This is a genomic window from Streptomyces sp. NPDC045998 (assembly GCF_056430285.1).
Genome location: NZ_JBWKLJ010000007.1, coordinates 1 through 56,607, shown reverse-complemented (window position 1 = coordinate 56,607; position 56,607 = coordinate 1). Strand labels below are relative to the sequence as shown.

Genomic DNA, 56,607 nt, shown 5'->3' with positions numbered 1-56,607 from the left:
GATGGCTTCCGGTGTCCAGCCGCCGTCCGCGTACGCCACCGCCGTCTCCTGCGGGTGCGACCACAGGGCGAGCCGGTCGCCGCCGATGCCGACGCACTGCCCGGTGACCCCGCGTGCGGCGTCGGAGGCGAGGAAGGGCACCAGCGCGGCGCAGTCGTCGGCGGTGCCGAAGCCCTCGCCCTTGCGCAGGAAGTCCGGCAGCGGCCGGCCCTGCTTCAGGGCGTCGACGTACGGGGCGAAGGCGGGGATGGTCTCGGTCATCGCGGTGGCGGCGACCGGCACGACGGCGTTGACGGTGATGGCCGACCGGGCCAGCTCCATGGACCAGGTCCGCGCCATCGCGGCGATGCCCGCTTTGGCCGCCGCGTAGTTGGTCTGCCCGAAGTTGCCGCGCTGGCCCGCGGGGGAGCCGACCAGGACGAGGCTGCCGCCCTCGCCCTGCTCCCGCATCCGTACGGCCGCGGCACGGGCGCAGGTGAAGGTGCCGCGCAGATGCGTGGTGACCACGGCGTCGAAGTCGTCGTCCGTCATCTTCCACAGCACCCGGTCGCGCAGGATGCCCGCGTTGGTGACCATCACGTCCAGCCGGCCGAACTCCTCGACGGCCCGGCCGACCAGGCGGTCCGCCGCCTCCGCGGTCCCCACCGCCACGGCTTCCGCGACCGCGCGGCCGCCGGCCTCGGTGAGGGACTTCACGGCCCGCTCGGCCGCGTCGGCGTCCACGTCGTTCACCACGACCGCGGCGCCCGCCCGGGCCAGCGCGGCGGCGTACGCGTACCCCAGGCCGCGTCCACTGCCGGTGACCACGGCCACCTTTCCCGTCAGATCCACGGACATCGCCCACCTCGTCTCGTCGAACGGAAGCGCGCCGAGGAGCGCGCTGAAAAGAAGCTAAGAGCAATCATTGTTGTCGTCAATGGTTGTTGTGATGACCCGTCTATGGGATCGTGAGCGTGATCCACATCCCCGTGGCCCCGCGTCACCACGGCTGCCGAAGGAGCCCCCCGATCAGCGACGACATCACCGGCGCCCCCTGGATGCGCGCGCTGCACGCCGACACCGGCTACCTCCTCTACCGGCTCGGCCTGCGCTCCGGCAGCCTCTTCAACAGCGCCCTCGAACAGCACGGACTCCGCCTGCGCCACTACGCGCTGCTGCGCTACCTCGCCACCGTCGAGGGCGCCCGCCAGCGCGAACTGAGCAGCCGGCTCGGCTACGACCCCAGCGCCATCGTCGGCCTCGTGGACGACCTCCAGCTCCTCGGCCTCACCGAGCGGCGCCCGGACCCGGGCGACCGCCGCAACCGGATCGTCGTCCTCACGGAGGAGGGCCGGAAGCTGCTGCGGGACAGCGACCGCGACGCGGCGCACGTCACCGAGCGGCTCCTCGCCCCCCTCGACGAGGAGCAGCGCCGCGCGCTCCACGAGCTGCTCCTGCGCGTCACCGAGGGCCGGCCGGATGGTCAGTCGACGCTGTAGCAGCGGATGACGATGTGGCCGTCCTCCTCGCGGGCGAGACCCACGAAGACCGTCTCGGCGAGCCAGCGGTGCGCGGGCGCGTCGGTGCGGAAGACCGGGGCGGTACGGAAGTACGTGCCGGCCCGGGCGACCATGAGCGCGCCGTCGTACTGCTCCGGGCTCGTGCCGCCCTCGTGGTAGTAGCCGCGGTTGACGATGTCGATGACGGCGCCGTCGTCGGCGCGGATGAGGTAGCGGGCCTCCAGCTGGAAGATCTCGCCCCGGGTGCTGGACCAGTCGCCGCCACCCGGCAGGACGGTTCCGGTGAGGCGGGGCCCGTGGACGCTGCCGCCGGTGATGGGCGTGAACTCGGTGCGCTCGCCGTCGCCGTGGCCGATGTGCAGGTGCTCGGCGATCTCCGCGCGGATCTCGAAGACGAAGGTGAGGGAAGGGGCGGACGTCATGAGGATGCTCCAGTGGGTTCGGTGCGGCGGGTGGGCTTCCAGCCGGGCCGGGGCACGGCGTCGAGCAGATGACGGGTGTAGGGGTGCCGGGGGTCGGACAGGACGGAGGCGGCCGGGCCCCGTTCGACGACGCGGCCCCGGCGCATCACCACGACGTCGTCGCAGACGTGCCGCACGACACCGAGGTCATGGGTGATGAACAGGTAGGCCACCCGCGTCCGTTCGCGGATGTCGCGCAGCAGCGTGAGGATCTGCGCCTGCACGGAGACGTCCAGCGCCGCGACCGCCTCGTCGAGGACGAGCACGCGGGGCCGTACCGCCAGCGCCCGTGCGAGGGCCACGCGCTGGCGCTGCCCGCCCGAGAGCGCGCGGGGCAGGGAGCCCGCCTGGCGCTCGTCGAGGCCGACCTCCCGCAGCTGTTCGGCCACCTTCCGGTCCAGGGCGGAGCCGCGCAGCCCGGTGTGGAGCGCGAGGACCTCCCCGACGCAGTCGCGGACCCGCTGGTGCCGGTCGAGCGAGGCGTACGGGTCCTGGAACACCATCTGGATCTCCCGGGCGAAGCGCCTGCGCTCGGCCGTCCGCGCCCGGGGGCCGGGCCGGCCGAGGCCGCCCAGCCGGATGGTCCCGGCGGTCGGCGTCTCCAGCCCGGCGATCATGCGGGCGGTGGTCGTCTTGCCCGACCCGGACTCGCCGACGACGGCGAGGGCGCCGGCGGGCGGGACGGTCAGGCCGACGTCGTCGACGGCGACGAAGTCCCCGTACACCTTGCGCAGTCCGGTCGCCTCCAGGGCGGGGGGTTCGGTGGAGGCGGGGGAGGGCTCAGACACGGCCGGTGCTCCTGTCGTCGGCGCACGGCACGGCGTGCGGCTGGTCCGGGAGGATCGGGAAGTGGCAGGCGGCGCTGCCGTCTCCCGCGGGCCGCAGCGGCGGGCGCTCGGTCCGGCACACCTCCCGTACGTCGGGGCAGCGCGGCGCGAAGGCGCATCCCGGCCCCGCCTCGAACGCCGACAGCGGCCGGCCCGCGATGGCCTTCAGCGGCTGCGCGCCCGCCCCCGGTGCGGGGCGGGAGGCCAGCAGCGCCCGCGTGTAGGGGTGACTCGCCCGGGTGTGGAGGCGCTCGGCCGGCAGCTCCTCCACCACCGTGCCCGCGTACATGACCGCGATGCGGTCGCAGACGGCGGAGGCGAGGGCCAGGTCGTGGGTGATGAACAGCATCGCGAGGCCCCGCTCGGCGCGGGCCTCCTCGATGATGGCCATGACCTCCGCCTGCGTGGTCACATCGAGAGCGGTCGTCGGCTCGTCGGCGAGCAGCAGCCGCGGTTCGCCCGCCAGCGCGGCGGCGATCATCACCCGCTGCAGCAGACCGCCGGACAGCTCCGACGGGCGCTGCCGCAGCCGGCGCGGCGCGTCGGCGACGCCCACCGCGCGCAGCAGCTCCGTGACGGTCGCCTCGGCGGCCCGGGGACGTACGCCCCGCGTGGTGACCAGCCCCTCGGTGAGGAAGTCGCCGACCGTACGCACCGGATTGATGTGGGCGCGCGGGTCCTGGAACACCATGGCGACGTCCCTGCCGCGCAGCGCCCGCAGCGCCGCCGGGCCCATGGCCGGGACGGACACGCCGTCGAAGCGGATGTCCCCGCCCGTACGGGCGCCCGGCGGCAGCAGCCGCAGCACCGCACGCGCGGTGAGGGACTTGCCGGAACCCGACTCGCCGACCAGCCCCACGGCGGACCCGGCGGGCACGGTGAGGTCGACCCGGTGGATCACCGTGCCACGACGGCCGCCCTTGACCGGCAGGGTGATGTGCAGCCCGTCCACTTCCAGGAGGGCGGGTTCGAGGAGGGCGGGGGACTCGGTCATCGGTCGTCTCCCAGGAGGCGTTGGGACAGGCCGCTGCCGAGCAGGTTGCAGGCGACGACGAACACCACGATCACCAGGCCGGCGTAGAGCGACTGCTCGGCCCGCCCGGCGAGGATCCCGGTGGAGCCGTTGGCGACCATCAGCCCCCACTCGGCGGTCGGCGGCTGGGTGCCCAGGCCGATGAACGAGAACGCGGCCACGTCGAGCAGGGCGTACCCGAAGGCGGTCGTCAACTGCACCAGCACCAGCGGGAGCAGATTGGGCACGAGGTGACGCAGGCAGATCCGCCACCCGGACATGCCGAGCATCCGCAGCGCGGACACGTACGGCATGCGGCACTCGCGCAGCGCCGCGCCGCGCACGGTACGGGCGATGTACGGCAGGTACGCCAGCGAGAGCGTCGCCATCGCCAAGCCCAGGCCCGCGCCGAGGGCGGCGGCCGCGACGACGGCGAGGACCAGCCCCGGGAATCCGAAGACCAGGTCCAGCAGCCCGGAGACCAGCCGGTCGTACCAGCCGCCGAGCCAGGCGGCGGACACCGCCAGGGCGGTGCCGGCCGTCCCCGCCGCCAGCGTGACCACGGCGGGCGCCAGCAGGCTGGGCCGGGCGCCGTACAGCAGCCGGGAGAGGATGTCGCGCCCGGTGTCGTCGGTGCCGAGCCAGTGGGCGGCCGAGCCACCCTGATACACGGCGAACGGGTCCACGGCGTCGGGGTCGTACGGCGCGAGGAGCGGCGCGCACACGGCGGCCAGGACCACCAGGACGACGACCGACCCGGCGGCGATCAGGACACCGCGGCCCCGGGCCAGGGCGCGGACGCGGTCGAACCGCCCCTCGCCCCCGGTGAGCCCGGCCAGCCGGTACGTACTCATGCGTCGCCTCCCAGCGGAACGCGGTGGTCCAGGGCGGCGGTGACCACGTCCACCAGGGTGTTGACCGCGACGAAGACGACCACGGCGATCAGGGCCAGCGCCTGGACGACCGCGAAGTCCTGTTTGGCGGCGCTCTGGATGAGCAGGGCACCGATGCCGTTGACGCCGAAGGCCTGCTCGACGATCGCGCAGCCGGCGATCAGGCCCGCGACGGCCACCCCCGACACCGAGAAGATCGGCCCGGAGGCGTTGCGCAGCACGTGCTTGCGCACGACGACGCGTTCCGGAACGCCCCGGCTGCGCGCCGTCTGGACGTGTTCCGCGACCAGTTCGGCGCGGACGGCGGAGCGCGTCACCTGGGCGACGTACGCGAGCCAGGACGCGGCGAGCGCGAGCGCGGGCAGGGTGAGGTGCTCGATCCGCCCGCCGAGCCCGGCGCCGGCGCCGTATGCCGGGAACCAGCCCAGCCGCACCGAGAGCCACCAGATCAGCAGGACGGACATGACGAACGTGGGAACCGCCATGAGGGCGGTGGTCACCACGGTCACGAGCGTGCCGGCCCACCCGCCGCGCAGGGCGGCCAGCGTGCCCAGCAGCACACCGGGCACGATGATCAGGACGGCGGCGTACGCCACCAGGAACAGGGTGTTGCCGATGCGGTCGGCGATCAGGTGGGTGACAGAGTCCTTGTACGTCAGGGACTGGCCGGCGTCGCCCTGGAGCATGCCGCTCAGCCAGCGCCAGTAGCTCTCCACGAAGGGGTCGTCGAGGTGGTACTCGCGGTGGATCCGCGCCAGCAGCTCGGGGCTCGGCGGCTTGCCCCCGCCGATGAGGAGGGTGGCGGGGTCGCCGGGGGAGAGGAACAGCGCGCCGTGCAGGGCGAGTCCGGCGACGAGCGCGGTCACCGCCAGCATCGCCGCACGGCGGACGACGAACCGCCAGATCATGAGCCGGCCTCGCCGGTGCGGCTGCCGGTGCCGCTGTCGCCGGTGCCGCCCAGGTGGGCCGCCCACGGCATGTTGATGTAGGCGAAGGACGCGGGGGCGCCGCTGAGGCGCTTGTTGAGGAACATCCGCTCGTGGGGCCAGGCGAGGGGCACGAGGGGCAGGTCCTGGGCGTACAGCGCCTGGGCCCGCGTGAAGAGCGCCGCCGACCGGCCGGGGTCGAGCGTCGCCTTGGCCTGCCGCAGCAGCGCGGTCACCTCGGCGTTGCGGTACCGCGTCCAGTTCAGCGGGGATTCGGGCGCCGTGAGCATCTCCGCGTAACTCAGGGGGTCCGGGATCTCGACGTAGCCCAGCACCATGGTGGCGTCCAGGCCCTCGCGGGCGGACGGGTCGTAGAACAGGCCCGACATCTGCGTCGGCTGGAGCTGCTTGATGACGACCTCCAGACCGATCCGCTTGGCCGCGGCCTGGAGGAAGGTGAGGGTCTGGAGGGACTGCTGGTCGCCCGCGCCCATGGCGACGGTGAGGGTGCGCTGCCGGGGAGCGGCCTGCTCGACCAGCTTCCTGGCCCGCGCCTCGTCGACGGCGGGCAGGGCGGGCAGCGCGTCATGGGCCTTGGTGTAGACGTCCGCGGCCTCGCTGTTCTTCCACACCAGGGACGGGATGAAGGTCTTCGGCTTCTGGGCGGCACCGTCGTAGACGTTTCTGATCAGGGCGTCGCGGTCGAGCACCAGGGACAGCGCGTCCGCGATGCGGCGGTCGGCGAGCGGCGAGGCCGTGCCGGTCGGGTAGAGGAAGACGGTCTGGGCGGACGGGCCGTAGTAGACGGTGCCGGTACGCGAGGAGCGCAGCGCCTTGGCGACGGTGGAGGGGAGCTCGTAACTGCCGTCGATCTGCCCGGACAGCAGGGCGCTGGTGAGCGTGGAGCTGTCGGTGATGAACCGGAAGGTGAGCTTCTCGGCCTTCGGCCGCAGCGCCGCGTCCCAGTAGGCGCCGTTGCGCAGGGCGGTGATGGACTCCCCGGACTTCCAGCTCGTGAGCCGGAAGGGGCCCGTGCACATCAGGCCGCCCTTGGCGGTGCCGTAGGAGGAGCCGGCCTTCCGCAGGTAGGCGGCCTCGCTGACCGCCCCGAAGCCGTTGGCCAGGTACTTCGGGAACAGCTGGTCCGGCGCTCTGAAACGTACCGTCACCTGGTGGGTACCGGTGGCCGTGATCGACGTGACACCGGCCATGACGGCGATGTTGACGCTCTGCGTGGCGGGGTCCCGCTGCCTCAGCAGGCTCGCGACGACGTCGTCCGCGGTCATCGGCGTGCCGTTCCAGAACCGCACGCCCTCGCGGAGGTTGAGGACGAGGGTCTTCGGGTCCGGGCGGTTCCAGGAGGTGGCGAGGCCCGGCGCGAGGGAGTAGTCGGCCCTCAGCCTCAGCAGCGGGTCGCAGAGGTTGGACACCACGGTGCTGGGCGAGTAGTCACCGGCCTTGGCCGGGTCGAGGGTGGTGGGCTCGCCCATGGGGAGGTTCCAGGTGACCTGGTCGAGTGCGCCGGTGGCGGCGGGTGTGGTGGCGGTCAGCTTCGGGGCGCTCGTCGACGGGCCGGAGGGGCTGCCGGCGCCCGACGTACAGGCGGAGAGCGTCACCAGCGCGGACAGGGCGACTGCGAGGGTGACGGCGGTTCCGGGGGTGTTTTTGGCGGTGGTTCTGGGAGCGTGCATGAGGTGCTCCTGATCGGGACTGCGTGGCTCTGACGGTCCTTCGGGGGAATCCTTCAGTGGGGGCGTGAACGAACGGGGTCAGTCGGCCCGTGGGGGCAGGGCTGTGACGGTCAGGCGGGACGGGGACGGCCCCCCGGTGCGCAGCGTCTGCGTGCTCGGCTTCGCGGCGAGCGTGGTCCACGGGTTCTCGTCCGTCCCCGAGGACGGCAGGAACATGGGGTAGTCGCTGCTCGCCACGATCAGCGCCAGCCGGTGCCCGGGCCGTACGCGATAACCGGTGTGGCCCAGGTCGATGTGCACCTCGTCGGGCGCCAGCGGGCCGCGTACCGACACCTGTCCGCGCGCGATCAGATGAGCCCGGCCGTCGGGGGAGACGTCGAGCACCTTGGCGTAGAGGTCGAACACCGGGGCGGTGCTGGACACGTGGAGGTCCAGGCCGATCGGGCCGGCCAGGTCGAGCGGCTCGGACAGCACCGGTCCGCTGAAGGCGAGGACGTCCTCGCGCGCGGCGACGGGCGCCACATCGGGGTACGTCTGGAGGAAGGCGAAGGAGTTGGGCACCAGCGACGGTACGAGCGCCTCGGGGTCGTGGAGCCACCGGGTGCTCCGCTGCTCGGCGGCGGGCTCCGTCATCAGCGGGGCGCCCGGCAGCGGGCCCACCGCGTCGGCGGGGTCGCCCAGCCAGAGTACGCGCTCGGCGGACTCGGCCGGGGGCCAGGCCGTGGACGTGCGCCGGCCGGCGTGGCCGAGCTCCCAGACCACCTTGGAGAGGGAGGAGACCGGGCGGACCCCCTTGAGAAACACGTCGAAGAAGTCGAGGGCCGGGTCGACGTAGGCCGGCAGCATGCGCGCGAGGGCCGCGTCGCTGACGGCGTGGTCGTCCTCCTCGGCGACCGGCGCCAGGTCGAGGTGGTAGTTCTCGTGGTCGACCGCGCCGGCCCACAGGTACTGCACGGCGTCCCAGCCCGGCCGGGAGGCCAGCTCCAGATAGTCGCGCAGGTGCGGGATCACGATGTTGTCGAACCAGCCGACGCAGTGCAGCACCGGCACGGGCCGCGCGTCGAAGGGGTGGCGTCCGAAGGCCGGGAACAGGTTGGTGTAGCGGGGCGCGAGCGTGTCGAACCACGCGGAGCGCGCGCCGATCGACCGGAACGCCTGCTCGTACTGCTCGATGACCGGGCGCAGCGAGCGGTCCGGTTCGAAGTCGTACGCGCCGTCGTCGACCCAGTAGTGGGCGTAGTACTCGATGCCCTCCAGCCAGACGGGCCGGCCGACCGCGGCCCCGTCGAACGGGTCGGACTGTGAGGTCGCGTTGAAGTCCACCGTCGTGACCCGGGGCACGACGGCGCGCAGCGCCGGGTGCTCGGCGGCGACCGCGGCCCACTGCGTGAAGCCGTAGTAGGAGTCGCCGAACATGCCCACGACCCCGTCCGACCAGGGCTGTCGGACGATCCAGTCGAGGGTGTCGTAACCGTCCTCGGACTCGCGCAGGAACGGCAGGGTCCGGCCGTCGGACCGGAACTTGCCGCGTACGTCCTGGACGACGACCGCGTAACCGCGGGCGGTGAACCGGGCGGCGATCCGGTCGGCGTAGACGTAGCGGCTGTTCTTGTCGTAGGGGAGGCGGATGAGGACGGCGGGAGCCCCGGCGTCGTCCGTGGCCTCGGGGAGGTAGACGTCCGTGGCCAGCCGGACCCCGTCGCGCATCCGGACCCAGTGCTGCCGGGCCTGGTCGGGGACGGGGGTGGGGCCGATCCGCTCGTAGGGGAGGGGCATGCGGTGTTCTCCAGGAATTGAGAAACAACAGCGTCATGTAACGGCGTTGTATGACAACATTGCAGCTCCGGATAAGCGGGTCAACCCCCTGAGTTAAGGTCTGCGACATGCCGATTGAGGTAGACGAGGCGAGGCGGCTCGACGAGATCGCCGACGCCACCATCCAGGTCGCGCGCGAGCGGGGTGTCCGCTCCGTCACCATCCGCGCCGTGGCCGCGCAGCTCGGCGGATCGACGGCCATGGTCACGAACTACGTGTCCAGCCGCTCCGCGCTCATGATCAACGCCCTGCGGCGTGCCGAGAGGGACTGGGCGGGGGAGATGGAGGAGGTGCTCGAAGGTCTCACGGGGCCGGAGCGGCTCCAGGCCGTCGCCCGCTGGATGTGCACCACCGAGCACGACGACGAGGTGCTGCGCCGCCTGCTGATGGAGATCGCCAGCGCAGGCCCCGGCGCCGGCGCGGACGTCGAGGAGCTGCGGCGCGCCACCGCCCGGCGCGGCCGCGACGAGATGGGCGCCCTCGTCGCCGAGGCGGGACTCCCCGACGCGGCGCTGAGCGCCGACATCCTGCACCTGCTCTTCCGGGGCTACTGGCTGTCCACCCTGGAGGACCCCGACACCTGGACCCGCGAGCGGGGAACACGGGTCGCGCTGGCGCTGATCGACCTGCTGTCGCGGGAGCGGCCCTCCGGCGGGGAGTGAGGCCTGAGGGTTGACAACGCCGGGTGGTCCGCAGCAGGCTGGCCCCGATGTACAACGCCGTTGTATGACGGTGTTTGTCGTCGCTGTCGTCGAGCGGCCCCGATCGGCACATCGGCACCTCGCGCATCGGCTGGTCGGCAGATGCACGGATCAACGGATCACGGATCACGACGCGCGTGACGCTTCTCTCTCTTCTCCGTCCCCGCCCGGCGCCCTGCCGCACCCGGGGCTCTCCCTCCACGAGGTGTCCATGGGAAATGCAGCCCACCCCACCGAGTTGTGGCAGCGCACCGCCACCGACCTCGCCGCCGCCATCCGGGCCCGCGAGGTCTCCGCCGTCGAGGTGGTGCGCTCGTGCCTCGCCCGCATCGAGGAGACCAACCCCCGGCTCAACGCCCTGGTGGACGTACGACCCGACGAAGCGCTGGCCGACGCCCGCCGCGCCGACGAAGCGGTGGCCGCGGGCGCAGACCTCGGCCCGCTCCACGGCGTACCGGTGTCGATCAAGGTCAACACGGAGCAGCGGGGGTACGCCACCACCAACGGCGTGGCCGCCTTCGCCCATCGGCCCGCCGAGGGCGACGCGGCCTGCGTCACCGCCCTGCGCCGGTCCGGGGCCATCCCGCTCGGCCGCAGCAACTCCCCGGCCTTCTCCCTCCGTTGGTTCACCACCAACGACCTGCACGGCCGCACGCTCAACCCCTGGGACCACGGCCGCACCCCGGGCGGCTCCAGCGGCGGCGCCTCCAGCAGCCTCGCCGCCGGCATGACGCCTCTCGCCCAGGGCAACGACATCGGCGGGTCCATCCGCTTCCCCGCCGCCTGCTGCGGAGTCGTGGGCGTACGCCCCACCGTCGGCCGGGTCTCCGACTGGGCCCCGCCCGCCTTCGCCGACACCGCCGACGGGCCCGTCGAACTGGACTTCCCGCCCACCGTCCACGCCTGCGCCGTGCAGGGTCCGCTCGCCCGCACCGTGGCCGACGCCCGGCTGGCCCTGCGGGCGATGACCACCCCGGACGTACGCCACCCGCACGGTGTCCCGGCGCTCCCCGAGCGGGCGGGCACGGCCGCCGGTGCCGTCACGGTGTCCGTGGTCCGCAGCATCGGCACCGTCGACAACCACCCCGCCGTCGACCGGGCGGTGAGCGGCGCCGCCGCGCGGCTGAGCGACGCCGGCTACAAGGTCGAGAAGCTGGACGGCATGCCGCTGCTCGCCGAGGCGGCGCGCCTGTGGTCGCTGCTGATCACCGAGGACCTGCGCCCCATGCTGCCCCTGGTCGAGCAGGTCGGCGACGAGGCGATCCGTACGGCGCTGGCCGGGCACTTCGCGGCCGCGGCCGTCACCTGGGGCGAGCGCCCCGGCCTGGAGACCTACATCAACGGCTGGGCCCGCCGTGCCACGCTCGTCACCCGGCTCCAGGAGTTCCTCGGCTCCGACCGGCTTCTGCTCACCCCGGTCTGCGCGGAGCCGCCCTTCGAGCAGGACGCCGACCTCGCCGAAGAGGCGCGCGCCGGACGGCTCTTCACCGCGATGTGGCCGATGACGGCCGTACCCGTGCTGGGCTTTCCCGCCGTCACGGTGCCCGTCGGCCTCGACGGCGGCCTCCCCGTCGGCGCCCAGCTCATCGGCGGCCGCTTCGAGGAGGAGCTCGTCCTCGACGCCGCTCAGGCCGTCGAGGACCGGACGCCGGCGGTCAGCCTCTGGGCGTAGCGGCGGCCGGGGGTGAGGCCCGCCGCCCGGGCCGTTCCGGGGCGGCGGGCCTCAGGAGGACCGTGGGTCTCAGGTGAGTGTCCGGTTCACGCGGCCGTCCAGCCGCCGTCCACCGGCACCGCCGCCCCCGTCACGAACGAGGAGCGGTCGCTGCACAGCCAGGCGGCGGCCTCGGCCACCTCGGAGGGGGCGGCCATCCGCTTCTGGATGGGGCGGGCGAGGAAGCGCTCCTCCAGCCCCGGCGTCTCCTCCAGCACCTCGTCCATCAGCTCGGTGAGGGTGTTGCCGACCACCAGCGCGTTCACCCGCAGGCCGCGCTGCCCGTACTCGGCGGCCGCCGCCCGGGTGAGGCCGATGACCGCGTGCTTGGCGGCGACGTACGGGGCGACGGCACCGGTGGCGAGGACGCCGGCGACGCTGGAGGTGTTGACGATGGCGCCGCCGGAGGGCGAGCGGAGCAGGACCGGGATCTGGTGGCGCATGCAGTTCCACACGCCCCGGACGTTGACGTCCATGATCTGCTGGAAGACCGTGTCGTCGGTCTCGTGCAGCTCCGTTCCGACCGTCGCCCAGCCGGCGTTGTTGAAGGCGCCGTCCAGGCCGCCGTACGTGTCCACCGCCAGGGCCACCGCGCGCTCGACCTCGTCCGGCCGTGTCACGTCCGCGGGCGCCGCCGTCGCCCGGCCGCCGCTGCCGGCGATCTCTTTCTCCAGGGCCCGCAGCCGTTCCTCGCGGCGGGCGACCAGGACGACCGCCGCGCCCTCCGCCGCGAACAGCCGGGCGGCGGCCGCGCCGATGCCGCTGGACGCGCCGGTGACCATGATGACCTTGTCGGTGAGCAGTAAGTGAGTGGTTGTCATGCACCCATTCAACTGCTCGGGTGCCGTGACCACGCGACGGTTACGACATCCTCACGTACGCCGCGGTCCGTGAGCTGCGTGACGAACGGCCGGTTACGCGGCCAGGAAGTGGCCTACGTGGTCCCGCGCCCAGGTCCGGAACGGCGTGGGCGTCCGGCCGAGCAGCCTCGCGACCCCGTCGGCCACCACGGCCTTGCCGCCCGCCGCCTGACGGTCGCTCATCTCCAGCAGGGCCCGCACCAGAGGCTCGGGGTAGCGCCGCCGCCAGGCGTCGCGGGCCTCCTCGGGGGTCAGCTCGACGAAGTCCAGCGGTCTGCCGACCGCGGAGGCCAGTTCCGCGCACTGCTCCCGGGCGGAGATCGCGGCCGGACCCGTGAGGGAGTACGCCCGTCCCGCGTGCGGCCCGGGCCGGCTCAGTACGCGCGCCGCCGCCTCGGAGATGTCCCGCGGATCGACGCAGGCGATGCGCGAGTCGCCGTGCAGCGCCCGTACCACCGACTTCCGGGCGATCGACGGGGCCCAGTCGCGCGTCTTCGACATGAAGGCGCGCGGGCGCAGCAGGGTCCACTCCATGCCCGTGGCCCGTAATCGCTGCTCGTTCTCGCGCTGCCAGCGGGTCACCAGGTCCTGGGCCTCCGGATCCGTCACGGCGAGCGCGGACACCTTCACGATGTGCCGTACGCCGCCGGCCTCGGCCGCGGCCAGCACGTTGTCCTCGTGGTCGGGCCGGAGCGGGTCGCTGGTGACGAGGAGCAGCGCGTCCGCTCCCCGGCAGGCGCGGGCCAGGGACGCGCGGTCGGCGAAGTCGGCGCCGACGATGTCGCCCGCGAGTCCCCGGCGGGCGGCCCGGGCCGGGTCCCGGGTGAGGGCGCGCACCCGGTGGTGGGGTGCCAGCAGGGCGGAGACCGTGTGGCCCACGGTGCCGCTGGCGCCGGTGACCACGATGGCCGGCCGCTCGTCGTCGTTCCGTTCCGACTCGGCCGCGCGCGGTGCCGTGCGGAGTCCGCCGTGGGTGGGGGCGCTCACGCCGGCCTCGCGCGGTCGGCGTCGAGCACGATCCGCTCCGCGACGGAGGGAACGGCGATCCCGGGGAGGAGGTTGCGCCACATGCCCACGGTGCGCTGGGGCAGGTCGGCCCGTCCGCTCACGAGCTGGGAGTAGAGCTGGATGCCGGTACAGGCGCCCACGACGAACTCGGCCACCTCCACCGGGTCCACGGAATCCCGGAGCTCGCCGTCGTGGCGCGCTTCGAGCAGGCAGTCCGTCATGATGCGGACCCACGTGCGGTACGACGTGTCGTCGCGCATCCCGAAGGCGCCCTGTTCCACGGCCAGCCGCACGGCGGCCCGCAGCATCGGGTCCTGCTGGATCTGCCACGACCACAGCAGGGTGATGTCCACCAGTCGTTGCAGGCCGCGGGAGCGGAGCATCGGGACGATGGTGTCGGGCTGGGCGTTCATCACCGCGAGCGCCAGCCCCTCCTTGGACTTGAAGTGGAAGTACATGGCCCCGGTGGTGGCGCCGGCCCGTTCCGCGATCTTGGTGATGCTGGCGCCGGCGAAGCCGTACTCGTCGAGGACCTCGGCGGCCGCGCGCAGGATCGCCTCGCGGGTCCGAACGGCCCGTTCCTGCTTCGTCCGTGGCATGCACCCTCCCCTTAAACGTAGAGAACGCTCTCTATGGTATCCGCTCGCCATGTGGGACGACAGTCCGAACATCCCTGCGTTGACCTGCGGTTGGCGAAAGTTCTCACGGTTTCCCTCGACAAACAAAAAGAACACTCTCTATTTTATGAGCGTGCGGGCACGACATCGCCGTACAGGACGGTCTGTCACACACATCGGACATCAGGGGGAAGGTTCCGCATGTCTCACACCACCCGGCAGCCGGTCGCGCCCAGCGCGTCCACTCCCGTGCTCACGCCCACGCTGACCTACGCCGTTCCGAGGGAGTACGTGCACCGCGCGGCCATAGCCGAGGTGTTCCTCACCGGCTGGCGACCGATCGGGCCCGACTGCTTCACCGTCACCGCCCAGTGGCCCCGCCAGCACAGCTTCTACCTGACGCAGGAGGGGACGCAGGACCCGCTCCTGCTGAGCGAGACCATCCGCCAGACCCTGCCCCTCCTGTCGCACGCGGCGTACGACGTCCCCTTCGGAACCCGGCTCAGCTGGGACTTCTTCCGCTACACGCTCGACCCCGCGGCGCTGGCCGCGCAGTTCGTGCCCGCCGAGCTCGAATTAACCGTCACCGCCTCCGACATCAGGCGCCGCGGCGGCCAGCTGGCCGCCGTGACCATGAACTTCGACATCTCGCGCGACGGCATGCCGCTGGCCACCGCCGAGACCCGCTTCGGCTGCTACACCCCGGCGGTCTACCAGCGGCTGCGCGCGGGCCGTGCCGACCTGGACGAGGTCCTCGCGAGCGCCCTCGCCCCCGCACCGCCGGTGCCTCCGGCCCTCGTGGGCCGCGACCGGCCGCAGGACGTGGTGCTGTCCGCGCCCGACGCGGACCGGGGCTGGCGGCTGCGCACGGACACCGCCCACCCTGTGCTCTTCGACCACCCGGTGGACCACGCGCCCGGGATGCTGCTGCTGGAAGCCGCCCGCCAGGCCACCCAGGCACTCGACCCCGCCCGTCGGGTGCTGCCCACCGGCATGGACATCGCCTTCTTCCGGTACGTCGAGTTCGACTCCCCGTGCTGGATCACCGCCGAGCCGGACGCCCCGGAGCGCCACGACGAGCAGGGCCGTCACCGGACGAAGGTGACCGCCTGGCAGGAGGATCAGGTGGCCTTCTCCGCGACGGTGACGACGGAGACGGTCGCCCCTCGCTGAGGCGCCGGACGGGAGGTCGGTTCCCGTTGTAGGGACGGTCGGTGAGCGGGCAGGCCCGGTGGCTTGCCCGCTCCGGACGACCGGGTTCATCCTGCGCCGATCATTTGTTTACGGGGGTTCCTCAGCATAGGGCGTGCGCGTTCCGTGCCCACGTCCACGACGTCGGAGGAAGTCGTTGCTGCGGATCCACTTCACCAGCCAGGACTTGGAGAACATCCGGGTCGCCCGGAGCCCCGACCCGCTCTGGGAGATCGTCTGCAGCGTCTGCCGGCTCCAGAGCAGGGACGGTCCCCTCGCCTTCGACCACTGGCGGCGGGTGGTCCGGACGCGCATCCGGAGTGGCGGGGCGCCCCGGTGGGCGGCGTCGATGCTGCGGACCCTGGTGCCGTACGCCGTCTACATGCCGGACTTCCTGACCCCGCATCTCGAGGGCGAGAACATCAGCCTGGCGGCCGGAATCGATCGGGTGCTGTCCACCCCCCGGCGCGAACTGCGCGCCGAACTGACGTCGTTGGCCAGAGCGGCCGGGAAGCCGGTCGCCTATCCGGCCCTGGCCCACGGTGACATGGAGGCGTTGCGCCTTCTGGGCCATGGGCTGCGGACCTACCACGAGGCGTTTCTGGCACCCGCCTGGGACCGGGTCGACGGCACTGTCCGCGCCGACTTCGCGTGGCGGTCCCGCGCCCTGGCCACCGGCGGCACACGGGCCCTGCTGGAGACGTTCCGTCCCATGGCGATGTGGCGTCCGCCCGTGCTGGAGGTGGACTACCCGATCGAGCGGAACCTGCACCTGCGCGGGCGCGGCCTGCGGCTGGTCCCCTCGTACTTCTGCTGGCGCCGGCCGATCACCCTCATCGACGAGGACCTGCGGCCGGTGCTGGTCTACCCGGCGGACAAGACGGTCGCTCCGCTCACGGCGGCCGCCCCCGAACTCGCCCGGCTCCTCGGCTCCACCCGGGCCGCACTGCTCCACGAGACGGCGGCGCGTGACTGCGGCACCACCTCTGAACTGGCGGCGGCGGTGGGTATCTCCCTGCCGAGCGCCAGCCAGCAGCTGACGGTGCTGAGGGAAGCGGGTCTGCTGACCAGCCGACGCGACGGCAAGCACGTACTGCACGCGGTGACGCCGATGGGACAGGGCTTGTTGGGCGTTCGATGTGGCTGAGGCCAAAGAGTGGTGCGCGACGGGCGCCCCCCGTCGGAACCTGTTCGTGAAGCGCGACCCACCGACGGAGGGAAACCCCCATGAACTTCAGGTCCAGGACCACGAATCGCACCACAGCCTTGCTGTGTGGCATGGCGCTGGCATTCGGAGCCGGCAGCGCGACCGCCGCGGCTGCCGACCGGGCCACGCAGTCGGGCGAGTCGACGTACGCGGCGGAGGCGAAGGCGGTGGGCCTTTCGGCCCGGCAGGCCGCCCAGCTGCAGGACCGGGTGGAAGCCCGGCTGGCGGACATCAAGGTTCCGGCGGAGCAGGTGGGGTACAACGAGATCCGGACCAAGGACGGCAGCGCGAGCATCACGGTGTCCGTGCCCGGCGCTGCGGCCGACACCAGCTGTTCCTACACGTACCTGTGCCTGTGGGACGGCGCCGACTGGACCGGCACGAAGCTGTCGTTCAAGACCTGTGCGTTCCGCAACCTGAGTGACTACGGCTTCAACGACCGCCTCACCTCGTACAAGAACAACCAGACCTCCGGCACGCGGTCCCTGTTCTACAACTGGCAGGGCTCTTGGGTCTACAAGTTCGACAGCCACGCGTACCACACGGAGGACAGCCTCGCTAACACCTCCTGGAACAACCTGATCGACGGGGTCCGGGTCTGCTGAGCCCCTGCCGGTGACCCGATCAGCCGGGCATCCGCGCCTTCGGGCCCGGCCGGACGGTGGTCATCAGCGGGCCATGCGCCGTCCCAGCTCCCGTGCCCTCTCGCGCAGGCCGGCAGCCCAGGCGTCACCCTCCGCCGGAGCGGACATCCCCGTGGCGGGGGAGACCTGCACGTCTTGGAACGGCGCCTGGGGAGTGGCCCCGTGCCGCGCCCAGTCCACCGTGATCCCGGCGCGCTCCGCCATCTTGCTGGCTCTCTGCGAAGGCTTCGTCGCCACCGTGCTGGTCCTGAGCCCTCGGCCGCCGCAGGAGGGATGCGGCGGCCGAGGGCTCCTCCCGATCGGGGCGGGGGTCAGGCGGTGCGTCTGGTCAGGCCGAGTGGCTCGGAGCGCTGGGCGAGCCCGGCCAGGCGGCTGTAGGCGTACGCGGCCGAGACGAGCGTCATGTGGTGGTGCCAGCCCGGGAACGACCGGCCCTCGAAGTCCAGCAGCCCCAGGTGCTCGCGCAGGGAGTGGACCGTCGCGGCGCTGCCCGCGCGCAGGCGGGTCAGCGTCAGCAGGTCGCTCATGCGCGTCTGCACCATGCTGGTCAGCCACACGACCGACGGCCGCTGCTCGTCCGCCTGCCACTCGGCGAAGAGCCGGTAGGTGCGGTGCGGTGCGCCGGTGCCCGTGCGGACGCCGGGCACCCGTACCAGGCCGGAGACGATCCGGAGCATCCGCTGCCGGCCGTCGGACGCCGTCACGGTGGCCGTGTGCGGGTGCCGCCGGCTGTTCATGGCCAGGAAGGACCGGGCGCTGAGCGTCGAGGCGGCCGCAGCCGCGTGCGCGGCGGGCTGGGCCTTGAGGTGCCCGTCCGCGATCACCTGCATGCCGTCGGGCACGGCGACGAGGAAGTCGTACCCCCGCTGCGACAGTCCGGAGACCAGCGGGGCGACGCTCGGCAGCTCCGTCATGTCCGCCACTACCGGGACCGCGGCCAGCGAGGTGCGCGCGGCCGCGGCCCCCACCAGGTCGAGCGTGTCCGCCCACAGGGGCCGGTGCCGCACGCTGTCCGGGATGCGGGTGCGCCGCCGCAGCCCCGTGTCGTCGGCCCAGTGGTCGGGCAGGAACAGGCGCCAGTCGACGGGGACGTTGTGCCCCGGGACGGAGAGGAACAGCCCTAGCGCCACCTGGCAGTTGACGGTACGTCCGGCCGACGGCACGAAGCGGCGGTGCACCCCGACCGAGTGGTCGCCCCGCTTCGGCAGCACCGCCGGGGCGACGGTCCAGGCCCGGACCGGGGCGCGTTCCTCGACCCAGCGCATCAGCTCGCCCCGGGCGGGTTCCCACTCCCACGGGCTGGCGTTGATGAACTGCTGCAGCGACTGCGAGGCCGTGGGGGAGGTGGAGACGGCGGCGGCCAGCCGCCGGACCGACTTCTTGCCGGGCGTGGTGAGCAGTCCCTGCAGGTAGGCCTGGGCCCACCTGCGCTGGTCCGCGCGCGGCAGATGGCCGAAGAGCCCCTCGGCGTAGTCGGCGTAGGCGGCGAGCGGGGCCGGTTCGGCCGGTCCCCGTAACTCCGTGATGCCGTGCGCAGCCACGATGCGTTCCCCCTCGACTGGTTCGGACGGACGGCGTGAGAGGACACCTCACTCGTAAAAGAATAGAGAACGTTCTGTATTTTCCAAGGGGGTTCACCGGTCGGCGACGACTTTCGGAAGTCCCGCCCCGGGAACGGCGGTTGAGGGCTGGAACTCATCGCTTCTTGTGCAAGTCGGCGTTGTCCCGGCCAAGGGCGGGACCGCAGGCTGGCCGCACGGACAAGGGGAGGGAGTGCCGTGGCGGTTCACGTACGAGACGCGAGCACACGATCCGCCGCCGCGCGCTCCGTTGGCGCGAAGTGTGCGGCCGTGGACGGCCTTCGCGGTGGCCGGCGGCTGCCGTCCCTGACCGGGATGCGGTTCGCCGCCGCGCTGCTCGTCTTCCTCTTCCACGCCACGTACGAGAACGTCTTCCGCGACCCCGGGACCAACGCCGCCTTCGCCCTGCTGTTCTCCAAGGCTGGCTGGGTCGGCGTCTCCTTCTTCTTCGTCCTCAGCGGCTTCCTGCTCACCTGGTCGGCGCGCCCGGACGACACCGCACGCCGCTTCTGGCGGCGGCGCGCGTGGAAGATCTACCCGAACCACGTCCTGACCTTCACGGCCGCCGTCGCCCTTCTGGTCTGGACCGGTCAGGCGGTGCCCGGGGCCGTGCGCAACCTGCTGCTCGTCCAGACCTGGACGCCGGACGTCGACGTGATCCTCAGTGCCAATCCGGTCAGCTGGTCCCTCGCCTGCGAGGCGGTCTTCTACCTCGCCTTCCCCGCCCTGCTGCGGCTGGTGGACGCGATCCGTCCGGCCCGCCTGTGGTGGTGGGCGGCGGGACTCGTGCTCGCCGTCCTCTGCGTCCCCGCCCTCGCCTCCGCCGTGGTGCCCGCCGGACCCGACATGTGGTGGCTGGCGATCTCGGAGGAGCACTACTGGTTCGTGTTCGCGTTCCCGCCCGTACGCGCCCTGGAGTTCGTGCTCGGCATGGTCATGGCGCGGATCCTGGGGGCCGGGCGGTGGCGCGGCCCCGGGCTGCCGCTCGCGGGTGCCGCGGTGGTGGCCGGTTACGGCGTCGCGCTCGTGGTGCCGTTCGCGTACGGCATGGTGGCGACGACCGTCGTGCCGCTCGCCTGGCTCGTCACCGCCGCGGCCGCCGCGGACCTGCGCGGAAACGTTTCACCGTTCCGTACGCGCCTCCTCGTCCGCCTCGGCGAACTGTCCTTCGCCTTCTACCTGTCGCACCGGCTGGTGCAGATGTACGGGCACCGGGTCCTCGGCGCGGACCGGTCCTGGGACACCCCGGCGGGCGTCGGGGTGCTGCTCCTGGGGCTCGTGGTGACGCTGGGGCTGTCCTGGCTGCTGTACACGTTCTTCGAGCGGCCGCTCACCCGCCGCATGGGCGCCGCCCGGGCGGCCGGACCGCCGCCACCCCCTCACACTTCACGGGCCGGACGGTCCGGCCCGCCTCATGACGGAGGCTCATGACGATGACGACGAGTATCGCGATGACGACGAGTATGACGAGTACGACCGTGACGACGAGTGCGACGGCGACCGCGGGTGCGATGGCGACCGCGGGGGTGACGACGATCGACGTGTGGTTCGACTACATATGCCCGTTCTCCGTGATGACCCGCAAGGTGCTCGCCGACGCCCTCACCGATCCGGACGTCCGGACCGTATGGCGCGCCTACGAGCTGCATCCGGAGGGCACCCCGCCGCCCGGTGAGGGCGACTACCCCGAGCGGGTCTGGGAGAACTCCGTCCTCCCCATGGCCGAACGGCTCGGTGTCCGGCTCGGCTCCGCCCCCTCGCTGCCCCTGCCGCGTACGGGCCTCGCACTGCGCGGCCACCGTTACGCGGAGCGGCACGGCGTCGGCCTCGCCTACAGCGACCGCGTCTTCGACGCCCACTTCCTGGAGCACCTGGACATCGCGGACGCGGGGCTGCTGGCGGACCTGGCGGGTGACGTCGGGCTCGACGCACGCGAGTTCCGCGCGTTCGTCACCTCCGAGGCGACCGCCGTGCAGTACCTGCGCGAGCAGGAGGACGCCCGGCGCACCCACCGCATCCACACGGTGCCGACGCTGACCATCGGCACCTGGCGCACGGAGGGCGTCCCCCGGGCGGACCGCGTGCGGGAGGTCCTGGCGGAGCTGCGCCCGGCCGTGGGCGGCTCCCGTCACTCCGCGGGTGCCGCCACGCGGAACCCCACGCCGAGCGCTGCCAGGTCCCGTTCGTAGACACCGTGCCGGCGGGCGCACCGGGCCAGGTCCCGGTCGTGGCGGAAGGACCCGCCCCGCGTGACGTGCGGGTCGAAGGCCCAGTCCTCGGTCCGCGGCACGTCGTCGGGGGCGCCCGGGTAGGGGGCGTAGAGGGTGGAGGTCCACTCGTCGGCGTTGCCCGCCATGTCGAGCACGCCGAACGGGCTGGCGCCCTCGGGGAACGAGCCGACCGGCACGGTCGCCCCGACGCCCAGGTCCACGAGGTTGGCCAGACCGGTGCGGTACTCGTCCCCCCACGGGAACTCCCGGCCGTCGTCCCCGCGCGCGGCGCGCTCCCACTCGTCCTCGGTGGGCAGCCGCACCGCGAGACCGCCGAGCCGTTCCCCGAGCCATCGGCAGTAGGCCGTCGCCTCGTCCCACGGGACCCCGATGACGGGGTGGTCCGCCGGCGCCTGCGGGACCGGCCTGCCGGTGGCCACCGCGAAGCGCGTCCACTGGCCGACCGTGACGGGCGTACGGGCGATCCGGAACGCCGGGACCCGGATCTCCGTACGCGGGGCTTCCTTCCGGTACCACTCCACCGGCACACCGGTGTCACGGAAGCGGTGGGCGACCTCCGCCACCTCCTCCGTCGGCGTGCCCCGGTACAGGAACCCGGCCGGGACCTCGACCCAGTCCACGTCGTACACGTCTTCCACCCGTCCCTCCTCAGCTCGACAGCAGGTGCGCGTTGGGGCTCATCGCGGCGTCGGCGTACCGCGGGATCTCCACCACGGTCACGCCGGACGCCTGGAGCAGTTCCGCGCCGGCGGCCGCGGCGACGAACGTGTCCGGCTCGCGCCAGGCCGTCACCACCCTCCGTACCCCCGAGTCGATGATCCACCGGGCGCACGGGCGAGGGCGCGACGCGCGCCGGCCGCAGGGTTCCAGGCTGCTGTAGACGGTCGCCCCGCGCAGCCGCGGGTCCCCGGCCGGCTTGGCGAGCGCGGACTCCTCGGCGTGGACGTGCGGGTCACCGCCCTCACGGGAGTGGCCCCGGGCCAGCTCCTCCCCGTCGGCGGCGACGACGATCGCGCCGACGGAGAACGCGGCCCGCGACGGCGGGCACGCGGCGGCCAGGCGACAGGCCTCGGCGAGCCAGGCCTCGTCCGCCGCGGTGGGCCGGCCGTCGGTGCCGGGGCGCCGGCTCAACGCGTACCGGAGGAGGACCACATCGCCGACCGGCAGGGTCTCGACGAGGGTGAGGCGGTGCAGGGGGCCGCCCGGATACGTGCCGGGACCCAGCATGCGCGGCGCGTCGCGCTGTCCCACCAGCAGGGGTGCGACGGCGAGTTGCAACTCGTCCGCCAAGCCCCGCTGGAGCAGCTGGGTGTGGACCTGCCCGCCGCCCTCGACCATCAGGCGTCGCACGCCGAGCGTGTGGAGGTGCCGCAGAACGGCCTCCCAGGCGGCGTTCTCGTCCCCGGCCACCTCGGTCACCTCGTACACCTCGGCGAGGTCGCCGACGGCGGCCACGGCCCTGGCGTGCGCGCGGGCACCCACCGCGTACACCGCCTTGCGTCCGCCGTGGTGCCAGAACCGCCAGGCGGGATCGAGAGCGCCGCTCCGGGTGACGGTGACCTTCAGGGGGTACGCGTGCGGGGCGCGCGACCGCACTCGCAGGCGGGGGTTGTCGGCGCGCAGCGTCCCCGCTCCGACCAGCACGGCGTCGCTGGAGGCGCGCTCGGCGTCCACCCGCCGGAAGTCCTCGTCGCTGGACAGCAGGAGCCGGTCCTCGCCCGGGCGGGTGTCGAGGCAGCCGTCCAGCGACACCGCGGCCGACAGCAGGACATGGGGCATGGACACGGTACGCGGCTCCTTCGCATCGGTCGGTCGCGGCACTTCGTCCCACCGCCGGTGTCGTGCCCGAGTGCGCCGGTGCACTCACCGCTGCCGCAAAAGTGTGAGGCGCGGAAGTCCCACCGCGTGTTGCACTGCGGTGAATGCACCTCGTCGAGGTTCACGGCAGGCAAGTCACCCTTTTTTGAAGGGTTTCTGTAAAACCCTTACGCAGCTTCGTTTCATATTTATCCGGGCTGCCATCCGACGTCTCCACGGTGACTCCCTGGTGAGCGGACTCCTGCGGTGGCCGGTCACGCTATGAGCATCCAACTGGGCTGTCAACCTGTTTAGTTGAGCCGGTAATTATGTCGATGATCATCGTTGACAGACCGTTGAGCTGTGGTGTTGGCTTGCCGAGGTGCTGGGGGTGATCTTCGCCTATTCGTGGACCACTGCCGGTGACCGTGACTCGCCGTTGCTTATTCATCTGCCGGTGACGCGCTTTTCTCCTGCCTGAAGGGAATGAAAGTGCCACACGTACTCCGCTCGCGCAGAAGCTCTTCCGCCGACTCTCGGACCCCGGCCATGCGGATATCACGGGCTCTGCTCGAAAACCCGACCTCAGAGCGCATATGACCGACATTCTGGTCCCCACCTGGCCGGTCATCCCGTACGCGGCGGACGGAGTTCCGCCGCAGTGGCGGCCCTCCCGGCGCCTGACCCTGCTGATGCCCTTCTACCGCGAGACCGAGGCCACCCTGACGCGCTCGGCCCGCGCCGTGGCGGCCCTGGAGTACCCGCCGGAGCTGCTCCAGGTGCTGTGGCTCGTGGAGGACGGATCGGACGGCGACCAGGACGCCGAACGGGCCACCCGGGCCCGGGCCGCCGCGGACCGTCCGGACCTCGACTGGCGGATCCTGCGACTGCCGAGCATGCGGCCCAAGGGGGCCGCGCTCAACCACGCCTTCCCGTACGCCGACGGGGACGTGATCGTCGTCGTCGACGCCGACGTCGTCCCCGGTCCCGGGCAACCCGCCGAAGCCGTATGGGCGTTGGAGCAGGGCTACGCGCTGGTCCAGGCCGAGGAGGTCAGTGAACGCGGGCGCGGGCTCACCGCCCGGGTCAGAGCCGCCGAGGACGCCGTCTGGCACGCCTCCGTACGCGGCCTGGCCCGGGTCGCCGGCGTGCACGTGGTCGCGGGAAGCTCCGTCTACGCCTGGGCGTCCACCTGGGACCGGGTGCGTCCCGTTCGCGAGGACGACGTGGAGGAGTCCTACCACTGGTCGCTGGAGCTGATGAGCCGAGGCGTCCGCACCGGCTTCCTGCGTACGCCGTCCGGCGTCAGCTCCACCGAGCACGCCGGCGCCGCGCTGCGGCAGCGGGCGCGCTGGGCGCGCGGGCAGCTGCGGGCCGTCGCCGTGAACTGGCCGACGCTCTCCGCGCGGGGCCGGGTGCTGGGCGCCGTCAGCGTGGGCAGCATGGCCGCCCGGGCCGCCATGCCGGCCCTCCTCGCCACCGCCGTGGCCTCGCGCCGCGCCCGCAAGGCGGCCGCCGGACTGCTCGTCGTGGACGCGCTGTGCGTGCTGGGGGCGCGTCGCAGCCCCGAGTACCGCGACCGGGCGGACGGGACGGCCTGGTTACTGGTCGTGCCCTGGCACCTGGTCGGCTCCGTGGCGGTGTACCGCGCGCTCTGGGAGTGGGCGAGGGGTGACCGCGGCTGGCACAGCGTCCGCGAGGTCTCCGAAGCCGGCGCTGCCGAAGTGCCTGCTGCGGCACCCGAGGTCTCCGACGCGGAGGCTGCCGCAGGTCGGCCCGCTGAGGCCGGGGAAGCTCCGGGCGCGGCACCCGAGGTCTCCCGAGGCGAGGCCGCGGAGGCCGCGGACCCGGCACCCGAGGTGTCGGAAGCCGGGGCTGCCGCATCCGGTGCCGTCTTACGGGAGGAGCGCCCGCATGGCCGGTGACGCCATCCCCGCCGGGCCCGCGGCCTCCGGCGTCGTCATCAGTGCCGCTGTGATGACCCATCCCCGCCGGCAGGCGGAAGCGGCCCGCCTCGCGGAGGCGTTAGGCGGCTGGCACACCCGGCTCGCCCTCGACCCGCGGCCGGACGGCCCGCCGACTACCCTGCGCACCGCGTGGGCGGCCTGGGCCGCCATCCGCCCCGGCGCCACCCACCACCTGGTGCTCCAGGACGACGTGGAGCTGTGCCGCGACTTCGCCGAGCGCGTCGAGTCTGCGGTCCGCGAACACCCCGACACACCGCTCGCCTTCTACGCGAACTGGGACTCGTGGAACGGCGCGGCGACCCGAGCCGCCGCCCTCGGCGGCGCACGCTGGGTACCCGCCGTGCCGGGGGAGTGGGTGCCGACCCTCGCCCTGCTCCTGCCGAGACGGGACGTGGAGGCCCTGCTGTCCGCCACGCACCCCGACCACGCGGAGCCCGAACCCGACGACGTGGCCCTCGCCCGCGTACTGCGCGCACGCGGCCGGCGCGTGCTGATCTCCGTACCGCACCTCGTCGAGCACACCGGGCAGCCGAGCCTCGTCGGCAACGACCGCTACGGGCCCCGGCACTCCGCCTGCTTCGCCGACGACGTACACGACCGGGCCGGCGACCCGCCCGGCGCCCCGCCCGGCGAGCGGGAGCGCGACCGGGACCGCCCCGCGGACAGCGGCCCGGCCCGCCTGCCCGGGGTGCTCGTCCACCGGCTCCGCGGACGCGCCCACATCGTCCTCACCGGCCCCGACCCCCTGGAAGACGAGCCGCGCTTCATCTCTCTGCGGGCCTACCTCGACGAAACGGGCATGACCGGGCGCGGCCTCGCCCACTGGGAGAAGGCCCGCCGGGACCTGCAGGCGCCCGACGGCATGCTCCGGCTCTGCGAGGAACTGTGGTACTGCGCCTACCTGTTGGGGGCCCACACCAGTCCCGGCCCCGTGGTGCCGCCACCCAGGCTCGTCCGGGTCGCGCTGCGCAGCCTGGTCCTCGGCGGCACGGCGCTCCCCGCCGAGCAGCGCCTGTGGACCGAGCGGCACGCGGCCCGGCTGACGACCCTCGCCGAGCACGGGTTCGCCGCCGGGCGCGACGACCACCGCACCTACGGACCACCGCGCCCGGTCCCGGCCGAACGGCGGGCCGCCCTTCCCCCGGCCGAGCGCATCTGGCAGGACCCACGGCTCGCGGACGCGGCGTAACAGGCCGGTTCCCCCACACGACCAGCACGACACCGCATGGAGGATGCGATGACCACGGCTGCACCCATCGGAGAGAACCAGCACGGCGACGTACCCGACGTACCCCACTGCACCGTCCGCGCCGAGGTCGCCGTGCCGGTGGACACCGCCATCGGGCCGGTGACGGCCCGCATGGCGACCTTCACCGGTCTGCTCGACGGCCGCGAGCACCTGGCGCTGGTCTTCGGCGACGATCCCGGACCCGCACCGCTGGTACGCGTGCACTCGGAGTGCCTCACCGGCGACGTCTTCGGATCCGGCCGCTGCGACTGCGGCCCCCAGCTCCACGAAGCCCTCGGGCTGCTGGCCGAGCACGGCGGCATCCTGCTCTACCTGCGCCAGGAAGGCAGGGGCATCGGCCTGTACAACAAGCTCGACGCCTACCTGCTGCAGGACGAGGGCCTGGACACCTTCGAGGCCAACCTCCGGCTGAACTTCGAGGCGGACGCCCGCGACTACCGGGTCGCCGCCCAGATGCTCGGCGCCCTCGGCGTCGGCCGCATCCGGTTGCTCACCAACAACCCCGACAAGGCGGCTCAGTTGACGGCCGGCGGTATCGCCGTCAAGGAGACCGTGGGCACCGGGGTGTTCCTGCGCAGCAGCAACCGCCGCTACATCGAGGCGAAGGCACAGGCCGGCCACCGCATCGTGCTGACGGACGTGGCCCCGGCATGACCTCGTCGGCATCTCCGGACACTGTGGCCGCGCAGTGGCGGCGACGCCTGGGACTTCCGGATCTGACCGGCCACGGGCGCATCGTGGCCGCCACCTCCCTGGACACGTTCGGGGTGGGCATGTTCACCCCGCTGTCGTTCCTCTTCTTCCTCCTCACCACCGACCTCACCGTGACCGAGGTCGGGTGGGGGGCCAGTCTGGCGACGCTGCTGTCCATACCGTTCTCCCCGCTGGCGGGGAGCGCGGTGGACCGCTGGGGGCCGCGCGCCTGCCTGATCGCCAACAACGTGCTGGCCGCCGCCGGCTACCTCTGCTACCTGCTGGTCGACTCCCTGCACGCCCTGGTGGCGAGCATGCTCGTGGTGCTCTGCGCGGAACGCCTGTACTGGGCGGCCTGGCCGGCCTTCGTCGCCGACCTCGCCGAGGGCGCCGAACTGGACCGCTGGTACGCCTTCACCGCGGCCGGCAAGAACGCCAGCGTGGCGCTCGGCGGCGCCGTGGGCGGCTTCGTCCTGGGCACCGGCTGGTCGGGGGCGCCCCTGCTCATCGTGGTGCTCAACGCGGCCACGAGCGTCCTGACCGCCTTCCTGTTCCGGCGCCCCTCACCGCGGTCGCGGCCGGCCGAGGGCGCGGGCCGGGACCCGAGCGCGGCGCCGGACCCGTCCGCGGCGCCGGACCCGAGCGCGGCGCCGGACCCGTCCGCTACGCCGCACACCACCGCCGCGCCGGGGCCGAAGACCGAGGACCCGCCGACGGCCCGCGAGGAGGCCGCGGCCCCGCAGGCCGGCTGGGGCACGATCCTCCGCGACCGGGTGCTCCTCTGCCTCCTCGCCTCCCACGCCGCGCTCACGTTCGGCTGGCTCATCCCCACGGTCATCCTCCCGGTCTACCTCGTCGAGGTACGGGCCCTGCCGACCTGGCTGCCCTCCACCACGCTGATGGTCAGCTCCCTCCTGATCGTCGTCGGCCAGACGTACGTCACCGGCCGGCTCGGTGCGGTGGGGCGCGGCCGCGTCATCTCCTGGGGCGCCGGGCTCATCCTGAGCGCCGTCGGCCTGCTCGCCGCGGTGCCGGCCGTCGGCGAAGCCGCCATGGTGGTGGTCGTGTTCCTGGCGGTCCTGCTCTTCACGGCGGGGCAGATGACCGCGACCCCCGCCTTCGTCGCGCTGTCCGCGACGGCGAGCCCGCCGCAGGCGCGCGGGCGGTTCCTCGCCCTGTTCAACCTCACCTGGACCCTGTCCGCCGTGGCCGGTCCGGCGCTCGTCGGCGTCCTGATCGAGCGGCACAGCGCGGTCCTGTGGGCCGTCCTCGCGGCCCTGGTCGCGCTGGGCGGACTCGGCTACCGGCTCACCGGGCGCCTGGCTCCCCACCTGCTCGCCAGCCCGCAGGTCAGGCAAGCCACCTCCTGACCGCCACCCCGTCACTCAGAAAGGGAGAAACCCCATGATCCGCCACTACGGTCCCATCAGCGGTGTCGCCGCCTACGGCACGCAGTACGTCGCGACCGCCGGCTACGACAACCAGCTCATCCTCTGGGACGCCGCGACGAAGCAGCCGCTCGCCCGGGTGAACCACGACCACCTCGCCAACCAGGCGGCGTTCAGCCCGGACGGCCGCTTCCTCGTCAGCTCGTCGAGCGACTACTCGGCCCGCCTGTGGTCGCTGCCGAAGCTGAGCCTGGTCGCGGTCCTCGCCGACCACAAGGACGACGTGGAGATGTCGGTCTTCCACCCGACCAAGGAACTCATCGCCACCGCGTCCCGCGACCACAACGTCCGCGTGTACGACTTCACGGGAACGCTGGTCACCACCTTCGAGGGACACACGGCGGACGTCATCTCGGTCGAGTGGGTCGCCGGCACCGACGAGCTGGTCTCGTCGAGCGACGACGGCACCATCAAGCGCTGGTCGCTGGAGACCGGCGCGATGACCGACGAGATCGACCTCGCCGGGGTCGAGACCGACACCGTCGCCATCACCCGCACCGGTGTCATCTACGCCGGGAACGACGAGGGCGAGATCATCGTCGTCACCGGCGAGAACGTGGAGAACCACCCTGCCCACGAGGCCGGCATCAAGCGCCTGGTGTACAACGCCGAGCGGGACCTCCTGGTGAGCCTCAGCTACGACCGCACGCTCCGCGTGTGGGACACCTCCGTCGATCTCACCGAGGTGGCCAGGGCGTCCCTGCCCTCGGACATCTGGCCGCGTTCGTGCGCCTTCCTCGACAGCGACACCCTCGCCTTCGCCACCTTCGGATCCTCGTACGCGACGTACCGCATCGGCGCCGACGAGTGGAACGTCGACGGGGTGGAGCAGACGCCCTGCGTCAACGCGGTCACCGTGGACGGCGGCCGCACCCTCACCATCGGTGACGCGGGCGTGCTGTGGATCGACGGGGAACGGCACAGCGAGACGGGCAGCCTGTGCAACTTCCTCACCCCGGTCGGCGGGCGCGTCCTCACCGGCGGGCAGATGGGCAAGGTCTTCGACGCGATGACCGGTGAGGTCCTCCACCAGCACCGCTCCCCGCTGAACTGCGGCGCGGCCTTCGAGCGCGACGGCGTCCCGCACGTCGTCATCGGGGCGTACACCGGTGAGGGCATCGTCCTGTCGGTCGCGGCCGACGGCTCTGTACGGCACGAGGCGACGCTCCGACTGCACCAGAACGCCGTCAAGGGCATCGCCGTCTCCGAGGGCCGGATCTTCTCCGTCTGCGCCGACGCCAGCACCACCTGGTTCTCCGTCGACGGCCTGGAGCGGCTGCACCACATCGAGGAGGCGCACGAGCGCATCGCCAACGGCTGCGCGCCGCTGCCCGGCGGCGACTTCGCCAGTGTGAGCCGCGACTACAAGCTGCGGCTGTGGCGCGGCTTCGAGCCCACGGTCATCGCCACGCCGCACGACCACTCCATCAAGTGCGTCGCCGCCAGCACCGACGGGCGGTACGTCGCCACCGGCTCGTACCACGGCCTCGTCGCCGTCTACGACGTGACCGCCGACACCTGGTCGACCGTCAGCCGGGTCACCACCGCGGGCATCTCCTCGCTCTTCTACGACGCCGGCACCGACCGCTTCCTCGCCGGCTCGTACGACGGCCGCGTCTACCCCGTGACGTCCCACTGAACCGAGGCGGAAACCCATGTCAGGCGCGACCTTCGACTACGGCCCCGACTTCTACGACGAGGCCACGGTCTTCCCCCGCTACCAGGAGGCCCGGGCGGCCGCCGACGAGGGCAACACCACCCTCGAGGAGCCGTACGTCCTCGCCTTCGTCGGCGACCTGCGGGACCGTGCGGTGCTCGACCTCGGCTGCGGGGACGGCACGTTCGGCGTGTCGGTGCTGCGGGCCGGCGCGGACCGCTACCACGGCATCGACGGCAGCAGCCGGATGCTCGCGGCCGCCGCCGCCCGCCTGGACCCGGCGACGCTGGAACGCGCCGACCTCAACGCCTGGACCTGCCGGGAGCCGGGGGCGTGGGACGTGGTCACGGCCCGCATGGTGGTGCACTACCTCGACGACCTCCCGGCGCTCCTGCGCGAGGTGCGGACCGCCCTGGTCCCCGGCGGCCGGTTCGTCCTCTCCGTCGAGCACCCCGTGGTCACCTGCGCCTACGACGGCGACTTCCACGACGGCGTGCCGTCCGAGATGCGGGTGCGCGGCTACTTCGACGAGGGCGCGCGCGCCTGCGAGTGGCTCGGCTCCTCCGTACGGAAGGTGCACCGTCCCGTCGAGACCTACGTCAGCGAGCTGCTCGGGGCGGGGTTCGCCCTGACCGGGCTGTCCGAGGGGCGGCCCGTACCGGACAACTTCCGGGACCCCCGCACGTGCGAGGCGCGCCGCGCCGTCCCCATGTACCTCACGATCCGGGCGGAGAAGCCGGCCGGCTGACGCCCACGCACCCTCCGCCCCCAAGGAGTCGTCGCATGACGGTAAGGACGAGAAAGAACAGCACGTCCAGAACGATCAGAAACCTCACGGCCCTGATGGCCTCCCTGCTGCTGACGTGCCTCACCACAGGGGCCTCGGCGGCATCACCGGACACCGCACCGCGCCCCCTGAAGGTGTGGCTCATGTGGGGCTCCGTACCGGCGCCCGTGGTGGACCGGCTCGTCGACGAGTTCGAGGCGGCGCACCCCGGCGTCGAGGTGGACGTCGAGCTGCAGAGCTGGGTCGGCATCCAGGAGCGCCTGGAGGCCGCGCTGGCCTCCGGCGACTCACCCGACGTCGTGGAGCTCGGCACCACCACGACGCCCTCGTTCGCCTCCGCCGGCCTGCTCAAGGACCTCAGCGCGAAGGCCGACGCGCTGGGCTCCCGGGAGTGGATACCGTCGCTGCGCGAGTCGGGGAACTGGCAGGGCAGGCAGTACGGGGTGCCGCTGTACGCCGCGTCCCGTGTGGTGATCTACCGCACGGACCTCTTCGCCCAGGCCGGTCTCGACACACCCCGGGACCAGAAGGAGTGGGTGCGCACCACACGGGCGCTGGGCCGGGCGCACCAGGCGGACCCCGGCTTCCAGCCGATCTATCTGCCGGGGCAGAACTGGTACGTGCTCTCCGGTCTGCTCCACGACCGGGGCGGCCGGCTCGCCACCCATGACGGCACCCGCTGGCACGGCGGGCTCGCCACCGCCGAGGCCGCCTCGGCGCTGAAGTACTACCGCACGCTCCAGTCTCTGTCGCGGGCGCCGAAGGACCGGGACGAGGCCCATCCGTTCCAGTACGAGGAGCTCGCCAAGGGCGGGATCGGCCAGATGGTCGGGCTGCCCTGGGAGCTGGCGGACGCCGAGCGCATCAACCCCGCACTCCGCGGCAAGCTCGGCATGTTCCCCGTGCCGGGGCTCTCGGCGGACCGGCCGGGCAGCGTCTTCCTCGGCGGTTCGAACCTCGCGGTGTCGGCCCGCAGCGCGCAGCCGGAGGCGGCGCTGGAGTGGGTCGCCGGGATCACCGGACCCGAGGCCCAGAAGCGCATCGCGGCGGCGAACGGCACGCTGCCCAACCGGCTGGCGCTGGCGCGCGAGGTCGACAGCCCGGTGGTCAAGGTGCAGGCCGAGGCCGCCGCGAACGGGCACACCACCCCGGTCGACCCGCGCTGGCCGCTGGTGGAAGCCGAACCGAACCCGGTCAAGACGCTCCTCACCGACGTGCTCACCGGTCAGCCGGTCCGCGCGGCGGGGCGGCGGGCGAACCTGATCGTGGAGGAGCGGTTGAACGGGACACCACCACCGGCGGACGGCCGCGTCGGTCCTCCGCTCCGCTGAGCGAGCGCGGACAGCCTCCGGGTGGCGGTCCGGTGCCTCGTCACGAGCGGCCACCGGACCGCCACCCGGCTCCCCCACCACCATCCGTCCTGGAGTGAACGACATGCCGGCAACCCATCCGTATCTGCACCGGGCGTCCTCGGACCGCCCCTACTTCAGCGCCGACGGCGAGACCTACCTGACGCCGACGCCCCTGCGGGACCTCGACAAGAGCCTGCCGCTGCGGGTCCTGTCCGAGGAGGACTTCGCCTTCTGGCAGACGTACGGCTACGTCGTCGTCAAGCAGGCGATCCCCGCCGCCCACGCGAAACGGCTGCTCGACTTCGCCTGGGAGTTCCAGGGCCTCGACCCCGAGCGCCCCGACACCTGGTACGAGGACCGTCCCTTCCGCACCGACCTGGACCGGGAACTCCACGTCTACGGCTTCGTGGAGGCCTACCAGCACCAGCTCATCTGGGACAGCCGGCAGCGGCAGCGGGTCTACGACGCGTTCGTCGACGTCTGGGACTGCGAGGAGCTCTGGGTCACCCTGGACCGGCTCAACCTGAACCCGCCCAACGTGAGGAACCGGGACCGCGCGCTCATCGCGCCGACGGACCAGGGGTTCGACATCGAGCTCCACTGGGACGTCGACACCACCCTCAGCGTGCCGCCCCAGCGGGTCCAGGGCATCATCGCCCTCACCGACACCCGGCCCGACCACGGCGGCTTCCAGTGCTCGCCGGAGCTCTTCCGGCGCTTCGACCGGTGGAAGCTCGACCAGCCCGCCGACCGGGACCCCATCAGGCCCCGTACCGACAAGGCCGAATTCCCCGTGATCCGCCCCGAGCTGGAGGCCGGCGACCTGCTGATCTGGAACGGCCTGCTGGCCCACGGGGTGGCGCGCAACACCTCGGCGGACGGGGTGCGGGCGGTGCAGTACCTGTCCATGATGCCCGCCCTGGAATCGCACGAGACGCTCCGCCGGTCTCGCATCGACTCCTGGCGCCACCTCTCCACCCCGGAGTGGAACAAGACGCTGGTCGGCGACTGCGTCCGGCACGAGTCGCTCCGCTACGGCAGGGCGACGCTCAACGACCTCGGTGCCCGGCTCCTCGGACTCGCCCCCTGGCACGGTGAGTCGCACGGGGAGGCACACGGGGAGCCCGACAGGACCGGGGAAGCGCCCGCACACGTCTCCGGAGAGCCGGCGTGAACCGCATATGCCTGGCCCTCCCCACCAACAGGGCCTGCGCCCCGATGATCTCGGCCATCGGTGGGGAGGCCGACTACGCGGCCACCCACTTCGGCGTCGAGGTCCACCTGCTCGTCCTGGACTCCTCCGACGCGGCGACGTACGCCGAACACGCCCGCGTCATCGAGGACGAGCGCGAGCGCCGGGCGCCCCAGGTGGTCGTGCACCATCTGAACGACGCGGACCAACGGGCCTTCCTCCACGAGGTGGTACGCCGTTCCGGAGCGGCGAAGCCGGAGTTGCTGCTCGACCTGATGCTCCCCGCCGCCCTCTCCTACGGCGCCTGCACCAACCGCGCCTTCCTGCTCGCCGCCGCGCTGGGCTGCCGGTCGGTGCACCGCAGGGACTCCGACAGCGCCTACCAGGTCCTGGACGGCGAGCCGGTGTACCCCGTCGACCAGGAGCTCCGCTCGCTGGGCAGGCGCGCCGCCGACGCCGCGGCCGGCGTCTCGGCCGTCGCCCTGCCGCCCGAACGCGCCGACCTGCCGGTCGTGCTCGTGGGTGCCTCGTTCGTCGGCGAGCTGTCCGTGGACATCTCCGAGATCCGCGCCCTCGACCCCGCCGTCTACCACGACGTCGTCAGCCTGTGGGCCCCGCCCGAGTGGTCGTACGAGCAGAAGCGCGCGCTCGTCGAGGAGTCGTTCACGGGCGCGGGCACCGAGCCGTTCGCCGGGGACCACTCCACGCTGACCACGGTCGACCCCATGCGCGTGGACATGTGCAACGTCGCCTTCCACCAGGACGTGTACGGGCGGGTGCCGCTGCCGCCGGCCACCGACACCATCGGCAGCGACTACTTCCTCCTGCACCTGGTGCACGACGCGCTGCTGCCCGGCGTCCTGCACAACAGGCACATCGTGAACTTCTACACCCCCGAGCGGCGCACCACGCCCGGGTTCATGGCGTACCAGACGCGGTTCGTGAAGTTCTTCCTCTCGATGCTGTACTTCCACTTCGTCTACGACGAGATGGCCGCGGCCGGCCCGGAGCTCCTCGACGGCCGGAACCGGCTGCGCGCGGACCGGATCGCCGCACTGGCGCGGCAGAGCGCCCTGCTGGACCAGACGGAGAACGAACGGCGCCTGCTGACCATCGAGCGTTCCTACCGGAAACTCGGAGGCAGGTACGCCGAGTTCGCCGACTTCCTGGCGGAACGCGCGCCGCGGCTGCTCGACGAAGCCCGCCAGGACGTCCTGCACTTCGCGCTCCTCGTCGAAGCGTGGGAAGCGCTGACGCGCGCGAGTGACGCGGTGGGCCCGGCATGGTGACGGCCGCCGGCGTCCACATACGCCCCCTCTCCGAGGGCGACTGGGCCGACATCACGGCACTGGAGGCCGCCGCCTACACCGACCTCACGCTGTCGGAGGACCCGGCCGCACTGAAATCCAGAGCGCGCTCCTCGCCGAGCACCTGTTTCGTACTGGAGTGGGAGTGGCGGACCGTGGGCTATGTGCTCGCCCTTCCCTATCCGCTCTTCTCCTATCCGGATCTCACCAGGAGCGAGGAGGCCGTGCACCACGCGCGCAACCTGCACCTGCACGACCTCGTCATCGCCGAGCCCTTCCGGCGCAGGGGGCTGGGCAGGCGCCTGCTGCACGCCCTCACGGCGAGGGCCCGCTCGGAGGGGTACGAGCAGATCTCCCTGATCGCGGTCGGCGGCAGCGACGCCTTCTGGGCGGGGAACGGGTTCCGCGCCCGGCGCGAGGTCGAGCTCCCCCCGAGTTACGGCCCGCAGGCGGTCTACATGTCCAAGGGGGTGCGGCAGGACCGGGTCAGACGGATCCCCTCAGCGGCTCGGCGGCCATGAGGGAGCCGGTGACGGCCTCGGCCGCGGCGATCCCGGCGACCTTGGTGGCGCCGTGGGTGACCAGGTCGGCGGCGCCGGTGGCGCCGTCGGCGGGTACGCCCATCTCCACCACCACGGCGTCCGGGCGGTCGCGCAGCAGGCGGGCCACGGCGTCGGACATCCAGCGGTGGCGGGCCGCGTCCCGCACCACGATGATCAGTGCCCGCCCCAGGGCCGGGAGGAGCACCTCACGGCCGAGCGCCTCGCCCGCGGGGTCGACGTCCGCCTCGGTCAGCCGGACCGAGGTGGTGGCCGGGCGCAGCCGGCCCAGCGGCTCGGCCAGACCCCAGGGGGTACGGCCGTCGACGGCCAGGCTCATCGCCGGGGAGAACTCCACGACATGAGCGTCACCGACGACCGGCAGGGCCCGCTCGGGCGCACCGGGGCGGCGGTGGATCCGGACGGCCTGCCGGGCGGCGACCAGACCGACGTCGGAGCGGGTGCCGTCGGGCGCGACCGCCTGGAACCGCTTGCCGGACCAGGAGGCGAACTCCGCCACGCGTCCGGCCGCTTCGGCGAGCCGCTCCTCCGGCAGCGTCCCTGTGCGCACGGCCCGTACGAGGGCGCCGACGAGCTGGTCGGTGGTGGCCTGCTCGGTGCTCTCCCCGCCCACGCACACCGCGTCCGCTCCGGCGGCCAGCGCCTTCACCGTGGCCCCGTCGATGCCGTACCGGTCGGCGACGGCGCCCATCTCGATGCCGTCCGTGACCACGAGGCCGGTGAAGCCGAGTTCGCCGCGCAGCAGGTCCACCAGGATGCGCGGGCTGAGCGTCGCGGGCAGCTCGCCGTCGTACGCGGGCGCCAGCAGGTGCGCGGACATCACCGCGCGCACGCCCGCCTCCATCGCGGCGATGAACGGCGGCAGCGCGGTCCGGGCGATCTCGTCCGCGCTCGCGGAGACCTCCGGCAGGCCGTGGTGCGAGTCGACGGCCGTGTCCCCGTGGCCGGGGAAGTGCTTCACACAGGCGGCGACCCCCGCCGACTGGAGCCCGCGGATCCAGGCGGCCGTGTGCCGCGCGACCACATCGGTGCGTGCGCCGAAGGAGCGTACGCCGATCACGGGATTGAGCGGATTGGAATTGACGTCGGCGCTCGGCGCGTAGTTCATCGAGATGCCGGCCGCGTGCAGCTCCCGGCCGATGTCCGCGGCGACCCGCTCGGTGAGGTGCACGTCGTCGACCGCGCCGAGCGCCAGGTTCCCCGGGCGGGTGGCGCCGGACCACGCCTCCAGCCGGGTGACGTCCCCCGCCTCCTCGTCGATGGCGATGACGAGCTCCGGATTCTCCGCACGTAACGCCGCGGTGAGGGCCGCGACCTGCTCGCCGTCCACGATGTTCCGCCCGAAGAGGACGACGGAGCCGAGGCCTTCGGAAATCCGGCGGCGTACCCAGTCCGGAGCGGTCGTGCCCACGAATCCCGGCTGCAGCACGGCAAGGGCCAGGCGCACGACTTCCTGTCGGCTGCTCGATTCCATCGCGGGGCCTCCGGAGGCGCGAAGATCCAACAGAGTGATTGGTACAGACCAACGAAAGGGTCGCGCAGCGCCGGACAGAGTGTCAAGGACGGCGTCCCGTACGGGTGCGCGACCACGAAGGGCTGGTGCCGCGGTGGGCCCGGCCCCCGGTCAGCCGTACATCGCCACGCGGTGGAGATCCGCGAGCGCGGCGTCGATGGGGCGGGGCAGCGGTGTGCCCGAGGGGTCGAGCCGGTTCCACCTCTGCAGGTTCACCGCGACGGACATCTGCCGCTTGCCGTCGGCACGGATGACGGCCAGCGCTCCACCGCCCCAGACGGTGCCGCCATGGCCCCAGAAGGTGCCCTGACCGGAGCCCTGGCCCTCCACCGGATGCAGGCCGAGGCCGTAGTCGATCGTCTTGCCCTCCTGGGAGACGACGGGGACGGTGCGTCGCATCTGCGCCAGCGAGGACGGGCTGACGATCTCCCCGGCCAGCAGCGCGCGGAAGAAGCGGTTGAGGTCCGTGACCGTCGATATCAGCGAGGCCGACGGCCCCACCCATGACATGTCGTAGACGCTGTAGTCGCGCGGCGGGTCGATCATGCCGAACCACGCCTCGTAGAGGCGCGAGTGCGGGCCGTCGACGTACGGTCCGGTGGGAAATCCGGTGTCCCGGAGTCCGGCGCGCTCGATGACGTTCCGGGTGATGTACCGCTCGGCGGTGGTGCCGGTCACCTGCTCCAGGAGTCGGCAGAGCAGCAGGTAGTTGGTGTTGGAGTAGACCCCCGGAGTGCCGCCCGGGGTGCCGACGGCGGGTGCGGTGACCCCCATCTCGATCAGCTCCAGGGGATCGAACCGCGTGAGCCGGTGGTCGTCCAGGCTCTGGGGGCTCGTGTCCGCGAGGGCGGGGTACGCCTTGAGGGAGGGGTAGGCGTACGGGAGGTACTCGGCGAGGCCGCTGGTGTGGTTGAGCAGCATCCGGACCGTGATCGCGTCACCGCGTGCTCCCGGTACCAGCGTCGGAAGGTACCGGCCGATCGGTGCGTCGAGGCCGATCCGACCACTCTCCACCTGCTGCAGAACCGCGGCGGCGGTGAAGGTCTTCGTGATGCTGCCGACGCGGTGCCGCATGGCGGCGGTGACGGGGCGGCCGGTGGCGACATCGGCGACCCCGGCGGCACCGCGCCAGACCTGGTCGCCGTCCCGCACCTCGGCGAACAGGCCCGGCATCCCGGCGCGGTGGACGTTTTCGATGGCCGCGTTCAGTGCCGCGCCGTCCAGTGGCTTGTTCACGTCATGCGTCCTTTCGGGTTCCCCGGGGTGGGCTCCGCAGCGGTGGCCCGACCCGGACAACAGGGCACGAGTGGCGTGCCCGCCCGCCCGGCACGCTCATGCCCTCATTATGCACGCGGTGCGTGCAACGCCAAGTGCATAGGTTAGGGTGAGGTCCGGCGAGAGGAGCGAGATGGCAGGCCGAAAGCGCTGGTCAACCGACGAGATCCTGGACGCGGCGGCGGAGCTGCTGCGCACGGGCGATGCGGACTCGTTCAGCGTGCGCAAGCTGGCCGCGGTCCTCGGGACCGATTCCTCCAGCCTCTACCGGCACTTCCGCAGCAAGACCGAACTGCTGCGCGCGGTCGCCGACCGGATCCTCCTGGCCGCGATGGACGACTACCGCCCCGAGGGCGACTGGAAGCAGCGCATCACGACCCTGGCCCTGCGGGTGAGGGAGGCCTTCGGGCGGCAGCCCCAACTCGCCTCGGTCTGGGGCCGCTACGCCTCAAGCGGCACCGGCTCCCGCCTGGTCATGGAAGAGGTGCTGCAGGCCCTGCGCGCGGCGGGACTGCCCGACGAGGAGATCCCGGCGCGCTACCACCGCATCGCGGTCCTCATCGCCGCCCTGATCGCCTCCGAGGCCGCGGTCAGCACCGTCACCCCCGGGGAGCACGAACAGGCGATGGAACTGTTCCGCGTGGCGGTCCTGGGCGCCGACCCCGAACGCTTCCCGGCCCTGTCCCACTTCGCCCGCGACGTCCGCCCGCTGGGCGAGGACCGTCACGCCGCGTTCGAGGAGCTCCTGGCCGCCCACCTCGCCCACATCGAGGCCGCGATCCGTCCGGGCTAGGGCCAGTTCAGTCCCACAGGTCGTCAGGAACAAGATCAGCACGCCCCGGGAACACTGCCGACCTGGGTCGTCGAGCACAAGACCCGCAGCTCAACTCATTCTGAAACGATCAGTAAGAACCCTCGGGGGAGGACTCCAGCGCGTCGACCGCCTGCGCCAGCAGCGCCGTCAGGGCGTCGACCACCCCGGGCGGGAGCCCCGCGAGCCGGCGGGCGTGCGCGGCGTCCACGGTGTCCTGGATCCGCTCGCAGACGCGCAGGCCCTCCTCGGTGAGCTGTGCCCACGAACTGCGGCCGTCGTGCAGGTCCGCCTCCCGTACGACGTAGCCGGACTCGGTCATCCGCCGGATGACGTTGCTGGTCCCGCCGGACGACAGGCGGCAGACGGCGGCCAACTCGGTCGGCTTCAGCCGGTGTTCCGGCGCCGCGCCCCGCAGCGCCGCCAGGACGTCGAAGTCGGCGCGGGTCAGGCCGTGGCGGGCGGCCTCGGCGTTGACGGTGGCGTCCATCGCGGTGGTCAGCCGCGTGGCCTGCTCGGCCAGTTCCGCCGGCGCGCTGCGCGCCGCCACCCCGGCGGCCGCGCGTTCCCGGCCCCGCCTCGCCCTCACGTCCACGTCCGCCACTTCCCGGTCCCTCCCCGTGATGGGGAACATCCGCCCCTGCACGGGCCAGGGAAGTCTAGGCGGCGCGGGCCCCGGCGGAACAGCACGCCGAGGCGCGGCTTCCGGGGCCACACGCCCCGCAAGCCGCGCCGACGACGAGGACGGACCGCGTCATGCGGTGGAGCGGGACACCGCGTCGGCCCAGCGGGTCAGCAGGGCGTCCGCCGCCGCGGCGTCCGGGGCCTCCGCCCAGACGCCGGTGACCGCCCGGGAGGCGTCCGGCAGCACCAGGGCCCAGCGGCCGTCCGGCTCCACCACGCGGATGCCCTCGGTGGTGTCCACCTCGAGCCCGGCGGCGGCCTCCGCGACCTGCCGCATGACCGTGCCCTTCGCCTCCCACGGGGTGGCCAGCTCGCGCCTGCGGACGAACGTCCGCGGCACCGCCTCCACCAGGGCGCTCAGCGGCGCGGCGCGGCGGGCGAGGAGCGCCGTGAGGCGGGCGAGCGCCGCGAACCCGTCGTGGTACGGGGAGTTCTCCGGCAGGGCGAAGCCTCCCCGGCCGTCGGCGGCGAGGACGGCCCCGGCGGCCTCGGCGGCGCGGATGGCGCGGTCCGGGGCCGAGGAGGTCCGTACGACCCGGCCGCCGTGCCGCGCGGCGACGTCCTCGGCGGCACGGCTGACGGTGGGCGGCAGCACGACCGTGCCGCCGGGCCGCTCGGCCGAGACCAGCTGGACCATGAGGAGGAGCAGCGTCTCGTCGGACACCTCACGGCCGCGCTCGTCCACCACGGAGACGCGCTGCCCGGTGGGGTCGATCCGTACGCCGAAGTCGGCGTGGTTGGCGACGACGACGTCGGAGAGGTAGCGCAGGGCGCCCCGGCGTTCGACGGCCGTCTCGGTGGCGCGCTCGTCGTCGAGGCCGGTGTTGAGGGTGACCGCGCGGACGCCCAGCCCGTCGAGGAGGCCCGGCAGCACCAGGGCGCCGCTGCCGAACGCCGCGTCCACGACGACCTTGGGCGCCCGCTCGCGGACCGCCGCCGTGTCGACCCGCTTCAGCAGCCGCTCGGTGTACGCGCCCAGCGCGGTCGCCGCCGACTCCTCCCCGGACAGCAGGGCACCGAACTCCCCGGCGGGCGCCCGCCGGAACTCCGCCCGGCTCAGCAGCCGCTCCAGCTTGCGCTGCGCGGCCTGCGGCAGGTCCACGCCGTGGGCGTCGAGGAACGTCAGGCTGACCGAGTCGGCCGCGCCCGGCGTCGTCGTCAGCAGGACGCCGCCGTCGGTGAGCGCCGCCTCCCGCCGGGCGACCGGCACCGGGACGTGGCCCAGGTCGCGTACGTGGACGCCGCTCGACTGGAGCGCGGACACGACCGCGGCGGCCAGCACCCGCGAGCCCTGGGCGTGGTCGCGGGTGACGGTGACGGTGGCGTCGTGGGGCACCGTCGTCGCGAACGCCCCGGCGAGCCGCACGGCCAGTTCGGGCGTGAGGTCGACGTTGACGACACCGCTGACGCCCTGCGGACCGAACAGCGCCCGGGAGCCCTGGTTGTCCCAGAGGAGGTCGGTGCCGATCACGGCGCCCGCGCCGACGGCCTTCCCCGGGTTGACGACCACGCCCGCCGACACCACCGCGTGCTCGCCCACCCGGGAGTTCTCGCCGACGACCACGCCCTCCTCCAGGCGCGCCGAGCGCCGCACGGTGGTGTTGCGGCCCACGACGCACCCGCGCAGCGAGGATTGCGCCCCGGCGTACGCGTACGGGTGGAGCACCGCCCGGTGGAGGTGGGCGCCGGGCTCGACGACGCTGTGGGCGCCGATCACCGAGTGCTCGTGGACCCGCGCCCCGGCGGCGATCCGCGCGTGCTCGCCGATGACCACCGGACCCCGGACGTCGGCCTCCGGGTCGACCCAGGCGCTGTCGGCCACCCATACACCGGGCAGGATCTCGGTCCCGGGGACGCCGGAGTCCACGCGGCCGTCCAGCAGGTCCGTCTGGGCCTGCCGGTAGCCGTCGAGGGTGCCGACGTCCTGCCAGTAGCCGTCGGCGACGTAGCCGTGGACGGCCGCTCCCTGGGCGATCAGCCGCGGCAGGACGTCACCGGACCAGTCGACCGGCACCCCGGCCGGCACGTGGGCCAGGACCTCCGGCTCCATCACGTAGATGCCGGTGTTCACGGTGTCGGAGAACACCTCGCCCCAGGTCGGCTTCTCCAGGAAGCGCTCGATGCGGCCGTCCTCTCCGACCACGGTGACGCCGAACTCCAGAGGGTCGGGCACGCGGGTCAGGCAGACCGTGACCATCGCCCGCCGCTCCCGGTGGTGGCGTATCAGCGCCGACAGGTCGATGTCGGTGAGGGCGTCTCCGGAGATCACCAGGAAGGGCGCGCCGCCCAGCTCGCCCTCGGCGTTCTTGACGCTGCCCGCCGTGCCGAGGGGCGTCTCCTCGTGGGCGTACGTGAGGGACATGCCGAGGTCCGAACCGTCCCCGAAGCGCTCCTCGATGAGGTGGGCGAGGAACTGGACGGTGACCACGGTCTCCGTGACACCGTGTCTGCGCAGCAGCCTCAGTACGTGTTCCATGATGGGGCGTTCGCCGACGGGGAGCAGCGGCTTGGGCACGGACGTGGTCAGGGGGCGCAGGCGGGTGCCCTCGCCTCCGGCCATCACAACAGCCTTCACAGGGAAAGACTCCTTTCGGACGGGTGGCGGTGCGGCGGGAAGGGAGCTGTCTCGGGCGGAACGGATAGTTCGGTCGGTACGGAGGGGGCGTTCACGCCGCCCAGGCGCAGCGCGGACAGGACCTCGTCCCGGGCACCTTCCAGGACCAGGTCGGTGCCGGGGGCCAGCTCCTGCTGGGCGAGGGCGACACAGCGCACCCCGCCGGCGGCGAGCGAGCCCAGCCCGCCCATGCGCAGCAGCAGGCGGTCCACCGGCTGCCGTACCGCCTGGCCCAGCAGGGCGCGCAGGGCCGGCACGCGTGCGTCGGTGAGCTCCCCGGACAGATGGATGACGGCGGTCCGTCCGGAGACGGCGAGATGGGCGTCGAAGGTCATCGGCCGGGACCCTTTCGTACGGGGGCGGGGGCGGGGCCGGGCGCTGCGGGCCGCAGGCGGACCCGTACCGTGGGCCGGCCGGCGGTGTCCGGGAGCCGTACGGCCATGGCCTCGGCGTCGAAGTCGGACCAGGGCTCGCCGTCGACGAGCACCCGGTCCAGGAGGACCCTTCCGGGCGGCAGGAGGTCGGGGGCGACGCCGAGGACGCGCCGGCCGCCGTCCCGGGGGAGCGCGGCGTCCGGCCGCGGCTTGTACCAGAGCTCCAGCGGCTCGCCCTGGAGCAGCAGCCGCTGGTACACCTCGGCGAGGTAGCAGAGCTCCGCCTTGTGGTACATGGACATCGCGTGGCTGCCCTTGAGGCGTTCGTCGCCGACCGCGTACGGGATGCCCTGGGCGAGCACGGTGAAGTGGACGGCTCCGGCGTCGTGGTCGAGGAAGAAGGCGTTGTAGAAGGCGGCGGCCTCGCGCGCGTGCCGCAGATGGCCGTCGTCGCCGGTGTGGGCGGCCAGCAGCAGATAGGCGAGGATCGCCTGCTCCTGCTGCCACCAGGCCTTGCGGTCGTGGTGCGCGAAGGCGTGCCGGCCGTCGCGCGGTTCGCGCTCCATCAGGTCGTACCAGCCGCCGCGTTGGCCGTCCCGCCCGATGTCGGGCAGCAGCGCGCCGAGCCGCTCGGCCAGCGCCCGGTACTCGCGCTTGGGGCGGGCCGCCTGCATGCGCAGCAGGTTCCAGACGATCTTCAGGTTGTGGCCGACCACCGCGTGGTTCCGCTGCCAGCCCCAGTGGTGGTCGGGGGTCCAGTCGGCGTGGAAGCGCTCGTTGACGAAGGGGCTCGTCCCGCCGCGCTCCGGCATGTGCTCCACGATCATGTCGAAGGTGTGCTCCAGCATGCGCAGATGGCGCTCGTCGCCGGTGGCGAGGTAGAGGTTGACGAGGTAGGCGGGCGCGTGGTCCCCGACGGAGTTCCAGTTCTTGCGGGAGCGGTTGGGGCCCAGGGTGTCGGCGTGCGGGCTGAGGGTCACCGGGTCGATGTGGGAGTAGTAGCCCCCGAGCCTGCGGTCGGCGTAGAACCGCTCGAAGAGCCGTACGGTGCCGTCGATGTCCGCCCGGATCAGCGGGTCGCCGGTGATCCGGTACGTCTGGGCGAGGCCCACGAGCGCGTAGATCTGCTCGTACGCGGGCAGGGCCCGGTGCTCGTCGCCGAACTCCGAGGCGAACAGCTTGCGTTCGCCCAGCGGGTGCTTCTCGATGCCGTGGTACCAGTAGACGACGTCCTCCGCCCGGTCGTGGAAGCGCAGGTGGTCGTGGAGGTAGCGGGAGCCGCGCTCGGCGGTGTCCAGGTACGTCTCGTCACCGGTGAGCAGGTAGGTGGTGGCCATGCCGTACACGAGCCGTGAGATGGTGTCCGTCTCCTGCACGCCGTACGCCGGCTTCTCGCCGCCGCCGCGCAGCTCGGTCCGGTACTGCCCGAAGTCGGCCGGGCCGCCGCCGAACTGGGAGCGGTGGTAGAAGCCGGCGAGCCGGCGCAGCTGGTCGGACCACCAGCCGGGCTCCTCGTGCGGGTGCGGGTACGGCGTCCCGGGGCCGCCCGCCACGACGAGGTGGTCGACCTGGCAGAGCGGACCGTCCGGGCCGCCCTGGTAGACCGGGCCGTAGCTGAACACCAGGGCTCCTGGCACCAGGTGCTCCGCCAGCCGGCCCGTCACGTCGTGGTACGGCTCGCCCAGGTTGCGCAGCCGCTGCGCGGAGGTGGCCGCGGTGACCTCCAGCGTCACCGGCGCCCCGCCCAGGGTGCGGAGCACCAGCCGGTCGCCCCGGAACTCCTGGACGTAACCGGCCATCGTGTCGGAGAACGACGCCACGGGGGTGCGTACGGCGTTCACGCGGCGGCTCCCGCGGGACGGGCCAGCGTCTCGATCACGGTGCGCGCCAGCAGGTGGCAGTGGTCCGCGCTGCGCGAGGTGATGAGGTCGCCGTCCACGACCAGGTCCTGGTCCAGGTAACCGGCGCCCATGTTGCGCACATCGGCGACGAGGTTGTTGTGGCAGGTCACCGGGCGGCCCCGGATCAGCTCCTTGGCCGCCGACAGCAGCAGCAGGCCGTGGCAGGAGAACGCCTTCACCAGGTGCGGGATGCCGAAGGCGCGCCGCATCAGCCGGACGGCGGGCGCCTCGCGGCCGACGTCCTCGCTGTAGCGCAGCCGGTCGGCGACCATCCCGCCGGGCACCACCAGCGCGGACAGCCGGGACAGTTCGTGGTAGCCGAGGGCCTCCAGGTCACCGGTGACGCGGACCTCGCCGCGGTGGTCGTGCCCGTGGAAGGTGAGGGAGTCACGGCCCCACAGCCGGGTCAGCAACTCGACGTGGGCGCCCTCCTCGGCGAACCGCCGCTCGAAGTAGGCGATCTCGTCCTCGGCGAAGTCGTTCTCCATGAGGACACCGATGCGCTTGCCGGCCAGGCGGCCGTCCGGCAGCGGTCTGATACGTGCCATGCTGACATTCCCCCGCGGGTGAGAAGTACGGAAACGGTCGGAACGGACGGGACGGAGACGTCACGCGTGGGCCGGTACCGGGGACCCGGCCCGGGGCGTGAGGGCGTCCACGGTGTAGCCGCGGATGCGCGGCCGGCCGTCGAGCAGCACGACGGACCAGGTCTGCCGGGCGTCGAAGTCCAGGGTCCGGCTGTACGCGTCGGGCGGGCTCCACACCCGCGCGCGCCAGTTGACGGCGACCTCGACCTCCGCGCTCCGCGGGTCCACGGGGCGGACGGTGACCGCGTCGACCCGGTGCACCTCGTCGAAGTACAGCGCGCAGACCTTGCGGTACCAGGAGCGGAAGCCGGACAGTCCCCGGACGGGGCCCTCGGGGAAGCGCATGACGAGTCCGCGCGGGACCAGGTGGTGCAGCACCTCCTCGACGGGGGCGTGCCGGTCGAGGGCGGCGTACCAGTCGGTGACGGTCCGTTCCACGGCGGACCGGGTGAGGAGGTCGGTGACAGGGGGCATGGGTGGTCTCTTCTCCGTAACGGGGGGTCAGTTCGTGGTGACGAGGTCGATCAGGAACGGGCCCGTGCCGCCCAGCGCGGCGTCGATCGCCGGACCGATCTGCCCCGGGGTCTCCACGCGCACCGCCGGCACGCCGAGGGACTCCGCCAGCCCGGTGAACCCGATGGCGGGCCGGGACAGGTCGAACGCCTGCGGTGGGGCGGCCGTCCGGGCCCGCGGCCCGCCGCCTGGCCGCGTTCCGCGGTAGACGTCGAGGTTCAGGTCGAGCAGCCGGTAACGGCCGTTGTTGCAGACGACGAAGGTGGCGTCGATGCCGTACCGGGCGGCGGTCCACAGCGCCTGGATCGTGTACATGCTGCCGCCGTCCCCGGTGAAGCCCACCACCTCCAGGTCCGGCCGGGCCAGCTTCACGCCCATGGCGCCGGGGATCCCGACGCCGAGGGAGCCGCCGCGGGTCTGGAAGTACGTGCCCGGGAGGCGGGGAGGCAGGTGCCGTACGAGGTCGCCGGAGGCGGTCAGGGCCTCGTCGAACACGGCGAGGTCGTGCGGCGCGCGGGCGGCCAGCGTTGCGCAGAAACGTTCCATCAGGGAGGGTGCCGCTGAGAGCGGTGCCGAGGGCGGTGCTGAGGGCGCCGCCGCCGGCTCCGTCGTCGGCGCCGCGGTCGTACCGCGCCCCCGGCCGGCCCCGGAGGCCGTACGGCCGCGGCGGCCCAGTTCGGCCGCGAGGGCGCCCAGCGCCGCCTTCGGGTCGGCGGCCACACCCAGGTCGACCGGGAAGTTCTTGGCGATCTCGTACGGGTCCGCGTCGACGTGGACCAGCCGCGCCCCGGGCCGGAAGGGACTGGCCAACCGGGGGAAGACCTCCGGGAACACGTACGTGCCCACGATCAGCACGGCGTCCGCCCCGGCCACCACGCGGGCGCTGTCGTCGCCCGACATGTGCCCGAGGACACCGGCGAAGAGCGGGTGCGTGGTGTCCATGTTCACCTCGGAGGAGTTCACCCCCCACACCCGTGCGCCCAGCCGCTCGGCGACGTCCGTCAGCTCCCGCTGCGCCCCGCTGACGGCGACGCCGTCGCCCATCAGGATCAGCGGCCGCTCCCCGGCCAGCAGCAGGTCCGCCGCCTCCCGCGTGGTCGCCGCGTCCGGTGCGGTACGGGTCACCGGGACCGGCGCGGGCACGGCCGGTTCCGCCGTGAGCTCCTCCAGGACGTCGGCGGGCAGCACCACGAGGATGGGGCCGCGCGGGGGCGTCGCCGCGATCTTCACGGCGCGGCGCAGCACCCGCAGGACCGAGTCCGGGTGGACGACCCGCGTGGCGTACTTGGTGACCGGCGCCGCCATCGCCACCAGGTCCGCGGCCATCTGGGCGTCCATCGCGTCGTACCGCAGGCCCGCCTCGCCCGCCAGCGCGACCAGCGGGGAGCCGCCGCGCAGGGCCTGGTACAGCATGCCGATCGCGTTGCCGAGGCCCGCGCTGCTGTGCAGCTGGACGACCGCGGGGCGCCCGGAGGCGCGGGCGTAACCGTCGGCCATGGCCACCGCCACGCCTTCGTGCAGGGCGAGGACGTACGACGTGCCGCTGGCGTCGACGAGGTCGAGGAAGCCCTGCTCCACCGTGCCGGGGTTGCCGAACATGTGGCGGATGCCGTCGGCGGCGAACTGCTCGAAGAGCGCGGCCTTGGCGGGGCGCGGCTCCACGTCACCAGCCATGGCGCCGCAGCCCCCCGTCCAGGACCTCGGCCAGCAGCTCGCCCGCGAGGGCCGAGTCCGGCGTCGAACGGGCCGTGACGAAGGGGAAGTCGACGACGACCGAGGTCTCCTTGCCGACATTGCCGTGGAAGCCGCCGTCCGGCCCGGTGGCGTCCCGCAGGATGTACTCCAGGGGATAGGGCGGCGGGCCCATCACGAAATCGGTGCCGAGAAAGCCGGTCCCGTCCTTGTAGTCGTATTCCTTCGGGTGTCCCGTGACGTGTTTGCCCCACAGCAGACTGGTACGGGTTTCCGGGTCGCGGGCGAATGCCAGCGCCGCCACTCCGTAGCATTCCGCGAGGATCGGCCGGTCCGCCGCCGCGAACGCCAGGATGATCTCGTGCAGCCGCTCGTTGTTGGCGAGGTCCACGATGGGGCCGCTGCCCCCGACGATGACCAGGGCGTCGAATCCGGCGAGCAGGTCGTCGGTGACCGCGGTGAGCCGGCGGTGGTACTCCTCCAGCTCCCTCAGGTGGTTCAGCGCGCTGAGGTACGGGCGCTCGGGCAGCAGCCCGGCCAGCGACAGCGGCTGGTCGAGCCGGTCCGATCCGTCCAGCTCACGGGCGCGCCGCGCCATGTCGGGCGTGGTGACCGTACGCCCCAGCGGGGGGTCCAGATAGGTCGGATCGAGGCTCGGCGGCAGCGCTCGCGCCCGTTTTCCGGTGGGCGTGAGGAACGTGGTGCGGTAGCCGCGGGCGTCGAACACGTCGAGCGGACCGACCAGTTCCTCGCCCCAGTAACCGTATTCGGACAACACCACGAGAATGCGTTGGGACACGAAAGGCTCCATGCGGTGGAAAAGCCCGGCGGCATGGCGGAATTCGGCGTCCGGTGTGCCGGGACAACGTGGAGTTTGAGTCAAACCTCAGGAGTACGCCATCGGCAAGGCGCGCCCGGCGCGTTGGTGACACTGGAGCGAGTTGCCGAAGTAGCGGTGGTTCCCGCGTACCGGAAACGGGGCGCGCCGTACGTCCGTTCTCCCCGGACATACCGAATGCATCAGTGCGAGCCGTGAAAGGGGGCGGACATGAGCGGCCGTCTGTTCATCGACGACGTGTCACCGGTCGTCAGTCTGGGGCGCTTTCCCGCCAAGGCCGTGGTGGGCGAAGCCCTGCCCGTGGAGGCGACCGTGTGGCGCGAGGGCCACGAGGCGCTCGCCGCCGCGGTGCTGTGGACCGGCCCGGACGGGACCTGCCGCGAGATACCGCTGCGGAGGCCGGACCCGGACGCCGACCGGTGGCGGGCCCTGATCGTGCCCGAGGGCACGGGGGAGTGCGCCTTCCGGGTCCGGGCCTGGACGGACCCGTGGCAGACCTGGCTGCACGCGGTGGAGGCCCGCCGCGAAGCCGGCCTCCCTCCGGGCGGATCGGGTGACCCGGAGGCAGGCGCGAGGCTCCTGGAGGAGGCGGCACGGCTCCTCACCGCGGAGGCGGAACCGCGAGGCGTCGCCGGCGCGGCGCTCGGTGCCGGGCCTGTGGCCGGGGCTGTTGAGGCACGCCATGCCGAGGGGGCGACCGGAGCCGGTGCCGGAGCCGCGGCCGTCGGCGGCGTCGAGGTACGCCACGAAGGGGCCGCCGGTGCCGAGGTGCCGGCCGGGACCGGTACGGCGCTCGAAGCCGCGGCCGTTGAGGCGCCTCGCGGAGAGGCGCTGCCCGGCGCCGCCGACGCGGCGCTCGCCTCAGAGGCCGGGGACGGGGAGTGCCACGCCGAGGGCGTTCCCGGAGCCGGGGTGCTGCTCAGCGCCGACGCGGCGCTCGGTGCTGGTGCCGGCGCTGGTGCCACCGCGCCGCCGTCCGTCGCCGTGGCCGGGCTGCTGCTTCGCGCCGCCGGCGCCCTGCGCTGCGCGGCCGACGCCGAGGGCGTCTCCGCCGCGCTCGGCCCCGCCGTGCGCGCGGCCATGGAGCGGCACCCGCTGCGCGCCCTGGCGGCCGAGAGCCCGGCGTACCGCGTGTGCGTGGAGCGGCGCCGGGCGCTGTACGGCAGCTGGTACGAGTTCTTCCCCCGCTCCACCGGCGGGCGGGCCGCCGACGGCACCCCGCGGCACGGCACCTTCCGCACGGCCGTCGGCGAGCTGCCGCGCATCGCCCGCATGGGCTTCGACGTGGTGTACCTGCCGCCCATCCACCCCATCGGCACCACCGCCCGCAAGGGCCGCGACAACGCCCTGAGCGCCGCCCCCGGCGACGTCGGATCGCCCTGGGCCATCGGATCGGCGGACGGCGGCCACGACGCGGTCCACCCGGAGCTCGGCACCCTTGAGGACTTCGACGCCTTCGTGGCCGCCGCCCGCCGCGCCGGCCTGGAGGTGGCGATGGACCTCGCCCTCCAGTGCGCGCCCGACCACCCCTGGCTGCGCGACCACCCGGAGTGGTTCACCCACCGTCCCGACGGCACCATCGCCTGCGCGGAGAACCCGCCCAAGACGTACGAGGACATCGTCCCGCTGAACTTCGACGACGACCCCGAAGGGCTCTACGCGGAGATCCTGCGCGTCGTCCGCTTCTGGACCGGCCGGGGCGTCCGCGTCTTCCGGGTCGACAACCCCCACACCAAGCCGCCGGACTTCTGGCACCGGCTGATCCGCGACGTCCGGTCCACCGAGCCCGACGTGCTGTTCCTGGCCGAGGCGTTCACCCGGCCCGCCGTCCAGCACGGGCTGTCGAAGCTCGGGTTCAGCCAGTCGTACACCTACTTCACCTGGAAGTCGGACAAGCGCGAGCTGACCGACTACCTCACCGAGCTGACAGGGGAGGCGGCCGCGTGGTTCCGGCCCAACTTCTTCGTCAACACCCCCGACATCCTCCCCGTCCACCTCCAGAGCGGGCAGCCGGCCGTCTTCGCGCTGCGCGCGGCCCTGGCGGCCACGCTGTCACCGAGCTGGGGCGTGTACAGCGGCTACGAGCTGTACGAGAGCGACCCGCTGGTGCCGGGGGAGGAGGAGTACCGCGCCTCGGAGAAGTACGAACTGCGCCCCCGCGACCACACCGCAGCCGGCCCCTCGCTGGAACCCTGGATCACCCTCCTCAACACCCTCCGGCGCCGCCACCCCGCCCTCCAGCAGCTCCGCTCGCTGCACTTCCACGACACCGACAACGACCGGGTCCTCGTCTACTCCAAGCGCGACCCGGTCGGCGGCGACACCGTCCTGTGCGCCGTCACCCTCACCCCGGACGAGACGGAACAGGCCACCGTACGGCTCGACACGGCGGCCCTCGGCCTGGAACCCGGCCGGCGCGTCCACGCCGTCGACGAGGTGACGGGCCGGACCGCCGAACTCGGTCCCGTACTCGACCTCAAGATCGACCCCCAGCAGTCCGTGGCCCACGTCTTCACCTGGAGCGACCAGTGACCTTCACGGAACTCCCGCCGCTGTCCCTGCACGGCGTGCTCGCCGACGGCCCCGCGGCGAGACCGCCCGCGCGCCGCGCGTCCCCGCTCCCGTACGCACACCACTGGTACAAGCGGGCCGTCTTCTACGAAGTGCTCGTCAGCGCCTTCCAGGACAGCGACGGCGACGGCGTCGGCGACCTGAAGGGGCTGACCCGGCGGCTGGACTACCTCCAGTGGCTCGGCGTGGACTGCCTGTGGCTGCCGCCCTTCTACTGCTCGCCGCTGCGCGACGGCGGCTACGACATCGCCGACTACCGCAGCGTACGGCCCGACTTCGGCACCCTCGACGACTTCGTCGACCTGCTGGAGGCCGCCCACGGCCGGGGCATCCGGGTGATCATCGACATGGTGATGAACCACACCAGCGACCAGCACCCGTGGTTCCAGGAGTCCCGCCGCGATCCGTCCGGCCCGTACGGCGACTTCTACGTCTGGGCCGACGACGACACCGGCTACCCGGACGCCCGCATCATCTTCACCGACACCGAGACCTCCAACTGGGCCTTCGACCCGGTCCGCAAGCAGTACTACTGGCACCGCTTCTTCAGCCACCAGCCGGACCTCAACTACGAGAACCCGGCCGTACGGGCGGCCATGCTCGACGCGCTCGGCTTCTGGCTCGACCTGGGCGTGGACGGCTTCCGCCTGGACGCCGTGCCGTACCTGTACGCGCGCGAGGGCACGAGCTGCGAGAACCTGCCCGCCACCCACGACTTCCTGAAGCTCGTCCGCAAGACGCTGGACAACGAGTACCCCGGCCGGGTGCTGCTCGCCGAGGCCAACCAGCGCCCCGAGGAGCTCGTCGACTACTTCGGCGAGCCCACCACGGGCGGCGACGAGTGCCACATGGCGTTCCACTTCCCCCTCATGCCGCGCCTGTTCATGTCCGTACGCCGCGAGACGGCCCGCCCCCTGTCGGAGATCCTCGCCAAGACGCCCGAGCTCCCGGACGGCTGCCAGTGGGGCATCTTCCTGCGCAACCACGACGAGCTGACGCTGGAGATGGTCACCGACGAGGAACGCGCCTACCTGTACGCCCAGTACGCCCGGGACCCGCGGATGCGCGTCAACGTCGGCATCCGGCGCCGCCTGGCGCCCCTGCTCGACAACGACCGCGGCCAGCTCCAGCTGTGCACGGCGCTGCTGCTGTCGCTGCCCGGGTCGCCGGTGCTCTACTACGGCGACGAGATCGGCATGGGCGACAACATCTGGCTCGACGACCGGGACGCCGTCCGCACCCCCATGCAGTGGAGCCCCGACCGCAACGCCGGCTTCTCCACCGGCGACCCCGGCCGGCTCACCCTGCCGGTCGTCATGGACCCGGTCTACGGCTACCAGTCGGTCAACGTCGAGGCCCAGCAGGGCTCCGGCGGCTCCCTTCTGCACTGGACCCGCGCCATGCTGGCCGCTCGGCGCGCGCACCCGGCCTTCGGGCCCGGCACCTTCACCGAGGTGCCCACCGACAACGACGCGGTGCTCGCCTTCGTCCGCCACCACACCGAGGAGGACGGCACGGCCCACACGGTGCTGTGCGTCAACAACCTCTCCCGCCACCCGCAGCCCGTCGCACTGGACCTGGACCGGTGGGCCGGAGCCGTACCCGTCGAGCTGCTGGGCGGAGCCGCCTTCCCCAGGGTCGGGGAACGGCCCTACCGGCTCTCCCTCCAGGGCCGCGGCTTCTACTGGCTGTCGCTCACGGCGGACGGGCCACGCCCATGACCGTCGACATGGGCACGCTCCGGCTCCGGCTGGAGCGTGCCCTGACCGCCTGGGTGCCCTGGCAGCGCTGGTACGGCAGCAAGGGCCGCCCCCCGCACGGGGCGTCGATCGTGGGGACCACCGCGTTCAGCGACACCCTCCGCACCGGCGGGGCGCGGGGCGTGCTGCTCCTGCTCCGCGTCACCTTCGCCGACGGCGGCCCGCCCGAGTACTACCAGGTCCCGGTGGGCATGCGGGCCGTGCTGGCACCGGAACTGGAGCCGTACGTGATCGCCGGGGTGGACGACCTCTTCGTGTACGAGGCGGTCGGCGACTCCGCGCTCGTCGGCGCGCTGCTGGGGCTGACGGGCGCCCGCTCCGTGCCGCCCGGGACCAGCAGGCCGCTGGGCGTGGAGCAGACCCACACCTCCGTCGTCGTGGACGAGCGCTACCTGCTGAAGATCTTCCGGCGGATCAGCACCGGGACCAACCCGGACGTGGAGCTGCTGCGGGCCCTCGGCGCCACCGCCAACCCGCACGTCACGGGGTTACGGGGAGCCGTGGAAGGCGAACTCGACGGCGAGCCGGTCACGTACGCCATGGTGCAGGACTACCTGCCGGAGGCCACGGACGGCTTCACGGCGGCCTGCGCGGCGGTGGCGGCCTGCGCGGTGGCGAGCACCGGTGCGGCGCATCAGGGGGTCTTCGTCCCCGAGGCACGCGCCATGGGAGAGGCCGTCGCCCGCGTCCACGGCGACCTGGCGCGGCTCGGCACCGCGCCCACCGGCGCCGCGGAACTCGCCGCGCTGCGCCGCGACCTGGCCGCCGACCTGGACGAGGCGGCCCGCCGGGTGCCCGCCCTGCGCCCGCTGCGGCCGGCGGTGCGCGCCGCCTACGAGCGCCTGGCCGTCCTGACCTCCGGGCCGCCCGCGCAGCGCGTCCACGGCGATCTGCACCTGGGCCAGCTGCTGCGGTCCTCCACCGGCTGGATCCTGGTGGACTTCGAAGGCGCCCCGGGCGTGCCGCTGGCCGAACGCAGAGCCCGGCATTCGCCTTTGTCCGACATAGCGGGCATGCTGCGTTCGTTCGACTACGCGGCCCGTTGTGCCGGGGCACCCGACACCGGCCGCTGGACGGCCCGGTGCGCGGACGCCTTCTGCGACGGCTACGCGCGGGTGTCGGGCCTCGATCCGCGGGAGCACACGCTCCTGCTCCGGGCCTGCGTCCTCGCCAGGGCCGTGCACGAGGTGGTGTACGAGCACGACCACCGGCCCGAGAGGACCAGCCTGCCTCTTGCGGCCGTCGCAGAATTGGCGCAGCACGGACACCTGAACAGCGGGAATCAAGCATGGTGAAACAAGAACGGGCAGTACGGACTCGGCACTCCCTGGTCGTGGCGGCCGCCGAGGAATTCGACAAGAACGGATACGAGGGCACGTCCCTGGCCCGGGTGAGCAAATCCGCGGGAATTTCCATGGGCGCGTTGACCTTCCATTTCCCCACCAAGGACGAGCTCGCGGAGGCGGTGCACGCGTGCGGCCGGTCCGCCACCCGGTCGGCGCTGGAGCACTCGGCGGGCGGGCCGGCGGGCGGCTCTGAGGGTGCTCCGGCGGACGAGGCGGTGCCGGCGCTGGAGCGGGTGGTCGCACTGACCGTCACGCTGGCCCGGCTGCTGCGGGAGAAGGCCCTCGTCCGCGCCTGCGCCCGGCTGGAGCGGGACGGCTGGCGCAGCGCGGCGGGCAGCTGGTCGTCCCTCTGGGCGCCCCTCGCCCGCGAACTGGCCGAACGCGCCGACGAGCAGGGCGAACTGCGGGAGGGCGTCGAGCCGGACACGGTGTCGGCGCTCGTCGCCCACCTGATCGCCGGGTCGGAGGTGCAGGTCCGCGAATGGCTGCACGGCCTTCCCCAGGCGGGCGGCTCCCCGTGCCCCGCCGACGCCCAGCTCGCCCGCATCTGGGAACTGGCCCTCCGCGGCCTGCGCGCCCCGGAGTCCTGAGCCGGGGCCGCGGCGTGGCGGCTTGCGCGCGGGGGCCTGGGCGTGGGGGCTGGACCTGCGCGCGGCCGCCCCGAGGGCCCCGGCGCGACCGGGACCGCCGGGGCGGCCACGCGCCTTTGGCCAATTGCCGAAGTCGGTTTCGTGCCACGGCAATTGCTTCAACCGGCCCGTATGCACCGCCTAGCGTTCTCCCCATGAATTCGACTCCGCGCCGCATAACGAAGGCAGTCGTCCCGGTGGCGGGACTCGGCACGCGTTTCCTGCCGGCCACGAAAGCCACCCCGAAGGAAATGCTGCCGGTGGTGGACAAGCCCGCCATCCAGTACGTGGTCGAAGAAGCCGTGTCCGCCGGGATGACGGACGTCCTCATGGTGACGGGCCGGAACAAGCGCCCGCTGGAGGACCACTTCGACCGCAACTACGAGCTCGAGGAGACCCTCGCGCGCAAGGGCGACCAGGACAAGCTCGCCCGCGTGTGCGCCCCCACCGAGCTCGCCACCTCCCTCCACTACGTACGCCAGGGCGACCCCAGGGGGCTGGGACACGCGGTGCTGTGCGCGGCGCCGCACGTGGGCCGCGAACCCTTCGCCGTCCTGCTGGGCGACGACCTGATCGACCCCCGCGACCCGCTTCTCGCGAGGATGGCCGAGGTGCGGGCCCGGTACGGCGGCAGCGTGGTGGCGCTGATGGAGGTCGACCCCGACCAGATCCACCTCTACGGCTGCGCGGCGGTCCGGCCGGCCGGCGGCGACACCGTACGCGTCACCGACCTCGTGGAGAAGCCCGCCCCGGGCGAGGCGCCCAGCAACTACGCCGTCATCGGCCGGTACGTCCTCGACCCGGAGATCTTCGACGTACTGCGCCGCACGCCGCCCGGCCGCGGCGGCGAGATCCAGCTCACGGACGCCCTGCGCGAACTGGCGGTACGCCAGGACGCCGGACCGGTGCACGGGGTCGTCTTCTCCGGCCGGCGGTACGACACGGGCGACCGCCTCGGCTTCCTCCAGGCGACGGTCCGCCTCGCCTGTGAACGCGAGGACCTGGGGCGGGACTTCCGTGCCTGGCTGGGGGAGTACGTCGAGCGGGAGCTGCTCGTCCCGGTCGGCTGAGCCGCACGGGGCGCGTGTGGTGTGCGACCGCGCAAGGTGCACGGTTGCACACCACAACGGGCGCCCCTCCTGGGCAAGTTGCCAAGGTCGTACCCGGGAGGCCCCGCCAGAGCGGCATACCGAACGGTATCTACGTAATCTCGTGGTCGTGCCCGATCCGGCCGGAACACCGCCGGGGGCAGACCGTCCACGACCCGATCCCACGACCACCCGAGGGGGTGCGCCCGTCCATGTCCTCGTCCATGTCCCCGCCCATCCTGTCGGCCCGGACCGACGCCGATCCCCGTCTCCCGGCCGAGGGTCCCCTGCACGACGGCCCCCTGCACGACAGCCCCCTGCGCGAGGCGGTCGACCGGCGTGTGCACCGGATCCCGGTCGACGACCTGCTGCCCGCCGACTCACCGCGCATCGCGGGCGAGGACGTGGGACACGCCCAGGCCCTCGCGGCCTGCGGCGACCCGCTGCCCCCGATCCTGGTGCACCGGTCCACCCTGCGGGTGATCGACGGGACGCACCGGCTGCGCGCCGCGCGGTTGCGCGGACAGCACCTCGTCGAGGTGCGGTTCTTCGACGGCAGCCCCGAGGACGCGTTCGTCCTCGCCGTCGAGTCCAACACCCTGCACGGCCTGCCGCTGACCCTCGCCGACCGGACGGCCGCGGCCGCCCGCATCCTCGCGAGCCACCCCGACTGGTCCGACCGGGCCGTGGCCTCCCGCACCGGGCTCGCCGCCGCGACCGTCGGCGCGCTCCGCCGGCGGACGGCTCCGCCGGACGAGGCCGCCGCCACCCGCCGGATCGGCCAGGACGGCCGCGTCCGCCCGCTCAGCACCGCCGAGGGCCGCAGGGCCGCCGCCCGCCTCATCGCCGAGGACCCGGGCGCGTCCCTGCGGGTCATCGCGGAGCGTACGGGCCTGTCGCCCGGCACGGTCCGCGACGTACGGCGGCGGACCGACGACGGCGAGGACCCGGTGCCGCCGCGCCAGCGGGAGGCGGAACGCAAGACCGCCCCGGAACGGGCCCCGTCGGTGCCTGCCGTACCCCCCGCGGCCGGTGACGGTGGGCCCGGCCGGGGGCTCGACGCCCTGGTCAGGAACCTCTGCCAGGACCCGGCCCTGCGGCTGAGCGACGCCGGACGCCTGCTCCTGCGGATGTTCGACGCCCAGGTGGCCGGAGCCCGCCAACGGCAGCAGATCCTCGCCGCCGTGCCGGCGCACCGCGCGGCCACGGCCGCGGCGGCCGCCGACCAATGTGCCGCGCTCTGGCGGGACCTGGCGATCAGGATGCGTTCCCGCTCCGGCGCGGAGGGCGGTGACACCTGATGTCCACCGCGCCGCGCCGCCCAGAAGCTTCCCCCGGAAGACCCCCCAAGACAGTGCCCAGAGAGGAACGTCCCCATGTCGGTTATTGATGATGTGAAGTCGGTTGGTGAGGGGAGGAGGGTTGGTCCGTCTCGGATGACGGGGCGGCAGCGGTTGGTGCTGGTGGTGTTGCTGGTCGCGCAGTTCATGCTGGCGGTGGACTTCTCGATCCTGAACGTGGCGTTGCC

50 protein-coding genes and 2 pseudogenes (1 of these 52 only partly in view) are annotated in these 56,607 nt (G+C 73.0%); 26 read left to right on the top strand and 26 right to left on the bottom strand.

The window, feature by feature from the left end; genetic code table 11:
- A protein-coding gene (locus AC07FJ_RS21190) for an SDR family NAD(P)-dependent oxidoreductase (RefSeq protein WP_479050906.1) crosses the window boundary here: on the bottom strand, positions 1–837 show its 5' portion. The gene continues 78 nt to the left of window position 1, outside the view; only the first 837 of its 915 coding nucleotides appear in the window; the start codon lies at positions 835–837; the stop codon falls past the left edge of the window.
- A 200-nt stretch (positions 838–1,037) separates the two neighbouring features.
- Here AC07FJ_RS21190 and AC07FJ_RS21185 point away from each other — a divergent pair, with 200 nt between their 5' ends.
- On the top strand, positions 1,038–1,478 hold the full coding sequence (locus tag AC07FJ_RS21185) for a MarR family winged helix-turn-helix transcriptional regulator (protein WP_479051240.1): 441 nt from the start codon (positions 1,038–1,040) through the stop codon (positions 1,476–1,478).
- Here the strand turns inward: AC07FJ_RS21185 and AC07FJ_RS21180 are convergent.
- The 8 genes and pseudogenes from AC07FJ_RS21180 to AC07FJ_RS21145 all read right to left on the bottom strand — a co-directional run bounded on the left by AC07FJ_RS21180 (position 1,463) and on the right by AC07FJ_RS21145 (position 9,085).
- Positions 1,463–1,921, bottom strand: coding sequence for a DUF3237 domain-containing protein (locus AC07FJ_RS21180; protein WP_361416019.1), 459 nt, complete (start codon positions 1,919–1,921; stop codon positions 1,463–1,465). The two genes, AC07FJ_RS21185 and AC07FJ_RS21180, sit on opposite strands and share 16 nt — an antisense overlap.
- Positions 1,918–2,067 (bottom strand): ABC transporter ATP-binding protein, encoded by a 150-nt coding sequence (locus AC07FJ_RS21175; RefSeq protein ID WP_479051239.1) that lies wholly within the window; start codon positions 2,065–2,067, stop codon positions 1,918–1,920. Before AC07FJ_RS21175 ends, AC07FJ_RS21180 begins: the two co-directional genes overlap by 4 nt.
- Before the next feature lie 195 nt (positions 2,068–2,262).
- Positions 2,263–2,622: pseudogene (locus tag AC07FJ_RS21170) on the bottom strand (ATP-binding cassette domain-containing protein); the annotation flags it as partial.
- A 118-nt stretch (positions 2,623–2,740) separates the two neighbouring features.
- Entirely contained in the window at positions 2,741–3,781 is a 1,041-nt protein-coding gene (locus tag AC07FJ_RS21165; RefSeq protein WP_479050905.1) for an ABC transporter ATP-binding protein, read from the bottom strand.
- On the bottom strand, positions 3,778–4,653 hold the full coding sequence (locus tag AC07FJ_RS21160; RefSeq protein ID WP_479050904.1) for an ABC transporter permease: 876 nt from the start codon (positions 4,651–4,653) through the stop codon (positions 3,778–3,780). The genes AC07FJ_RS21165 and AC07FJ_RS21160 overlap by 4 nt, the downstream gene beginning before the upstream one ends.
- Positions 4,650–5,600: an ABC transporter permease gene (locus AC07FJ_RS21155; RefSeq protein ID WP_479050903.1), complete on the bottom strand. Its 951-nt coding sequence runs from the start codon at positions 5,598–5,600 to the stop codon at positions 4,650–4,652. Before AC07FJ_RS21155 ends, AC07FJ_RS21160 begins: the two co-directional genes overlap by 4 nt.
- The gene (locus tag AC07FJ_RS21150; RefSeq protein WP_479050902.1) at positions 5,597–7,309 is read right to left on the bottom strand and encodes an ABC transporter substrate-binding protein; all 1,713 of its coding nucleotides are present in this window, start codon (positions 7,307–7,309) and stop codon (positions 5,597–5,599) included. The genes AC07FJ_RS21155 and AC07FJ_RS21150 overlap by 4 nt, the downstream gene beginning before the upstream one ends.
- Before the next feature lie 78 nt (positions 7,310–7,387).
- Positions 7,388–9,085, bottom strand: coding sequence for a CocE/NonD family hydrolase (locus tag AC07FJ_RS21145; RefSeq protein ID WP_479050901.1), 1,698 nt, complete (start codon positions 9,083–9,085; stop codon positions 7,388–7,390).
- Between the two features lie 107 nt (positions 9,086–9,192).
- Between AC07FJ_RS21145 and AC07FJ_RS21140 the strand changes: the two genes are divergently transcribed.
- Positions 9,193–9,786, top strand: coding sequence for a TetR/AcrR family transcriptional regulator (locus AC07FJ_RS21140; protein WP_479050900.1), 594 nt, complete (start codon positions 9,193–9,195; stop codon positions 9,784–9,786).
- A 250-nt stretch (positions 9,787–10,036) separates the two neighbouring features.
- A complete protein-coding gene (locus AC07FJ_RS21135) occupies positions 10,037–11,497 on the top strand; it encodes an amidase (protein WP_479050899.1) in 1,461 nt (486 codons plus the stop codon).
- 86 nt (positions 11,498–11,583) lie between these two features.
- Here AC07FJ_RS21135 and AC07FJ_RS21130 read toward each other — a convergent pair whose 3' ends face one another.
- The 3 genes from AC07FJ_RS21130 to AC07FJ_RS21120 form a co-directional block, all read right to left on the bottom strand.
- Positions 11,584–12,357, bottom strand: coding sequence for an SDR family NAD(P)-dependent oxidoreductase (locus AC07FJ_RS21130; protein ID WP_479050898.1), 774 nt, complete (start codon positions 12,355–12,357; stop codon positions 11,584–11,586).
- A 93-nt stretch (positions 12,358–12,450) separates the two neighbouring features.
- Positions 12,451–13,383: an NAD(P)H-binding protein gene (locus AC07FJ_RS21125; RefSeq protein ID WP_479050897.1), complete on the bottom strand. Its 933-nt coding sequence runs from the start codon at positions 13,381–13,383 to the stop codon at positions 12,451–12,453.
- The gene (locus AC07FJ_RS21120) at positions 13,380–14,003 is read right to left on the bottom strand and encodes a ScbR family autoregulator-binding transcription factor (RefSeq protein WP_355353314.1); all 624 of its coding nucleotides are present in this window, start codon (positions 14,001–14,003) and stop codon (positions 13,380–13,382) included. Before AC07FJ_RS21120 ends, AC07FJ_RS21125 begins: the two co-directional genes overlap by 4 nt.
- Positions 14,004–14,222: 219 nt before the next feature.
- On the opposite strand from AC07FJ_RS21120, the gene AC07FJ_RS21115 reads away from it, so the two are divergent.
- The 3 genes from AC07FJ_RS21115 to AC07FJ_RS21105 all read left to right on the top strand — a co-directional run bounded on the left by AC07FJ_RS21115 (position 14,223) and on the right by AC07FJ_RS21105 (position 17,024).
- On the top strand, positions 14,223–15,194 hold the full coding sequence (locus AC07FJ_RS21115) for a ScbA/BarX family gamma-butyrolactone biosynthesis protein (protein ID WP_479050896.1): 972 nt from the start codon (positions 14,223–14,225) through the stop codon (positions 15,192–15,194).
- Between the two features lie 175 nt (positions 15,195–15,369).
- On the top strand, positions 15,370–16,359 hold the full coding sequence (locus AC07FJ_RS21110) for an ArsR/SmtB family transcription factor (protein WP_479050895.1): 990 nt from the start codon (positions 15,370–15,372) through the stop codon (positions 16,357–16,359).
- Positions 16,360–16,490: 131 nt separating this feature from the next.
- A complete protein-coding gene (locus AC07FJ_RS21105) occupies positions 16,491–17,024 on the top strand; it encodes a peptidase inhibitor family I36 protein (protein ID WP_479050894.1) in 534 nt (177 codons plus the stop codon).
- A 63-nt stretch (positions 17,025–17,087) separates the two neighbouring features.
- Here the strand turns inward: AC07FJ_RS21105 and AC07FJ_RS21100 are convergent, their stop codons facing one another.
- A complete protein-coding gene (locus AC07FJ_RS21100) occupies positions 17,088–17,300 on the bottom strand; it encodes a hypothetical protein (RefSeq protein ID WP_479050893.1) in 213 nt (70 codons plus the stop codon).
- Positions 17,301–17,374: 74 nt separating this feature from the next.
- Positions 17,375–18,604, bottom strand: coding sequence for an IS701 family transposase (locus tag AC07FJ_RS21095; protein ID WP_479050892.1), 1,230 nt, complete (start codon positions 18,602–18,604; stop codon positions 17,375–17,377).
- 309 nt (positions 18,605–18,913) lie between these two features.
- On the opposite strand from AC07FJ_RS21095, the gene AC07FJ_RS21090 reads away from it, so the two are divergent.
- Positions 18,914–20,074 carry an acyltransferase family protein gene (locus AC07FJ_RS21090; protein ID WP_479050891.1) on the top strand — a complete coding sequence of 387 codons (1,161 nt, stop codon included), beginning with the start codon at positions 18,914–18,916 and terminating at the stop codon, positions 20,072–20,074.
- A 2-nt stretch (positions 20,075–20,076) separates the two neighbouring features.
- Positions 20,077–20,832, top strand: a complete 756-nt coding sequence (locus AC07FJ_RS21085) for a DsbA family oxidoreductase (RefSeq protein WP_479050890.1) — start codon at positions 20,077–20,079, stop codon at positions 20,830–20,832.
- On the opposite strand, the gene AC07FJ_RS21080 is transcribed toward AC07FJ_RS21085, so the two are convergent.
- Together AC07FJ_RS21080 and AC07FJ_RS21075 are read right to left on the bottom strand one after the other, a co-directional pair.
- Positions 20,772–21,512, bottom strand: a complete 741-nt coding sequence (locus AC07FJ_RS21080; protein ID WP_479050889.1) for a formylglycine-generating enzyme family protein — start codon at positions 21,510–21,512, stop codon at positions 20,772–20,774. The two genes, AC07FJ_RS21085 and AC07FJ_RS21080, sit on opposite strands and share 61 nt — an antisense overlap.
- Before the next feature lie 10 nt (positions 21,513–21,522).
- Entirely contained in the window at positions 21,523–22,659 is a 1,137-nt protein-coding gene (locus AC07FJ_RS21075; RefSeq protein ID WP_479050888.1) for a dihydrofolate reductase family protein, read from the bottom strand.
- Between the two features lie 608 nt (positions 22,660–23,267).
- Here AC07FJ_RS21075 and AC07FJ_RS21070 point away from each other — a divergent pair.
- From AC07FJ_RS21070 to AC07FJ_RS21025, 10 genes are all read left to right on the top strand, one after another.
- On the top strand, positions 23,268–24,596 hold the full coding sequence (locus tag AC07FJ_RS21070) for a glycosyltransferase (protein WP_479050887.1): 1,329 nt from the start codon (positions 23,268–23,270) through the stop codon (positions 24,594–24,596).
- Positions 24,586–25,827, top strand: coding sequence for a hypothetical protein (locus AC07FJ_RS21065; protein WP_479050886.1), 1,242 nt, complete (start codon positions 24,586–24,588; stop codon positions 25,825–25,827). The genes AC07FJ_RS21070 and AC07FJ_RS21065 overlap by 11 nt, the downstream gene beginning before the upstream one ends.
- Before the next feature lie 48 nt (positions 25,828–25,875).
- Positions 25,876–26,541, top strand: coding sequence for a GTP cyclohydrolase II (locus AC07FJ_RS21060; protein ID WP_479050885.1), 666 nt, complete (start codon positions 25,876–25,878; stop codon positions 26,539–26,541).
- Positions 26,542–26,624: 83 nt separating this feature from the next.
- Positions 26,625–27,950: an MFS transporter gene (locus AC07FJ_RS21055; protein WP_479050884.1), complete on the top strand. Its 1,326-nt coding sequence runs from the start codon at positions 26,625–26,627 to the stop codon at positions 27,948–27,950.
- Between the two features lie 34 nt (positions 27,951–27,984).
- Positions 27,985–29,667, top strand: a complete 1,683-nt coding sequence (locus AC07FJ_RS21050) for a WD40 repeat domain-containing protein (protein WP_479050883.1) — start codon at positions 27,985–27,987, stop codon at positions 29,665–29,667.
- Between the two features lie 16 nt (positions 29,668–29,683).
- Positions 29,684–30,433 (top strand): class I SAM-dependent DNA methyltransferase, encoded by a 750-nt coding sequence (locus AC07FJ_RS21045; protein WP_479050882.1) that lies wholly within the window; start codon positions 29,684–29,686, stop codon positions 30,431–30,433.
- Positions 30,434–30,468: 35 nt separating this feature from the next.
- A complete protein-coding gene (locus tag AC07FJ_RS21040) occupies positions 30,469–31,803 on the top strand; it encodes an extracellular solute-binding protein (protein ID WP_479050881.1) in 1,335 nt (444 codons plus the stop codon).
- A gap of 103 nt (positions 31,804–31,906) precedes the next feature.
- The gene (locus AC07FJ_RS21035) at positions 31,907–32,998 is read left to right on the top strand and encodes a phytanoyl-CoA dioxygenase family protein (protein WP_479050880.1); all 1,092 of its coding nucleotides are present in this window, start codon (positions 31,907–31,909) and stop codon (positions 32,996–32,998) included.
- Positions 32,995–34,305 (top strand): DUF6271 family protein, encoded by a 1,311-nt coding sequence (locus AC07FJ_RS21030; RefSeq protein WP_479050879.1) that lies wholly within the window; start codon positions 32,995–32,997, stop codon positions 34,303–34,305. Before AC07FJ_RS21035 ends, AC07FJ_RS21030 begins: the two co-directional genes overlap by 4 nt.
- Positions 34,299–34,844, top strand: coding sequence for a GNAT family N-acetyltransferase (locus tag AC07FJ_RS21025; protein ID WP_479050878.1), 546 nt, complete (start codon positions 34,299–34,301; stop codon positions 34,842–34,844). Before AC07FJ_RS21030 ends, AC07FJ_RS21025 begins: the two co-directional genes overlap by 7 nt.
- Here AC07FJ_RS21025 and AC07FJ_RS21020 read toward each other — a convergent pair.
- Positions 34,810–36,357 carry a glycoside hydrolase family 3 protein gene (locus AC07FJ_RS21020; RefSeq protein WP_479050877.1) on the bottom strand — a complete coding sequence of 516 codons (1,548 nt, stop codon included), beginning with the start codon at positions 36,355–36,357 and terminating at the stop codon, positions 34,810–34,812. The genes AC07FJ_RS21025 and AC07FJ_RS21020 overlap by 35 nt on opposite strands.
- A 150-nt stretch (positions 36,358–36,507) precedes the next feature.
- On the bottom strand, positions 36,508–37,632 hold the full coding sequence (locus AC07FJ_RS21015) for a serine hydrolase domain-containing protein (RefSeq protein ID WP_479050876.1): 1,125 nt from the start codon (positions 37,630–37,632) through the stop codon (positions 36,508–36,510).
- 172 nt (positions 37,633–37,804) lie between these two features.
- Here AC07FJ_RS21015 and AC07FJ_RS21010 point away from each other — a divergent pair, with 172 nt between their 5' ends.
- A complete protein-coding gene (locus AC07FJ_RS21010) occupies positions 37,805–38,464 on the top strand; it encodes a TetR/AcrR family transcriptional regulator (protein WP_479050875.1) in 660 nt (219 codons plus the stop codon).
- A 109-nt stretch (positions 38,465–38,573) separates the two neighbouring features.
- On the opposite strand, the gene AC07FJ_RS21005 is transcribed toward AC07FJ_RS21010, so the two are convergent.
- The 8 genes from AC07FJ_RS21005 to AC07FJ_RS20970 all read right to left on the bottom strand — a co-directional run bounded on the left by AC07FJ_RS21005 (position 38,574) and on the right by AC07FJ_RS20970 (position 47,646).
- Positions 38,574–39,086 carry a MarR family winged helix-turn-helix transcriptional regulator gene (locus AC07FJ_RS21005; protein WP_479050874.1) on the bottom strand — a complete coding sequence of 171 codons (513 nt, stop codon included), beginning with the start codon at positions 39,084–39,086 and terminating at the stop codon, positions 38,574–38,576.
- A gap of 150 nt (positions 39,087–39,236) precedes the next feature.
- Positions 39,237–41,741 carry a sugar phosphate nucleotidyltransferase gene (locus AC07FJ_RS21000; RefSeq protein ID WP_479050873.1) on the bottom strand — a complete coding sequence of 835 codons (2,505 nt, stop codon included), beginning with the start codon at positions 41,739–41,741 and terminating at the stop codon, positions 39,237–39,239.
- Complete coding sequence (locus tag AC07FJ_RS20995; protein ID WP_479050872.1) at positions 41,738–42,115, bottom strand: STAS domain-containing protein; 378 nt, start codon at positions 42,113–42,115, stop codon at positions 41,738–41,740. Before AC07FJ_RS20995 ends, AC07FJ_RS21000 begins: the two co-directional genes overlap by 4 nt.
- Positions 42,112–43,995 carry an AGE family epimerase/isomerase gene (locus AC07FJ_RS20990; RefSeq protein WP_479050871.1) on the bottom strand — a complete coding sequence of 628 codons (1,884 nt, stop codon included), beginning with the start codon at positions 43,993–43,995 and terminating at the stop codon, positions 42,112–42,114. Before AC07FJ_RS20990 ends, AC07FJ_RS20995 begins: the two co-directional genes overlap by 4 nt.
- Positions 43,992–44,603 (bottom strand): DJ-1/PfpI family protein, encoded by a 612-nt coding sequence (locus AC07FJ_RS20985; RefSeq protein ID WP_479050870.1) that lies wholly within the window; start codon positions 44,601–44,603, stop codon positions 43,992–43,994. Before AC07FJ_RS20985 ends, AC07FJ_RS20990 begins: the two co-directional genes overlap by 4 nt.
- A 60-nt stretch (positions 44,604–44,663) precedes the next feature.
- On the bottom strand, positions 44,664–45,116 hold the full coding sequence (locus AC07FJ_RS20980; RefSeq protein ID WP_479050869.1) for a nuclear transport factor 2 family protein: 453 nt from the start codon (positions 45,114–45,116) through the stop codon (positions 44,664–44,666).
- Positions 45,117–45,143: 27 nt separating this feature from the next.
- Positions 45,144–46,829 carry a thiamine pyrophosphate-binding protein gene (locus AC07FJ_RS20975; protein ID WP_479050868.1) on the bottom strand — a complete coding sequence of 562 codons (1,686 nt, stop codon included), beginning with the start codon at positions 46,827–46,829 and terminating at the stop codon, positions 45,144–45,146.
- Entirely contained in the window at positions 46,819–47,646 is an 828-nt protein-coding gene (locus tag AC07FJ_RS20970; RefSeq protein ID WP_468288724.1) for a type 1 glutamine amidotransferase domain-containing protein, read from the bottom strand. The genes AC07FJ_RS20975 and AC07FJ_RS20970 overlap by 11 nt, the downstream gene beginning before the upstream one ends.
- Positions 47,647–47,895: 249 nt before the next feature.
- Between AC07FJ_RS20970 and AC07FJ_RS20965 the strand changes: the two genes are divergently transcribed.
- The 7 genes and pseudogenes from AC07FJ_RS20965 to AC07FJ_RS20935 all read left to right on the top strand — a co-directional run.
- Positions 47,896–50,217 (top strand): maltotransferase domain-containing protein, encoded by a 2,322-nt coding sequence (locus AC07FJ_RS20965; RefSeq protein WP_479050867.1) that lies wholly within the window; start codon positions 47,896–47,898, stop codon positions 50,215–50,217.
- 35 nt (positions 50,218–50,252) lie between these two features.
- Entirely contained in the window at positions 50,253–51,977 is a 1,725-nt protein-coding gene (gene treS, locus AC07FJ_RS20960) for a maltose alpha-D-glucosyltransferase (RefSeq protein ID WP_479051238.1), read from the top strand.
- A complete protein-coding gene (locus AC07FJ_RS20955; protein ID WP_479050866.1) occupies positions 51,974–53,311 on the top strand; it encodes a maltokinase N-terminal cap-like domain-containing protein in 1,338 nt (445 codons plus the stop codon). Before treS ends, AC07FJ_RS20955 begins: the two co-directional genes overlap by 4 nt.
- Positions 53,305–53,952: a TetR family transcriptional regulator gene (locus tag AC07FJ_RS20950; protein ID WP_479050865.1), complete on the top strand. Its 648-nt coding sequence runs from the start codon at positions 53,305–53,307 to the stop codon at positions 53,950–53,952. Before AC07FJ_RS20955 ends, AC07FJ_RS20950 begins: the two co-directional genes overlap by 7 nt.
- Positions 53,953–54,146: 194 nt before the next feature.
- Positions 54,147–55,061, top strand: a complete 915-nt coding sequence (gene galU / locus AC07FJ_RS20945; RefSeq protein WP_479050864.1) for a UTP--glucose-1-phosphate uridylyltransferase GalU — start codon at positions 54,147–54,149, stop codon at positions 55,059–55,061.
- Between the two features lie 230 nt (positions 55,062–55,291).
- Positions 55,292–56,380 carry a winged helix-turn-helix transcriptional regulator gene (locus AC07FJ_RS20940; RefSeq protein WP_479050863.1) on the top strand — a complete coding sequence of 363 codons (1,089 nt, stop codon included), beginning with the start codon at positions 55,292–55,294 and terminating at the stop codon, positions 56,378–56,380.
- Positions 56,381–56,455: 75 nt separating this feature from the next.
- A pseudogene (locus AC07FJ_RS20935) lies at positions 56,456–56,607 on the top strand (MFS transporter); the annotation flags it as partial.

Coding starts and splice junctions, on each gene's coding strand:
- AC07FJ_RS21065 (WP_479050886.1), top strand. CDS start 24,586: ATGGCCGGTGACGCCATCCCCGCCGGGCCCGCGGCCTCCGGCGTCGTC.
- AC07FJ_RS21050 (WP_479050883.1), top strand. CDS start 27,985: ATGATCCGCCACTACGGTCCCATCAGCGGTGTCGCCGCCTACGGCACG.
- AC07FJ_RS21140 (WP_479050900.1), top strand. CDS start 9,193: ATGCCGATTGAGGTAGACGAGGCGAGGCGGCTCGACGAGATCGCCGAC.
- AC07FJ_RS21150 (WP_479050902.1), bottom strand. CDS start 7,309: ATGCACGCTCCCAGAACCACCGCCAAAAACACCCCCGGAACCGCCGTC.
- AC07FJ_RS21085 (WP_479050890.1), top strand. CDS start 20,077: ATGACGACGAGTATCGCGATGACGACGAGTATGACGAGTACGACCGTG.
- AC07FJ_RS21185 (WP_479051240.1), top strand. CDS start 1,038: ATGCGCGCGCTGCACGCCGACACCGGCTACCTCCTCTACCGGCTCGGC.
- AC07FJ_RS20965 (WP_479050867.1), top strand. CDS start 47,896: ATGAGCGGCCGTCTGTTCATCGACGACGTGTCACCGGTCGTCAGTCTG.
- AC07FJ_RS21035 (WP_479050880.1), top strand. CDS start 31,907: ATGCCGGCAACCCATCCGTATCTGCACCGGGCGTCCTCGGACCGCCCC.
- AC07FJ_RS21175 (WP_479051239.1), bottom strand. CDS start 2,067: ATGCGCCGGGGCCGCGTCGTCGAACGGGGCCCGGCCGCCTCCGTCCTG.
- AC07FJ_RS21020 (WP_479050877.1), bottom strand. CDS start 36,357: ATGGAATCGAGCAGCCGACAGGAAGTCGTGCGCCTGGCCCTTGCCGTG.
- AC07FJ_RS20975 (WP_479050868.1), bottom strand. CDS start 46,829: ATGGCTGGTGACGTGGAGCCGCGCCCCGCCAAGGCCGCGCTCTTCGAG.
- AC07FJ_RS21025 (WP_479050878.1), top strand. CDS start 34,299: ATGGTGACGGCCGCCGGCGTCCACATACGCCCCCTCTCCGAGGGCGAC.
- AC07FJ_RS21120 (WP_355353314.1), bottom strand. CDS start 14,003: ATGCCACGGACGAAGCAGGAACGGGCCGTTCGGACCCGCGAGGCGATC.
- galU (WP_479050864.1), top strand. CDS start 54,147: ATGAATTCGACTCCGCGCCGCATAACGAAGGCAGTCGTCCCGGTGGCG.
- AC07FJ_RS20980 (WP_479050869.1), bottom strand. CDS start 45,116: ATGCCCCCTGTCACCGACCTCCTCACCCGGTCCGCCGTGGAACGGACC.
- AC07FJ_RS21160 (WP_479050904.1), bottom strand. CDS start 4,653: ATGAGTACGTACCGGCTGGCCGGGCTCACCGGGGGCGAGGGGCGGTTC.
- AC07FJ_RS20985 (WP_479050870.1), bottom strand. CDS start 44,603: ATGGCACGTATCAGACCGCTGCCGGACGGCCGCCTGGCCGGCAAGCGC.
- AC07FJ_RS21010 (WP_479050875.1), top strand. CDS start 37,805: ATGGCAGGCCGAAAGCGCTGGTCAACCGACGAGATCCTGGACGCGGCG.
- AC07FJ_RS21040 (WP_479050881.1), top strand. CDS start 30,469: ATGACGGTAAGGACGAGAAAGAACAGCACGTCCAGAACGATCAGAAAC.
- AC07FJ_RS21135 (WP_479050899.1), top strand. CDS start 10,037: ATGGGAAATGCAGCCCACCCCACCGAGTTGTGGCAGCGCACCGCCACC.
- AC07FJ_RS21045 (WP_479050882.1), top strand. CDS start 29,684: ATGTCAGGCGCGACCTTCGACTACGGCCCCGACTTCTACGACGAGGCC.
- AC07FJ_RS21105 (WP_479050894.1), top strand. CDS start 16,491: ATGGCGCTGGCATTCGGAGCCGGCAGCGCGACCGCCGCGGCTGCCGAC.
- AC07FJ_RS21180 (WP_361416019.1), bottom strand. CDS start 1,921: ATGACGTCCGCCCCTTCCCTCACCTTCGTCTTCGAGATCCGCGCGGAG.
- AC07FJ_RS21165 (WP_479050905.1), bottom strand. CDS start 3,781: ATGACCGAGTCCCCCGCCCTCCTCGAACCCGCCCTCCTGGAAGTGGAC.
- AC07FJ_RS20955 (WP_479050866.1), top strand. CDS start 51,974: ATGACCGTCGACATGGGCACGCTCCGGCTCCGGCTGGAGCGTGCCCTG.
- AC07FJ_RS21145 (WP_479050901.1), bottom strand. CDS start 9,085: ATGCCCCTCCCCTACGAGCGGATCGGCCCCACCCCCGTCCCCGACCAG.
- AC07FJ_RS20995 (WP_479050872.1), bottom strand. CDS start 42,115: ATGACCTTCGACGCCCATCTCGCCGTCTCCGGACGGACCGCCGTCATC.
- AC07FJ_RS21115 (WP_479050896.1), top strand. CDS start 14,223: ATGTCTCACACCACCCGGCAGCCGGTCGCGCCCAGCGCGTCCACTCCC.
- AC07FJ_RS20950 (WP_479050865.1), top strand. CDS start 53,305: ATGGTGAAACAAGAACGGGCAGTACGGACTCGGCACTCCCTGGTCGTG.
- AC07FJ_RS21070 (WP_479050887.1), top strand. CDS start 23,268: ATGACCGACATTCTGGTCCCCACCTGGCCGGTCATCCCGTACGCGGCG.
- AC07FJ_RS21060 (WP_479050885.1), top strand. CDS start 25,876: ATGACCACGGCTGCACCCATCGGAGAGAACCAGCACGGCGACGTACCC.
- AC07FJ_RS21155 (WP_479050903.1), bottom strand. CDS start 5,600: ATGATCTGGCGGTTCGTCGTCCGCCGTGCGGCGATGCTGGCGGTGACC.
- AC07FJ_RS21130 (WP_479050898.1), bottom strand. CDS start 12,357: ATGACAACCACTCACTTACTGCTCACCGACAAGGTCATCATGGTCACC.
- AC07FJ_RS20940 (WP_479050863.1), top strand. CDS start 55,292: ATGTCCTCGTCCATGTCCCCGCCCATCCTGTCGGCCCGGACCGACGCC.